This window comes from Klebsiella sp. GN_Kp190 (assembly GCF_040061795.1).
Classification (GTDB): Bacteria; Pseudomonadota; Gammaproteobacteria; order Enterobacterales; family Enterobacteriaceae; genus Klebsiella; species Klebsiella michiganensis.
The window spans coordinates 1-49501 of sequence record NZ_JBEAFN010000017.1; the positions used below are offsets into that span (position 1 = coordinate 1).

The window sequence follows — 49501 nt, forward strand, 5'->3', positions numbered from 1 at the left end:
TGCCCGGGCTACGGGTTCACCGCCGTCTGCCAAACGGTAGCCCGGACAGATGCGCAGCATCGCCTCCGGGAATGTCCCCTTCCCGACGCCAACCGCAGGCGCCCGGTCACGCTCATTTTGTGATCGAGTTAAAGTAAATCGCTCCCGGCGGTTTTATTTAGTAAAAGTTTTACTAAAATAACCTCTATCCGTTTAGTCCGTTCAGGGAGGCGATATGAATCGCTGGGAAAATCTTCAACTCACTCATGAAAACCGGCTGCCTCCGCGCGCCTATTTCTTCTCTTACGATTCGCAGGCCCAGGCGCGAACCTTCGCCCGTGAAACCAGCAGCCGCTTTTTGTCCCTTAGCGGACAGTGGAACTTCTGCTTCTTTAACAACCCGCTGCGGGTGCCGGAAGCGTTCACCTCGCAATACATGAGCGACTGGGGGCCGATTACCGTACCGGGAATGTGGCAGATGGAAGGCCACGGCCAGCTACAGTACACCGACGAAGGCTTTCCTTTCCCGATTGACGTTCCCTACGTGCCGACCGACAACCCTACCGGCGCCTATCAGCGCATCTTTACCCTCAGCGAGGGCTGGCAGGGCCAGCAGACCCTGATTAAATTTGATGGCGTCGAAACCTATTTTGAAGTGTACGTTAACGGTCAGTACATCGGTTTCAGCAAAGGCAGCCGCCTGACGGCGGAGTTTGATATTAGTCACGCGGTAAAAATCGGCGACAACCTGCTTTGCGTGCGCGTCATGCAGTGGGCGGACTCCACCTATATAGAAGATCAGGATATGTGGTGGTCGGCGGGTATCTTCCGCGACGTGTATCTGGTGGGCAAAAACCCGCTTCACGTCCAGGACTTCACTCTGCGCACCGATTTTAACGATGACTACGTCGACGCCACGCTCTCCTGCCAGCTGGTGCTGGAAAATCTCGCCGCGCAGCCGGACGCAGCGACGCTGGAATACGCGCTGTTCGACGGCGAAAAGGTACTGTATGAAGGCGCAACGCCGCGCCTGAGCGTCAGCCAGCTGCTGAACGTCGACTTTGCGATCGACGTGAAGGCGCCGCAGCAGTGGTCGGCAGAAAATCCCTGGCTCTATCACCTGGTGATGACGCTGAAAAACGCCGCCGGGGAGATTATCGAAGTTATCCCGCAGCGCGTCGGTTTTCGCGATATCAAAGTGCGCAACGGCCTGTTCTATATCAATAACCGCTACGTGATGCTCCACGGCGTTAACCGTCACGACAACGACCATCTGAAGGGCCGCGCCGTAGGGATGGATCGCGTTGAGAAAGATCTGCTGCTGATGAAGCAGCACAATATCAACTCAGTACGTACCGCCCACTACCCCAACGACCCGCGTTTCTATGAGATGTGCGACATTTACGGCCTGTTCGTGATGGCGGAAACCGATGTCGAATCCCACGGCTTCGCCAACGTCGGCAACCTGAGCGCCATCACCGATGACCCGGCATGGGAGCATATTTACGTTGAGCGGATCGTGCGCCACGTCCACGCGCAGAAAAACCATCCGTCGATCGTCATCTGGTCGCTGGGCAACGAGTCCGGCTACGGCTGCAACATTCGCGCGATGTATCACGCCGCTAAGGCGATCGATGATACCCGGCTGGTGCATTACGAAGAGGATCGCGACGCGGAGGTGGTGGATATCATCTCCACCATGTATACCCGCGTACCGCTGATGAACGAATTTGGGGAATATCCGCATGCCAAGCCGCGGATTATCTGCGAATACGCCCATGCGATGGGCAACGGTCCCGGCGGGCTGAGCGAATACCAGAACGTGTTCTATCAACATGACAGTATTCAGGGCCACTACGTATGGGAGTGGTGCGATCACGGAATCCAGGCCACCGACGACAGCGGCGCGGTATGGTACAAATTCGGCGGCGACTACGGCGACTATCCTAATAACTACAACTTCTGCCTCGACGGGCTGATTTTCTCCGACCAGACGCCTGGACCCGGGCTCAGAGAGTACAAGCAGGTTATCGCCCCGGTAAAAGTTCAGGCGACCGACATCGCCCGCGGCGAACTGCGCATCGATAATAAGCTCTGGTTCTCGACCCTCGATGACTACACCCTGCGCGTGGAAGTGCGCGCCGAGGGGGCTACGCTTGCCAGCCAGCAGCTTAAGGTGCGCGATCTTGCGCCAAACAGCGGCCGCGATATCACTATCGACCTGCCGGAGCTGGACGGTCGCGAAACCTTCGTCAACATCATGGTAACCAAAGATTCCCGTACGCCGTACAGCGAGGCCAACCATCCGATCGCCGTTTACCAGTTTCGGCTTAAGGAGCAGACCACAGCGAAAGCGCCGCTGATAAATGCCAGCGCAACCCCGCTACGGATAGTTGATGAACGACTGAGCTACAGCATCACCGGGCATAACTTCCGCGTGGTCTTCTCTAAAGTCAGCGGCAAACTGAGCGAATGGCAGGTGAACGGCGTAGACCAGGTGACCCGTGAGCCGAAGATTAACTTCTTCAAGCCAATGATTGATAACCACAAGCAGGAATACGAAGGGCTGTGGCAGCCCAATCATCTGCAAATCATGCAGGAGCATCTGCGCGAATTCAGCGCCGAGCAGCGCGACGATACGGTGATTATCACCGCCCGCAGCATCATCGCCCCGCCGGTTTTCGATTTCGGCATGCGCTGCACCTATCGCTGGCAGATTACCCCGCAGGGCCATATTAACGTTGAGCTTGCGGGCGAACGTTACGGCGACTATCCGCACATCGTGCCGTGCATCGGTTTTATGCTGGGCATTAACGGCCAGTTTGAACAGGTGGATTACTACGGTCGCGGTCCCGGCGAAAACTACGCCGACAGCCAGCAGAGCAACATCATTGACCTCTGGCGCACCACCGTGGACGACATGTTCGTGAACTATCCGTTCCCGCAGAACAACGGCAACCGCCAGCACGTCCGCTGGGCCGCGTTTACCGACCGTCACGGCAGCGGTCTGATGGTGGTCCCGCGCGATCCGCTCAACATCAGCGCCTGGCACTATACGGCGGAGAATCTGCACGCCGCGCAGCACTGTAACGAACTGCGTCGCAGCGATGACATCACCCTGAATATCGACGCCCAACTGCTCGGCCTGGGCTCTAACTCCTGGGGGAGCGAGGTGCTGGATAGCTGGCGGGTCTGGCTCAAACCGTTCAACTATGGCTTTACGCTGCTGCCGCTGGAAGGCGGGAGCGCTTCCTCGCAGACGCTGGCGAATCATAGCTTTGGCGCCGGTTTCTTTTCCTCCGATTCACACAGCGAGGCTGAAAAATGAGAATTCTCAATAATTTAGAACAGTTTAAGCAAATTTATCACAGTGGGCGTAAATGGCAGCGCTGCGTAGAAGCGATTAATAACATCGACAATATTCGGCCCGGGGTGGCCCACTCTATCGGCGATTCGCTCTCCTATCGCGTGGCAAGCGACAGCACCACGGATGCGCTGTTCGTTGGCAACCGCCGCTATTTCGAGGTGCATTACTACCTTCAGGGTCAGCAAAAAATTGAGTTTGCCGCCAAAGAGCAGCTGCAGACCGTGGCCTGCTATCGCGATGAAACCGACCGTGAATATTTGAAAGGTATTGGTGAAACCGTGCAGGTTCACGAAGGACAAATGGTGATTTGCGACACCCATGAAGCCTATCGCTTTATCTGCGACTCGCCGGTCAAAAAGGTGGTGCTCAGAGTAACTATCGAAGACGGCTACTTCCTGAATAAGTAAGCCCGCGTGAAGCAAGATGAGGCCAGCGGATCGACTCGCTGGCCTTCCCGGCCCTAACCCTCAATGCGGGCCAGATAATTTTTCGGAGGACTTATGTCCGAATCAGTTCGTGCCAAAATAGGTAAATTCGCCCTGCTGTCGATGGCGTTTGCCGCCGTATTTAACGTACGAAATATTGTTAATAACAACATCGAGTTAGGGCTCAGCTCCGCCCCTATCTTTCTGTTTGCGACGGTGGTCTATTTTATTCCGTTTGTGTTTATCATCGCCGAATTCGTGTCAGCGAATAAGAATTCCGAATCAGGTATGTACGCCTGGCTGAAGCAGCCTTTAGGTACCCGCGCGGCCTATCTCGGCTCGTTCCTGTACTGGTTTGTGAACCTGTTCTTTTTCCTGTCGCTGCTGCCGAACGTGGTGGCCTACGCCTCGTACGCCATTATGGGTTACGCCATTCCTTTCTCGCCGATGGTCACGTCGCTGATCTCTATCGTCCTGTTCGCCATGGCCACCCACATTTCCACTAAAGGCGCGACCTGGCTGGGGAAAATCTCCGAATGCGTGGCATATGGCGTCTTCGCGCTATTTGCGATTTACGTGGTCGGCGCTTTTACCGCGCTGGGCGCGGGCCATGTCCCCGCGCAGCCGATTACGCTGCACGCCATGGCGCCTACCATCAACTGGGCGACGCTGGGGATCATGTGCTGGATTTTCCAGGCGGCAGGCGGGGCTGAAACCGTCGCCGCGTACCTGAACGACACCAAAGGTGGGCAGAAATCGTTTATTAAAGTCATCATCACCGCCGGGATCCTGATTGGCGGCATGTACGCGCTGGGCTCTTTGCTGGTCAACGTCTTTGTGGCACGTGAAGATCTGACCTATGCGGCCGGCATGGTGGAAATCTTCACCGGCCTCGGCGCCTATTTCCATATTTCAGAAGCGCTGATGGGCCGCTTCGTCGGCATCATTCTGTTTATCGCCATTTTCGGTAGCATGATGATGTGGACCGCCGCACCGGTAAAAATTCACTTCTCTGAAATTCCTGCCGGCATCTATGGCAAAAAAACAACCGAGCTGAACGTCCACGGCGTGCCGGTGCGCGCCGCCTGGTGGCAATTTGTCTTCGTCTTTCTGATGCTCATCGTAAACGGTTTCGGCTCCGCCAGCGTTCAGCAAATGATGAACACCGCTATCAACCTGACCGCGGGTACCGCGATGCTACCACCGCTGTTTATCATGGCCGCCTACTTTGTTTTCCGCTGGAAACACGACGACACGCCGCGCGACTTCCGCATGGGGTCACGAAAGGTTGGGATGGCCGTGGTGTCGATGCTGATGGTGATTTTCCTGGTCAGCATGACCGCCTCGGCTTTCCCACCGGGGGTCGATCTGGTGAATGCCTTCTTCATTAACGTCTTTATGACCGCAGTCTTCTCCGGACTCGCGTGGTGGTGGATAACCCGCTTTGAGAAAAAACAGCGCAAGAGCCAGCCATCGGTGCTGAAATCAGCGGTAAATCCGGTGAAATAAGCGACCGTTCCTCCCGCCAGCGTTAAATCGTCTGGCGGTTTTTTTTACCCGCCAGCCAGGATCTCGCGCTCAACCATTTTCGTGATCGAGTTAAAGCAATTCATTTTTACCGCTTTTATTTACTAAAATTTTTACTAAAATTAACCACAATACTTAACTACCTCTACCCTACAAACAACACAATCCCCTTCGGCCATTCTCTGAAGGACAATGTGTGGAGATGTGTTATGTCTGATATCAAACGTAATACCATCGGCAAGTTCGGCCTGCTGTCGCTGACCTTCGCCGCCGTCTTCAGTTTTAACAACGTGATCAATAACAATATTGAGCTGGGGCTGGCGTCGGCGCCGATGTTCTTCCTCGCGACCCTGCTCTACTTCGTTCCTTTCTGCCTGATCATCGCGGAATTCGTTTCGCTGAATAAAAACTCCGAAGCGGGGGTTTATGCGTGGGTAAAAAGCTCCCTCGGCGGGCGCTGGGCCTTTATTACCGCCTACACCTACTGGTTCGTGAATCTGTTCTTTTTCACCTCGCTGCTGCCGAGAGTCATCGCGTATGCCTCCTACGCCTTCCTCGGCTACGAGTACATTCTGACGCCCGTCGCCACCACGATGTTGAGCATGGCGCTGTTCGCCCTGTCGACCTGGGTGTCCACCAACGGCGCAAAAATGCTGGGTCCTATTACCTCGGTGACCTCGTCGTTAATGCTGCTGCTGACGCTCTCCTACATTCTGCTTTCCGGCAGCGCGCTGGTAGGCGGTATTCAGCCAGCGGATCCGATTACCGTGGACGCAATGATCCCGAACTTTAACTGGGCGTTCCTCGGCATCACCACCTGGATCTTTATGGCGGCCGGCGGGGCGGAGTCCGTCGCGGTGTACGTCAATGACGTGAAAGGCGGATCGAAATCATTCGTTAAGGTCATTATCCTCGCCGGGATCGTGATTGGCGTGCTGTACTCCATTTCCTCGGTGCTGATTAACGTGTTTATCAGCAGTAAAGCGCTGAAATATACCGGCGGATCGGTACAGGTCTTCCACGGCATGGCGGTCTGGTTTGGCCTGCCGGAAATCGTGGTCAACCGTTTTGTCGGCCTGGTCTCCTTTACCGCCATGTTTGGTTCGTTATTAATGTGGACCGCGACGCCGGTCAAAATCTTTTTCTCCGAAATCCCGGCCGGCATATTTGGTAAAAAAACCGTCGAGCTCAATCAAAACGGCGTACCGGCGCGCGCGGCGTGGATCCAGTTCCTGATTGTGATTCCGCTGATGATTATCCCGATGATGGGCTCCAGTACCGTGCAGGATTTAATGAACACCATCATCAACATGACCGCCGCCGCCTCGATGCTGCCGCCGCTGTTTATCATGCTGGCGTATCTCAACCTGCGCCGCAGGCTCGATCATCTGCCGCGCGATTTTAAAATGGGCTCACGCACCACCGGTATTACGGTGGTCTCGATGCTGATTGTTATTTTCGCTATCGGCTTCGTCGCCTCAACCTTTCCCACCGGCGGCAATATTCTGACCATTATTTTCTATAACGTCGGCGGCATTGTTATCTTCCTCGGATTTGCGTGGTGGAAATACAGCAAATACGTGAAGGGATTAACGGTAGAAGAAAAAAGAATTGAAGCGGCGCCGGCTTCCGACGCGTCATAAGCCATTTTCCCTAAAATAATAAATTACAATATCTCTTAATAATGCGATGAAAAAGAATAACTTGATTTACGGGGCGCTTGCCGCCCTGGCCTTCTGCACACCTGCCGTAGCGGCTGATGTTGCTCACCCGGCGGAACATGATGATATGAAAACGCCTCAACTGAGCGCCACTTCCTATCGTTTTTACGGTGAACTGGGGGTCGGCGGATATATGGATTTAGAAGGCGAGGATAAACATAAATATAGCGATGGCACCTATATTGAAGGCGGGCTGGAAATAAAGCACGGCAGCTGGTTTGGCTTAATTTATGGCGAAGGCTGGACGGTCCAGGCCGATCGTCAGGGGAATGCCTGGGTACCGGACCACGGCTGGGGCGGATTTGAAGGTGGAATAAACCGCCTCTACGGCGGATATAAAACCGATAGCAGCACCGAGATTATGCTCAGCCTGCGCCAGGATTCATCGCTCGACGATCTGCAGTGGTGGGGCGATTTTACACCCGACCTCGGCTACGTGATCCCCAATACGCGCGATATTATGTACGCGCTCAAGGTGCAGAACCTGGCGGGAGATTTTCGCTACAGCGTGACCGCCACGCCCGCCGGGCACCACGATGAAAGCAAAGCGTGGCTCCATTTCGGCAAATACGACCGCTACGACGATAAATATACCTACCCGGCGATGATCAACGGCTACGTCCAGTACGATATTGCCGAAAAGGTCACCTGGATGAACGGTCTTGAGCTGACCGACGGTACCGGTCAGCTCTTGTTAACCGGTATTCTCACCCCCAACCTCGCCGCCCGCGCCTGGCACCATACCGGGCGCGCCAGGGGGCAAAACGTGCCGGGAACGGAGACCGGCTTTATGGCCAGCGCCATGTATGAAGCGCTCAAGGGCGTGTATCTCTCTACCGCCTATAGCTACGCCAAACACCGCCCGGATCGCGCCGCCGAGGAAACCACCTCGTTTATGCAGTTCGGCATCTGGTACGAATATGGCGGCGGACGGTTCGCGACCGCCGCGGACAGCCGCTTCTACATGAAAAACGCCTCCGGAGACCCGAGCGACCAGGTTTTCCTGATGCAATATTTCTATTGGTAAAAAGGGATATCAATACCGTGAAAATCATCACCACTCTGACGCCGCTGGCCTGCGCCCTGCTGCTAAGCTTTTCCGCTCACGCGCTGACCGCGGATGACTTTAAAAATGTTATCAACCGCAGCGGCGCGCCGCAGGCGATGCAGGATTTCGATGGCGACGACCACCAGCGTTTCAACCCGTTTTTCGATTTGGGCGCATGGCATGGGCATCTGCTGCCGGACGGTCCAGCCACCATGGGCAGCTTTCCGGGGCCCGCGCTGCTCACCGAGGAGTACATCAACTTTATGGCGACCCATTTCGATCGCCTGACGGTGTACCAGAACGGCAAAAAAGTGGCCTTCACCATGCAGGCCTGGAGCCTGCCCGGGGCGCTGGTGCAAACGCTCTCCGCGCCCGGCGTACAGATCGAGATGACCCTGCGTTTTGCCAGCGCGCACACGTCTTTACTGGAGACTAAAATCACCAGCAGCGGTCCGCTTAAGCTGGTCTGGGACGGCGAGCTGCTGGAGACGCTCTCCGCCAAAGAGGGGAAACCGCAGTCAACGCAAACCATCGACCAGGCCTTCCCGGACTATCAGCGCCGCCTGAGCGCGACCCACGACGGACTGACGGTCAGCTTCGGTAAAGTCCGTTCCGCATCGGATTTAATGACATCCGGCGAATCGCAGTATCAGATCCATCGCTCACTGCCGACGGTCACCCAAATCGATGGCCATCGATTCACCAGCAGCGCGCAAATCAACGGCTCGACCACGTTCTATACCACCTATTCGCACCTGCTGAACGCCGAGCAGGTGCGCCTTGAGAAAGCGCAAATCCGCGATATTCTGGCGCGACCGGCGCACTATCTGCGCGCTTCCGAGGCGCGCTGGAACGGCTATCTGCAAAAGGGGCTGACCAATCCTGATGCCACGGCGCAGCAAACCCGGGTGGCGGTGAAAGCGATCGAAACCCTTAACGGCAACTGGCGCGCGCCGGGCGGCGCCGTTAAGCACAACACCGTCACGCCGTCGGTAACCGGGCGCTGGTTCTCCGGCAACCAGACCTGGCCGTGGGATACCTGGAAGCAGGCCTACGCCATGGCCCACTTCAACCCGGAGATCGCGAAAGAGAACATCCGCGCCGTCTTCTCCTGGCAGATTGCCGCCGACGATAAAGTGCGGCCGCAGGATGCCGGGTTCATTCCGGATCTGATCGCCTGGAACCTGAGCCCGGAGCGCGGCGGCGACGGCAGCAACTGGAACGAGCGGAATACCAAACCGAGCCTGGCGGCCTGGTCGGTGATGGAAGTCTATAACGTCACGAAAGATAAAGCCTGGCTGGCGGAAATGTACCCGAAGCTGGTGGCCTACCATGACTGGTGGCTGCGCAACCGCGACCACAACGGCAACGGCGTGCCGGAGTACGGTGCGACCCGCGATAAAGCGCACAACACCGCCGATGGCGCGATGCTGTTTACCGTGAAAAAGGGCGATAAAGAACGGACGCTTTCCGGCCTGAAAACCTACGAGCAGGTGACGGCGAAGGGCGATTACGACAGCCTGGAGATCCCGGCACAGGTGGCCGCCTCCTGGGAGTCGGGGCGCGACGACGCGGCGGTCTTCGGCTTTATCGATAAAGATCAGCTAGATAAATACATCGCCGACGGCGGCAAACGCAGCGACTGGACGGTGAAATTTGCTGAAAACCGGGATAAAAGCGGCAATCTGCTCGGCTATTCGCTGCTGCAGGAGTCGGTCGATCAGGCCAGCTATATGTACAGCGACAACCACTATCTGGCGGAAATGGCGACCCTTCTCGGCAAGCCGGAGGAGGCAAAACGCTACCGGGCGCTGGCGCAAAAGCTCGCCGACTATATCAACACCTGCATGTTCGACCCGCAGAGCAAATTCTATTACGACATTCGCATTGAAGCACAGCCGCTGGCAAACGGCTGTGCCGGTAAGCCGATCGTCGAGCGTGGCAAAGGGCCGGAGGGCTGGTCGCCGCTGTTCAACGGCGCGGCCACTCAGGCGCATGCCGATGACGTCATTTCGGTGATGCTGGACAACAAAGAGTTCAATACTTTCGTACCGCTGGGTACCGCCGCATTAACGAATCCGGCGTTTGGCGCGGATATTTACTGGCGCGGCCGCGTGTGGGTGGACCAGTTCTGGTTCGGCCTGAAAGGGATGGAGCGCTACGGCCACCGCGAAGAGGCGCTGCAGCTGGCGGGCGCCTTCTTCAGGCACGCCCGGGGGTTAACCTCCGATGGCCCGATTCAGGAGAACTACAATCCGCTCACCGGCGCTCAGCAGGGCGCGCCGAACTTCTCCTGGAGCGCGGCGCATCTGTACATGCTGTATAACGAGTTTTTCCGTAAGTAGCTACGATGTCCCCTCACCCCGCCGGGGTGAGGGCTCGTCTTACACCTCCGGCAGCAGGCCGATAAAGCTGCGCTTCTGCCGCGGCTGCGACATCAGCGCCTCCAGCTTCGCCACGCAGGCCAGATAGTGCGGGGTTTTCTTGTGCGCCAGCACCGCGTCATCGTCGATATAGGCTTCATAGATAAAAAAGCGCGTCTTCACCTCCGGGTCCTGCAGGACGTCAAAGCGCAGATTGCCCGGCTCCTGCAGCGCCCCTTCGTGGTTGGCGCGGAACACCTCAAGAAACTCGTCGACCCGTTCCGGTTTGATATTGATTTCTACCAGCGTTACGTTCATTGCAGCTCTCCCTGTTTTTCCTCCTGCCAGAACTGATACGCCTCGCGGGCGCTCAGGTTCTCATGCACCACTTTTTTCACCGCCTTCAGCATCGCGCGCGGCGCGCTGGACTGGAAGATATTCCGCCCCATATCCACGCCGGAAGCCCCCTGGTCGATCGCCCGCCAGCACATCTCCAGCGCCTCCTGCTCCGGCAGCTTTTTGCCCCCGGCGATGACGATCGGCACCGGGCAGCTGGCGGTGACTTTCTCAAAGCCTTCCTCAACAAAGTAGGTTTTCACGAACTGCGCCCCCATTTCGGCGGCAATGCGGCTGGCCAGCGAGAAGTAGCGGGCGTCGCGGGTCATCTCTTTGCCCACGCCGGTTACCGCCAGCACCGGCATACCGTAGCGGTTGCCGGCGTCCACCAGCTTGATAATGTTGTTGATCGACTGATGCTCATGCTCGCTGCCGATATAGACCTGCGCCGCCACCGCGCAGACGTTCAGGCGCAGCGCGTCCTCCATCGCCACCGCCACGCACTCGTTGGAAAGTTCGCTGAGGATCGAGTTGCCGCCGGAAGCGCGCAGCACCACCGGTTTGTTGGTCGCCGCCGGCACCTGACTGCGCAGCACGCCGCGGGTGCACATCAGCACGTCGGTCTCTTCGAACAACGGCGCAATAGAGAGATCGATACGCTCCAGCCCGGTGGTCGGCCCCTGAAAATAGCCGTGGTCGAACGCCAGCATCACCGTACGGTTGCTCTGCGGGTTGAAGATACGCGCCAGCCGCGACTGCATCCCCCACTCCAGCGACCCGCAGCCCTTCAGCGTATAGAGCGTATTCTGCTGCGGACGGTCTAAGCCGAAGTTTTTTCCCTCTTTGATATCGTCTAAATCAGCCATCTCATTCTCCATCAGAAATCGTAGTTATTGATATTCTCTTTGGTGAACACCACCCGCTCCGGCAGCAGCACGATGCCGTTGCCTTTCGCTTCATACTGATAGCCCTGTACGCTGTTGGGCTCGACTTTCAGGACGCCGAGATCTTTCACATCAACGCTGTCGCCGACGTTAAGATCGCCCTTTTTCAGCAGACGATCGGCGACGTTAACCGCGATCTTGCCCTGCTGCACCACGTCCCACAGGCCGAAGGCTTTTACCGTGCCGCGCTCCACGTAGGGGCGCATCACGTTCGGGGTACTAAAGCCGACAATCGCCACGCCCTGGCGCTTGAGGTTCTCTGCCGCCTGGGCGGCCGCCGGAAGCGCGTTGGCGTCCGGGGCGATAATGGCGTCGAGATCCGGGTACGCTTTTAAGATCCCCTCGGCGGTTTGCAGCGATTTAGTGGCGTCGTTATAGCCAAACTGCGTGGTCACCACTTCCCACTGCGGATGCGCTTTTTCGATTTTGGCCTTCGCCTCTTTTACCCACTGGTTCTGGTCGGTCACCGTCGGGCTGGAGTAGAAAAACGCCACTTTGGCGCCAGGCTTCGTCACCTGCTTTTCCGCCATCTCCACCAGCAGGCCGCCGAGCTGCTGCGGCGTCCCCTGGTTGATATAGATGCTGCGGCACTCTGGTTTGGTATCGGAGTCCCAGGTCAGGACCTTCACCCCGCGCTGCATCGCCCGCTTCAGCGCCGGGCACAGCCCGTCCGGCGATACGGCGGAGACGATAATCGCGTTGTAGCCCTGGTTGACGAAGTTGTTGATCAGCTGCACCTGGCCGGAGACGCTCGGTTCGGTCGGGCCGTCGTAGGTGACGTCCACGCCGAGCGCTTTGCCCGCCTCTTTCGCGCCGTTACCGCCGCTGGTAAAGAAGCCGACGCCAACCAGCTTAGGAATAAAGGCGATACGGTCCGCCGCCTGGGCCGATGCCATACCCAGCGCCATCGCCAGCACGATCAGTTTTGTTTTCATTTTATGCTCCGATTGTTTTACGCGAGAAAAGACGCCGCCAGCTCATCCGCACCCATTCACGGTGCAGGCTCAGCGAACGCCCCATCACCACCACAACCAACAGCGCCCCTGACAGCGCGCTCGACACCTGGTTGGGGATGCCGACCATTTGCAAACCTTGTTGTAAATAGCCCACCAGCAGCGCGGCCAGCGCCGTGCCGACGATCGAGCCGGAACCGCCGTAGATATTGGCCCCGCCGAGCACCGCGGCGGTCAACGCCGGCATCAGCAGGTCGCGGCCTAAGTCCGAGCGCGCCGAGCCGAAATAGGAGACCATCACCAGCGCCGCTACCGCCGACGCCACGCCCACCAGGCCATACAGCGCGTAGGGCATCCCGTTAACGGAAAGCGCGGCGTAGCGCGCGGCGCGCGGGTTCTGCCCGAGCAGAAAAAGATGCCGCCCAAAGCGCCCGCGGTGGGCCAGCAGCCAGAAGAAAAAGGTGATAACGGCGAACAGCACCAGCGGTATCGGCAGGCCGAACAGGGTCAGGTTGGCGAAGGCGGTAAAGCTATCCGGGAATCCGCCGATGCCTTCGTAGCCGGTTGCCCCGGCCATGCCAGAAAGCAGCAGCGCGCCGCCGCCGTAGAGGTACAGGGTGCCGAGCGTAATCACCAGCGGGCTAATGCCGGTGTAATGAATCAGCGCCGCGTTCAGCAACCCGCACAGCAGGCCGAGCAGCAGCGTCAGGGGGATCGCGAGGCTCATGGGCCAGCCCGCCTGCATCATCACCCCCAGCGCGATGGCGCACAGGCCGATGGTGGAACCGAGCGAAATATCAATCCCGCCGCTGATAATTACTAGCGTCAGCGGCAGCGCCACGATGCCAATGCAGATAAAGTCGCTGGTGCTGAACAGCAGCATATTGAGATCCAGCATGCGCGGATTCAGGGCGCCAAACAGCAGGATCTCCAGCACCAGTAGCGCCAGCAGCGCGCTTTCCCAGTTGAGCTTCATTTACGCCACCTCTTTGTTTTTGCGTTCGGGAAACGGGGCCACTCGCTTGCCCCCTTTATTACCGGGCTGAAAGCGGCTGTACTTCAGTGCCCGCTGATGGCGGGCCAGCGCCTGACGCAGCCGCCCGTCGAGCACCAGTACGCCGAGCAGCACCAGGCCGGCGATGAAGTCGTTCCACCACGCCGGGAGACGGAACAGCACCAGCACGGTGTCAATTTGAGTGAGGAAGAAGGCGCCGAGAAAAGCGCCCAGCAGCGTGCCGGTACCGCCAAGCAGCGAGATCCCGCCGAGCACGCAGGCGGCGATGGCCTTCATCTCCAGGCCGCTGCCGGTCTGATTGGGCACAAAGCCAATCTGCGCGGCGAACACAATCCCGGCGCAGGCCGCCAGCATGCCGTTAAGGGTAAATGCCAGCATCCGCGTGCGGTTCACCGCCACCCCGAGCTGGCGGGCCGCGGCGAGGTTATCGCCGACGGCGTAAAAATCACGGCCAAAGGCGGTGCGCGACAGTATCCAGCCGCCCGCCAGCAGCAGCGCCAGCACCAGCCAGCCCAGCGGCGAAATACCGACGAACGCCGGCTCCGACAGCGCCTTCAGGCTGTTCGGCAAGCCTTCAATCCACTTACCGCCGGTCCACAGCAGCATCACCCCGCGATAGAGCCCGAGGGTGCCGAGGGTGGCGACAATCGCCGGGATGCGCAGCCCCACCACCAGTAGGCCGTTAAAGGCGCCGGCCAGCGCGCCGATCGCCAGCGCGAAGGCGATGGCGGTCATCAGGCCATACCCGCTATTCAGCGCCACGCCTGTCGCGATAGCGCTCAGGCCGACGGTGGAGCCTACCGAAACGTCGATATTGCGGGTCAGCATCACCAGCGTCGCCCCCAGCGCCAGCAGGCAAAGGATCTGCGCGCTGGCAAAGATCATAGCCAGGGTTTGCAAACTGAAATAAGCCGGGTTGAGCGCCACCAGCCCGGCAAACAGCACCACGATGGCGAGAAAGGCGCTCAGTTCACGATTCTTTAATAACGTTTTCATGCCTGTCCTCCGAAGGCCAGGGTCATCATCCGGTCAACGCTGACCGCCTGCTGCGCCAGCTCGCCGCTCTGCCTGCCCTGATGCATCACCAGCACCCGATCGGCCAGGCCAACGAACTCGTCGAGATCGCTGGAGATCATCAATACCGCCACGTTCTGCGCGGCGACGCTTTTCAACAGCTGATAGATGTCGGCGCGGGCGGAAACGTCCACGCCGCGGGTCGGCTCATCGACGATCAGCAGCAGCGGGTTAGCCTCCAGGCAGCGCGCCAGCAGTACCTTCTGCTGGTTACCGCCGGAGAGCGTGCGCACCGGGCGATCGCCATCGGCCATTTTGATCCCCAGCGCCCGGTGATAGCGCTCCACCACCGCCGCTTCGCGCCTGTTCTGCTGCCACAGCGACGGCTGGTTAAACATCACCGTGTTCCAGCGCACCGGCGCATCGAGAAACAGCCCGGAAACCTGCCTGTCCTCCGGCAGATAGACCAGCCCGCAGGCCAGCCTGGCGCGCGTACTGTCGCGGCTGATATCGCGGTTTTCCAGCCATACCCGCCCGGCGCGCGCCGGTCGCAGACCGTAGAGCGTTTCGGCAAATTCGGTGCGCCCGGATCCGACCAGCCCGGCGAGGCCGACGATCTCCCCGGCGCGGATCTCCAGGTTGAGATCGATAAAACCTTCTCCGGTCAGATCTTCTACTCTAAGGACCGGGAAATCCTGCGCCTGAGTGCGGCGATTGCCCGGCAGCGCCAGCCACAGCTTTTGCGTGTCGCTCAGCGCACGATCGCGGCTGACGGGCGTCATTGCGCCGATTAGCTGGTTGTCGCCGTAGTGCGCGGTTTCCCCGCTCAGCACCACCGCGCCGTCGCGCATCACCGAGACGTGGCTGGCGACCTGGCGGATCTCCGGCAGCTTGTGCGAGATAAACACGATCCCGACGCCGAGCGCCTGCAAAGAGCGGATCTGGCGAAACAGGCGCTCGGTTTCCCCCGGCGTCAATGAGGCGGTGGGTTCATCAAGGATCAGGATCTGCGCGTCACGCATCAGCCCGCGCAGGATCTCCACCATTTGTTGGTCGGCGACTTCCAGGGTGCTGGCCGCCGCCTCAAGGTTAAGCTGGCAGCTAAGCTGCTGAAGCTTTTCCTGCAGGGGGGCCTCGGTATCCGCCCGCTTTGGCAGACGAAAAAGAATATTTTCCCGCACCGTCAGATTGGGGAATAACATCGGTTCCTGCGGCACCAGATACACGCCCTGCTGATGGGCCTGGGCGGGAGTAAGGCGCGCAAATGTACGTTCGCCGAGGATGAGCTCACCGCTGTCGGGGGTCTCTACCCCGGCGATAATCTTCATCAGCGTCGATTTTCCGGCGCCGTTACCGCCCATCAGCGCGTGCACCTGGCCGGAAAGCAGCGTGAAATCAATCTGCTTCAGCACGGTGACGCCGGAGAACTGTTTGCCGATTTGGCGAGCTTCAAGCAGTGGCTTCATCATCGCGCCTCATTTTGAACAAAAGATTTTTTAAATTAATAATGTTCAAAAGCGTAGACGGTGAACTATATTTACAACCGTGCAACGATCACAGTTTTATGCTTTCGATCGTTTGAAGAAAACCAGCGGACAACGAAAGATCCGTTTTGCCAGTCGGCTCACATTTTCCGACCGCGCAATAACGAACATATGATCTAAATTTTTATAAGAGTTCACTTTATGAGCGAAAAACGCATTACGGAAGAGAGCCGCTACGCCGGGCTGGCGTTAGCCGAGGAGGAGCTGGTGGCGCGGGTGGCGTGGTGTTACTACCACGACGGCCTGACGCAGAACGACATCGGCGAGCGTTTAGGGCTGCCGCGGTTAAAGATCTCCCGCCTGCTGGAGAAGGGCCGCCAGTCGGGGGTGATCCGCGTCCAGATTAATTCGCGCTATGAGGGCTGCCTGGCGCTGGAAACCGAACTTCAGCAGCGCTTCGGTCTGAAAATTGCCCGCGTGCTGCCGGCGCTGAATACCCCGCCGATGAACACCCGCCTGGGGATTGGCGCGGCGCAATCGTTAATGGGCGTGCTGGAGCCGGGACAGCTGCTGGCGGTGGGCTTTGGCGAAGCCACCATGAGCTGCCTGCAGCACCTGAGCGGGTTTATCGGCTCCCAGCAGGTTCGGCTGGTGACGCTTTCCGGCGGCGTAGGTCCGTATATGACCGGCATTGGCCAGCTGGATGCCGCCTGTAGCGTCAGCATGATCCCCGCGCCGCTGAGGGTGTCATCGGCGGATGTGGCGGAGATCCTGCGCCGGGAATCGAGCGTCCGCGACGTGATCCTCGCCGCGACGGCGGCGGATGCGGCGGTGGTAGGTATCGGCGCCATTGACCAGCGCCGGGACGCCACCATCCTGCGCTCCGGCTATATCAGCGAAGGCGAACAGCTGATGTACGCCCGCAAAGGCGCGGTCGGCGACATTTTAGGTTATTTCCTGCAGGCCGACGGCAAACCGGTTGAAGGGCTGGAGATCCATCGGGAACTGCTCGGCGTCACCCTTGATGAGCTGGCGCAGCTGCCGACCATCGTGGGCGTCGCCGGGGGCACAGAAAAAGCGCAGGCGATTTACGCGGCCCTTATCGGCAAGCGGATTAATGGCCTGGTAACGGAAGAGACAACAGCACGCGCGGTGCTGACGCTGGCCTCATAACGGCCCTGCGCCGCGCAACACGAGCGAGGCGCATGTCATGAGTTACCTGTTAGCGTTAGATGCCGGGACCGGCAGCATTCGGGCGGTCGTATTCGATCTCCAGGGCCGCCAGATGGCGGTCGGCCAGGCCGAATGGAAGCACCTGAGCGTGGACAATGTCCCCGGCTCGATGGAGTTCGACCTTGGCACCAACTGGCAGCTGGCCTGCCAGTGTATCCGTCAGGCGCTGGCCGCCGCCCATCTCTCTGCGGCAGATATTCAGTCCGTGGCCTGCTGCTCGATGCGTGAAGGCATCGTGCTTTACGACCGCAACGGCGAGGCCATCTGGGCCTGCGCCAACGTTGACGCCCGCGCCAGCCGCGAGGTGGCGGAGCTCAAAGAGATCCACGACGACCGTTTTGAATCCGAAGTGTACGGCGTGTCCGGGCAGACCCTGGCACTGAGCGCCATGCCGCGCCTGCTGTGGCTGGCCCACCATCGCCCGGATATCTACCGCAAGGCGGCGACCATCACCATGATCAGCGACTGGCTGGCGGCGAAGCTCTCCGGCGAGCTGGCGGTCGACCCATCTAACGCCGGAACCACCGGCATGCTCGACCTGTTCAGCCGCGACTGGCGCCCGGCGCTGCTGGATATGGCCGGACTGCGGGCCGATATTCTCTCGCCGGTCAAAGAGACCGGCAGCGTACTGGGAGCGGTGACCGACGCAGCGGCGGCGCAAAGCGGGCTGCGCGCGGGCACGCCGGTGGTGATGGGCGGCGGCGACGTCCAGCTCGGCTGCCTGGGTCTCGGCGTGGTGCGCGCCGGGCAGACGGCGGTGCTCGGCGGCACTTTCTGGCAGCAGGTGGTTAATCTGCCGGAAGTCCGAACTGACCCGGAGATGAATATTCGCGTTAACCCGCACGTCATTCCCGGCATGGCGCAGGCGGAGTCCATCAGCTTCTTCACCGGCCTGACCATGCGTTGGTTCCGCGACGCGTTCTGCGCGGAAGAGAAGCTGATTGCCGGGCGCCTCGGCGTCGACGCCTACAGCCTGCTCGAAGAGATGGCCAGCCGCGTGCCGGCGGGTTCCCACGGGGTGATGCCGATTTTCTCTGACGCCATGCACTTTAAGCAGTGGTACCACGCCGCGCCGTCGTTTATTAACCTCTCCATCGACCCGGAAAAATGCAATAAGGCCACGCTTTTCCGCGCGCTGGAAGAGAACGCGGCGATTGTCTCCGCCTGCAACCTGGCGCAGATTTCGCAGTTTTCCGGCGTGCAGTTTGACAGCCTGGTCTTTGCGGGCGGGGGCTCAAAAGGCGCGCTGTGGAGCCAGATCCTCAGCGATGTCACCGGCCTCCCGGTGCGGGTGCCGGAGGTCCGCGAGGCGACGGCGCTGGGCTGCGCGATCGCCGCCGGCACCGGTGCCGGGCTGTACGGCGATATGGCGGCGACGGGCGAGAAGCTGGTGAGCTGGCACCGGGAATTTACGCCCAATCCGGCGCATCGCGAGCTGTATCACGAGATGATGATCAAATGGCAGTCGGTGTACGCCGAGCAGCTCGGTCTGGTGGACAGCGGATTAACGACCTCGATGTGGCAGGCGCCGGGGCTGACGCGCCGTGCCCCTGTTGCCCCCTAACCCTAAGCTTCTCTCCTACAGGAGAGGAAACCGTCCGGACATAACTGGCCCGGCGCCATTCCGCCCTTCTCCCTCTCCCGGAGGGAGAGGGCCGGGGTAAGGGAGAACCTTCCGCCGTTCTTTGAATCCCATCACAATCGCCGCACTCCCCTTTTCCCTTTTCGCCCGCGGCGGCTAAATTAGTAACTCATCCGACCACATAACAATAATTTTACACTGGAAGAGATTATGAGCCGCTACCCGTCGCTTTTCGCCCCGCTTGACCTGGGGTTCACAACGCTCAAAAACCGCGTGTTGATGGGCTCGATGCACACTGGCCTGGAGGAGCTGCCGGACGGCGCACAGCGGCTGGCGGCGTTTTACGCCGAGCGCGCCCGCCACGGGGTGGCGCTGATCGTCACCGGCGGGATTGCCCCGGCGCCTTCCGGCGTCACCATGGCCGGCGGCGCGGTGCTTAACGACGCCAGCCATCTCGCTCATCACCGCCATATCACCGATGCAGTACACGAAGAGGGCGGCAAAATCGCGCTGCAGATCCTGCATACCGGGCGCTACAGCTACCAGCCGCAGCTGGTGGCTCCTTCCGCGCTGCAGGCGCCGATCAACCCCTTTACGCCTCACGAACTGAGCCACGAAGAGATCTTACAGCTGATCGATGATTTTGCCCGCTGCGCCCAGCTGGCGCGGGAAGCCGGGTACGACGGCGTCGAAGTGATGGGCTCGGAAGGCTATCTGATTAACGAATTTCTTGCCGCGCGCACCAACCTGCGCGACGACCAGTGGGGCGGCGACTACGCCCGACGCATGCGTTTTGCCGTAGAGGTGGTCAGAGCCGTGCGGGAGCGCGCGGGCAGCGATTTTATTATTGTCTACCGCCTGTCGATGCTCGACCTGGTCAGCGGCGGCAGCACCCTGGCGGAGGTCACCGCGCTGGCGAAAGCGATTGAGGCCGCCGGGGCCACGATTATCAATACCGGCATCGGCTGGCACGAGGCGCGCATTCCCACCATCGCCACTCCGGTACCGCGCGGCGCGTTTAGCTGGGTCACCCGCAAGCTGAAAGGCGCGGTGTCGATCCCGCTGGTCACCACCAACCGGATTAACGATCCCGCCGTGGCGGAGGCGATCCTGGCCCGCGGAGACGCCGACATGGTATCGATGGCCCGCCCTTTCCTCGCCGACAGCGAATTTCTCTCCAAAGCACAGAGCGGGCGGGCGGATGAGATCAATACCTGTATTGGCTGCAACCAGGCCTGCCTCGATCGGATCTTCGCCGGTAAAGTCACCTCGTGTCTGGTCAACCCGCGCGCCTGCCATGAAACCCTGATGCCGATAGCGCCCGCGACCGCACCGAAGCGGCTGGCGGTAGTCGGCGCCGGTCCTGCCGGCCTGGCCTTTGCCGTTAACGCCGCCTCGCGCGGGCATCAGGTGACGCTCTTTGACGGGCACCATGAGATTGGCGGCCAGTTTACTATCGCCAAACAGATCCCCGGCAAAGAGGAGTTCCATGAAACTCTGCGTTATTACCGCCGGATGCTGGATCTTACCGGCGTCGCGCTGCGGCTTGAAACCCGGGTGACGGCCGACGATCTGCGGGCATTTGATGAGATTATCCTCGCCACCGGGATCGCCCCGCGGATGCCGGATATCGCCGGGATCGATCATCCGAAGGTACTGAGCTACCTCGATGTCCTGCGTGATAAAGCGCCGGTCGGCGAGAAGGTGGCGATTATCGGCTGCGGCGGGATCGGCTTTGATACCGCCATGTACCTCAGCCAGTCCGGCATCGCAACCAGCCAGAATATTGGCGAGTTCTGTGCGGAATGGGGGATCGATACCAGCCTGCAGAGCGCGGGCGGATTACGCCCGGAGGGGGTGCAGCTGGCTAAAAGCCCGCGCCAGATCGTGATGCTGCAGCGCAAAACCAGCAAGCCCGGCGACGGGCTGGGGAAAACCACCGGCTGGATCCACCGCGCCACCCTGCTGGCCCGCGGCGTCAAAATGATACCCGGCGTCAGCTATCAACGGATCGATGATGCCGGCCTACATGTGACGATCGGCGGCGAATCTCAGGTGCTTAACGTTGATCATGTGATTATCTGCGCCGGTCAGGATCCCCGCCGCGAGCTGGCCGATCCGCTGCAGGCGGCGGGTAAAACGGTGCATTTGATTGGCGGCTGCGACGTGGCGATGGAGCTGGACGCCCGGCGGGCAATCGCTCAGGGCACCCGGCTGGCGCTGTCGATTTAGGAAAGGAAACCCGGCCGGTAGCCCGACTAAGGTATCAGCCGGTAGCCCGGCTAAGGCGTCAGCCGCAAGCCGGGGAAACCGATAACGCTCAGCGCTGTTTGCGCACCTTTGTCGCTTTCAATACCACAAATTTATTATTGGTGGCGATCGTCGTGCAGTTACCGAACGCGCGCTTCAGCTTGCGGAAATAATCGAGATGGCGGTTACCGACAACATACAGCTCGCCGCCGTACTTCAGACTGCGGCGGGCGTCGTTAAACATCTGCCAGGCAATATGATCGGTGATCGCATGCTGCTGATGAAACGGCGGGTTGCAGAGGATGGCGGCGAAGCGGTCCGGCTCAATATCGGACAGCGCGTTATTCACCACAAACTCGCAGCGCTCGAGGTCATCCGGCATATTGGTTTCGACGTTCAGCCGGCTGGAAGCGACCGCCATATAGGACTCATCGGTAAACATCACCCGGGCGTCCGGGTTTAAAGCCAGCGCTTTCAGGCCAATCACGCCGTTGCCGCAGCCAAGATCGGCGATCTCGCCTTCAATATTTGCCGGCAGATGCTCCAGGAAGAAGCGCGCGCCAATATCCAGGCCGCTGCGGGCGAACACGTTGGCGTGGTTGTGAATCGTCCACGGCGTACCGTCCAGCGGCCAGCTGTAGGTTTGCGGCGCATCGGCCACCTCAGGCGCGGTAAAGGTACAGAAAATCAGCCGCGCCTTTTTCCATGCCAGCGATGTGGTGGTGGTGCCCAGGATCTTCTCAAACAGCGCCAGGGTGGAATTGTGGACATCCCGCGCTTTCGCGGCGGCGATGATGCGGGTTTCCGGCGTGACAACCTCGCACAGCGCGCGCAGCTGCTGCTCCAGCAGCGCCAGCTGCTTCGGAACCTTAATGAGCACCAGCGCCGGCGCGGCAGGCAGTTCGCTCAGGGGATCCTGAAAACGTACGCTCTCTTCATCAATGCCGTTCATCCGCAGGTTGTAGCGGGTCGCCAGCTCAGATACGTAGGAATCGTTGATGCTGACCGGGTTGCGTTCCGCCAGCGCGCAGCCCAGCGCGCCAAAGCTGTCATTGAAAATGAGCGTCAGGCCGTCGACGTCATTCACCTGTTGCAGCAGATATTCATCCGCCGCTTCCCACGCCTGAAGCGCTTCCTCTTCAGCATTCGGCGGGAACCGCTCTAATGTGAATAACTCACCGTTTAACTCTACCTGGCTCATCGCCTTTGTGCCTCCGGAACACTAAAACCCGCGAGTTTATACGCAAACTTCGCCCAGTAGAATAGAGATGCGCCGATTATCTCCATCTGCCGGGCGACAGTCCATTACGCCGGGATGTCGTCCTGCGCCAGGCGCGACAGGCGTTTATCGTCCAGGCTGTACTTGCTCATGATAACAATCAGCAGCGCCACCAGCACCCCGGGGAAGACGGTGAACAGCAGCTTGATCATCTGCAGCGCGGAGTCGGTTTGCTGCGCTGCGCCGCCAACGTAGTCGCCCCATGCCAGCATATAGCCCACCAGCGCGCCGCCGATGGCGATCCCCAGCTTGATGGCAAACAGGTTCGTTGAAAAAACGATCCCGCTGAGCTTTTTACCGCTGCGTTTCTCTTCCGCATCGATAATATCGGACAGCATGCTCCACTGCAGCGGCGTGGCGGCCAGCTGAATAATATTGATGATAATCACCAGCGCAAAGATAGCGGCCACGTTCCCCGCCGGGACGAAGTACATGCCTATCAGCAGCGCCGCCTCGATGGCCATCGAGATTTTAAACCCTTTCACTTTATCAATATTTTTAAAGATAAACGGGGAGAGCATCGCCCCCAGCACGCCGGAAGCCAGGGTGGTGGTCAGCAGCAGACTGCCCAGATCCGCCCGCCCCATAATGTTGTTGACGTAATAGAGCGTGGTCCCGCCTTTAAACAGCACCGCAATCAGGTTAACGACGTTGAGCGCGAAGAGAATGCGCCAGTCCTTGTTGGCGAGCAGGGTTTTCAGATCGTCAAGAATGCTGCTTTGATTGTTGACCGCGATATCCGTGGTGTAGCGCTCTTTCGTCAGGCCGAAGCAGATAAAGAACAGAATGATGCTCAGGCACCCCATCACAATCATGGTGTAAAAATAGCCGTTTTGCACATTACCCTGACCCAGCCAGGCCACCAGCGGCAGCGCGGTCAGCGAGACAATCAGACCGCCGAGCGTACTGAGCGCAAAGCGCCAGGACTGAAGCGAAACGCGCTCGCGGGAATCGTTAGAGATATTATTGATCATCGCGCAATACGGAACGTTAATCGCCGTATAGACCAGCGATAATAAGGTATAAGAAACATAGGCGTAAATCAGCTTGCCGGTATAGCCGAAATCCGGCGTATAAAACGTTAAGCAGCAAAGTACGCCAAAAGGAATCGCGAACCATAAAATATAAGGGCGGAATTGCCCATATTTAGTCCGGGTACGGTCCGCCACCGCCCCCATTAATACATCGGTGACCGCGTCTAATACCCTGACTGCGAGAAACATGGTCCCCATATGCGCCGGACTTAAACCAAATACGTCGGTATAAAACCAGGCCATAAACAGCATCACTGTCTGCCAGACTAAATTACAGCCGGTATCCCCTAACCCATAGCTAAATTTTTCTTTAATACTGATACGGGCAGTGTTCATCGCGCCTCCGCCAGAAAGATCGTTAATATTTGTCCTCTGTACGTTATTGCTTAGGGCTTACCGATTATGTATAAATCATCCTGTTAAATATAAGAAGAGTGTACCCGATGAGTGATGAATCTCCCGTTTTCGAAAAGATCCCCGTGGGCGCCGGCGAGCTATTTACCCTGCGGGTAGATAACATAAACGATTTCAATGGCATAAACGTAGTCCCGCATTTTCATATGATGGACGAACTGATGTGGTTCCGAGAGTCGGAGGGCAGCTATTCGATTGGTGATGAGAAATTTACGATAAAAAACAATACCCTGGTTTTCGTCCCCGCCTTACTGATCCATGAAATGACGCTCCCGGCCACCGCCAGCCACAAGCGTTATCTTATGCAATTCGAAAAAGAGTGGCTCGAGGGATACGACCTGTCGCTCCCCGCCGCCCACTGCGGCGCGGTCGCTTACCTTTCCGGCGAGGAAGCCGAGCGCCTGGAGCTGTTGCTGAGCTGGTGCGGCGAGTTCAGCGACTTTACCGATTCGCTGTTTCGCTCCCTGATGCAGAGCGTACTGCTGCACGCCTTTAATAGCCTGAAAGATTCCGTCCCCATTACCGAACGCACCAACCATCGCTATCTGAGCGAGCTGATCGAACTTCTGCAATCTATTGATGAAAATGAAAATTTTGAGATGACAACCGAAGAAGCCGCCCGCCGCTGCCGGTGGTCGAAATCCTGGTTTTCCCGCACCTTTAAATCCGCCTTCGGCATCAGCTTCAAAAAATTTATGCTGCTGCGCAAACTGAATATCGCTATCAATCTACTGACCAACACCGACCTGAAGATTAGCGATATCTCGCAAAGCGCCGGCTTCACCGACAGCGCCTACTTCTGCCTCAAGTTTAAAGAGATGATGAACGACACCCCGCTGGCCTTCCGTCACAAAGTCAGAAGCACCGATGCCGTAGGGCGTCAGGCGGAGAAATAACGCGTTTTTGTGAGCCGCATCACCGGATGAGTAGACGTTTATTATATAAATAGCCAGAGTCTATATATCCCCGTCGCCATCGCCTATTTACAATCATCGCTATATTTTGCGCATTAAGGGTAAATACGATGATTCAGAATCCTGTTTTTAAAGGTTTTAATCCTGACCCCAGTATCTGTCGGCGCGGCGATGATTATTATGTGGCGGTCTCTTCCTTTGAATGGTTTCCCGGTCTGCCGGTTTATCATTCGAGGGATTTAAAACATTGGCAATTACTTACCCACGTTCTTACCGATGATAATAATCCGGATTTAAAAAAGCTGCCCTCCGCCAAAGGCATTTGGGCACCGAGCCTGACCTGGTGTGAAGAGGAAAAGCTGTTCTACGTTATTTATGGCGTGATGAATTCCATGAATTCACGTTATTTCGATGTAGATAACTATCTTATTACCGCCAGTGAAATCACCGGCCCGTGGAGTGAGCCGGTTTATCTCCACTCTGCCGGGTTCGATGCCTCCATTTTGCACGACACCGACGGAAAAAAATGGATCGTATCCCTGGAGTGGGAAACCCGCGAAGGTTACGAAAAACCGGGCGCCATTTGCCTGGTGGAGTATTCGCCGCAAACGCGAAGCGTTGTCGGCTATCCGCAGCGGATCTGGCGCGGCGGTACCGATCGCGGCTGTATTGAAGCACCGCATTTGACGCGCCGCGGCGACTATTACTACCTGATGGTCGCCGAAGGCGGCACCGGCTACGGCCATGCGGTCACTATGGCGCGCGCAACGCAGGTCGCCGGCCCCTATGAAGGCGATCCGCAAAACCCCATCGTCACCTCCTGGCCGGAGAACTATAACGCGCGCCACGACGCAGACCATCTCAAACCACACTACTTCAATCCGCAAACCTATCTGCAAAAAGCCGGGCACGGCAGCTACGTCGAGACCCCGACGGGCGAAGTCTGGTTAACCCATCTTTGCAGCAGGCCCTTCCGCCAGGTGCTGCGCTGCCCGCTGGGCCGCGAGACGGCGATACAAAAGATGGTATGGAGCGACGATGGCTGGCTGCGCATGGCGGCCGGGGGGAACCTCGCTCAGCACCAGGTGGAAGAGTCTAATCTGCCTTCTCAGCCGTTTCCGGCTAAACCAGACAGGGATGATTTTGATGGGCAGACGCTGGATAACGCCTTCTATGCGCCGCGGATCCGCCTTCAGCGCTTTACCAGCCTTGAACGTAAAGCAGGCTACCTTGCCTTACGCGGCCAGGAGTCGCTGAGCTCGCTCAATAAAGTCAGCCTGCTGGCGAAAAAGCTCACCTCGGTATACGCCACCATCGTCACGAAGATGGAGTTCAGCCCGGAGATTTATCAGCACAGCGCCGGCCTGACGCTCTATTACGACAACATGAACTATCTGTTTTTGCATAAAACCTGGGATGAAGCCTCCGGCGCAGCGCAGCTGGCCATCATTTATATGGATAACGGCGAGCGTCACGACGACCCGCAGAAAATCCGCCTTGCGGAGGGAGAAGTCTATCTGGCGATGGCGATTAACGGCCGGGAGATACAATGCTCGTGGTCCGCGGATGGCGAAAAATACCAAAACATCGGCGCGGTCTACGACACCTCGCATTTTTCCGATGAATACAGCCGCTACGGCGAGTTTACCGGCGCGTTTGTCGGCATGGCCTGCGTGGATAGCATGCTGCATCGTAAAGAGGCGCTGTTTGACTTCTTTAGCTACCGGGCGGTAGAAGACGCGATAATCGAGTAACGCCGCCTTTCTGGCATCCTGCCCGCGCGGGGTGCTAGAATCCCCGGCAGTTGTCGCTGAATGACCCAAACAGGCTGCATGAGCACTTTAACCTATCTCCAGGGCTACCCTGAATCCCTGCTTGCGCAGGTCACCGCGTTAATCGAACAGAACCGTCTCGGCGAGGTGCTGAAAAAGCGCTATCCGCAGGGCCACGATATCAACAACGATAAAGCGCTGTACCAGTATACCCAGGATCTGAAGTCCCGCTATCTGCGCGGCGCGGCGCCGATCAATAAGGTGATGTACGACAACAAGATCCACGTGCTCAACAACGCGCTCGGCCTGCATACCGCCATCTCCCGCGTTCAGGGCGGCAAGCTGAAGGCCAAAGCCGAAATTCGCGTCGCCACCGTCTTTCGCGATGCGCCGGAGGATTTTCTGCGGATGATCGTGGTGCACGAGCTGGCGCACCTGAAGGAAAAAGAGCACAACAAAGCGTTCTATCAGCTGTGCTGCCATATGGAGCCGCAGTACCATCAGCTGGAGTTTGATACCCGCCTGTGGCTGACCCAGCTTTCGTTAGAGCGCCAATTGCCGTAACGCATCAGCAAGAACCACTACCGTAGCTTCGCCTGTCGCAGCCAGCACAGTGAGTTCTTCCAACCGGGTATCTTCATCAGCGATAAGATACCCATTGCGGGCCAGGAACGTCATGGTGATAAAAAAAGCAGTCCTCTTATTACCATCATTAAAAATGTGCCCACGCGCGATAGCGACCCAATAGGTTGCAGCCAGTTCAAAAATGTCGTTCACCCCTTCATAGTGAAAGCGGTTCTGTACACGATAAATTATGGCTTCCGCCCGACCAGGATCGGACATACCTTTAACGCCGGGGAGATGTTGTAAAATGCGATCATGAAAGGCAATGACTTCGCTTGCGCTCACCCATTTCATCGATCGGTCAACGCCTTAACTGTGCGGCCGTGTCGCTGCATAATAAAATCAAACTCCGCATCAAGTTTGGCATTCATAAACGTTTCATATTCCGCCTTACTGATCAAAACATTAGACGTTCCATCACGCCGTGTAATTTCAATCGGTTCTCCGCTGGCAGCGGCGTCCATGACGGCCGCAATATTCTGTCTGGCTTCAGATGTACTGTATGAGCGCATAAATTTCTCCCGGCTTGAATTGTACACATTAATTGTACGCTTTATGCGTACATCAGACAACTCACCACTCTTCGAGCTTCTGCGCCATAGCGCACTGGTTTTGTCATGATGGCGTGCTACAGTGACGAAAGGTCCCTTTTACGGAGTTCGTCAACGTTTATGATACGTTTCGCAGTTGTTGGCACAAACTGGATAACCAAGCAGTTTGTCGATGCCGCCCATGAAACCGGCAAATATAAACTCACCGCCATCTACTCCCGCAGCCTTGAGCAAGCCCAGGCCTTCGCCAGCGACTATCCCGTCGAACATCTGTTCACTTCGCTGGAAGATTTAGCGCAAAGCCCTGACGTTGACGCGGTCTATATCGCCAGCCCAAACTCGCTGCACTTCCCGCAAACCCGCCTGTTTCTGCGCCATAAAAAGCACGTGATTTGCGAAAAACCGCTGGCCTCGAACCTGCAGGAAGTTGAAGCCGCGATCAAAACGGCGCGGGAAAATAACGTGGTGCTCTTCGAAGCGTTCAAAACCGCCAGCCTGCCAAACTTCCAGCTGCTTAAACAGTCGTTCGACAAGATCGGCAAGCTGCGCAAAGCCTTTATTAACTACTGCCAGTACTCTTCCCGCTATCAGCGCTATCTCGACGGTGAAAATCCCAACACCTTCAATCCGGCCTTCTCTAACGGCTCGATTATGGACATCGGCTTTTACTGTCTGGCCTCCGCGGTGGCGCTGTGGGGCGAGCCTCGCGCGGTGCACGCAACCGCCAGTCTGCTGGAGAGCGGCGTCGATGGCCAGGGCACGGTCGTTCTCAGCTACGGGGATTTTGATGTCACCCTGCACCACTCGAAGGTCAGCGATTCCGCCATCCCCAGCGAAATTCAGGGCGAAGCCGGCGCGCTGGTGATCGAAAAAATCTCCGAATGCCAGAAAGTCTGCTTCGTGCCGCGCGGCGGCAAGCCTCAGGATCTCACCCAGCCGCAGCATATCAATACGATGCTGTATGAAGCGGAGGAGTTCGCTCGTCTGGTCGAAGCCAACGAGGTGGCTCATCCGGGTCTGGAAGTGAGCCGCATCACGGCGAAGCTGCTGAGCGAAATTCGTCGCCAGACCGGCGTGGTCTTCCCGGCGGATAGTCAACCGGTGGCGTAAAGCTGTGTAAATGGTCCGTCGGCCTCCATTGACGCCATTTATAACCTGTAATACTTTGTTACGCGCAAAGGGGAGTAACTTCCTTGCCGGCCGATCGTCATTACGATGCGTGAAAAACCGCATCCGGTCGCCGGGCAACAGATTCTTGTTGTAAGTGAGACCTTGCCGGAAGGCGAGGTCTATGCATAAAAGCGCAGCGGCTGCCGTCTTCCGACGTCAGCCGTTTTGTTTTTATGTAAGGAAAATAGTAATGAATACTGTCGGCACACCGTTATTATGGGGCGGATTCGCAGTGGTCGTGGTCATCATGCTGGCTATCGATCTGCTGCTGCAGGGACGGCGTGGTGCGCATAGCATGACCATGAAGCAGGCCGCTGGCTGGTCCATTCTCTGGGTTACCCTCTCGCTGCTGTTTAACGCCGCTTTCTGGTGGTATCTGGTGCAGACCGAAGGTCGCGCCGTGGCCGACCCGCAAGCGCTGGCGTTCCTCACCGGCTATCTGATCGAGAAAGCGCTGGCCGTGGATAACGTCTTCGTCTGGCTGATGCTGTTCAGCTACTTTGCCGTTCCGCCTGCGCTACAGCGCAGAGTGCTGGTTTACGGCGTACTGGGCGCGATCGTGCTGCGTACGATCATGATCTTCGCCGGCAGCTGGCTGATTTCTCAGTTTGAATGGCTGCTCTACGTCTTCGGCGCATTCCTGCTGTTTACCGGCGTGAAGATGGCGCTGGCGAAAGAGGACGATTCCGGGATCGGCGATAAACCGCTGGTACGCTGGATCCGCAATCATCTGCGCATGACGGATAAAATCGAAGGTGAACGCTTCTTTACCCGCAAAAACGGCGTTATCTACGCCACGCCGCTGCTGCTGGTGCTGATCCTGGTCGAGCTGAGCGACGTTATCTTTGCCGTCGACAGCATTCCGGCCATCTTCGCCGTGACCACCGATCCGTTTATCGTGCTGACCTCAAACCTGTTCGCGATTCTCGGCCTGCGCGCGATGTATTTCCTGCTGGCGGGCGTCGCGGAGCGTTTCTCCATGCTGAAGTACGGCCTGTCGGTGATTCTGGTGTTTATCGGCATCAAGATGCTGATTGTCGATTTTTACCATATTCCCATCGGCATTTCGCTGGGCGTGGTCGGCGGTATTCTGGCGTTGACGCTGCTGATCAACGCCTGGGTCAATAAGCAGAACGATCGGAAAAAACAGCTGCAGTAAGACGTAAACGGCCGGGTGAAGACCCGTTTCACCCGGTCGGCAACGTTTGCCGCGCATTATTCTTACTCATGTCACAAAATAGTTAATACATAGTTAAAAAATAAGATCCCAGCGCGATAAACAGCATTTTACCCTTCCCCAGAAGCGTTCTTTCCGTATACTCAACCAGGCAAACATCTATTTACATCCGGACATAAACGTTACAAATAATACGTAGCCGGGACGGACAGCGACATCACTGGAAGGAATGAATTATGGCAACCCCATCACCCCGATCGACCCTGCTACGGCGACTGGCTCAGGGCAGTCTGGTCAAACAAATTTTAATTGGTCTGGTACTCGGCGTACTGCTGGCGACGGTCTCAAAACCGGCCGCCGTGGCGGTTGGACTGCTGGGGACGCTGTTCGTCGGCGCGCTGAAAGCGGTGGCGCCGGTGCTGGTACTGATGCTGGTCATGGCCTCTATCGCCAACCATCAGCAGGGGCAGAAAACCAGCATTCGCCCGATTCTGTTCCTCTATCTGCTGGGGACTTTTGCCGCCGCGTTAACCGCGGTGCTGTTCAGCTTCCTCTTTCCGTCAACGCTGCACCTGAACGCGGCGGCAGAGAGCATCACCCCACCGTCGGGTATCGTCGAAGTCCTGCGCGGGCTGCTGATGAGCATGGTTTCTAACCCCATTGACGCGCTGCTGAACGCCAACTATATCGGAATTCTGGTATGGGCCGTCGGTTTAGGATTCGCGCTGCGCCACGGCAATGAAACCACCAAAAATCTGATTAACGACATGTCCCACGCGGTTACCTTTATCGTTAAGGTGGTGATTCGCTTTGCGCCGCTGGGTATCTTCGGCCTGGTCGCTTCCACGCTGGCGACGACCGGTTTTGAAACCCTGTGGGGCTATGCCCAGCTGCTGCTGGTGCTGGTTGGCTGTATGCTGCTGGTGGCGCTGGTGATTAACCCGCTGCTGGTGTTCTGGAAAATCCGCCGCAACCCGTATCCGCTAGTGATGACCTGCCTGCGCGAAAGCGGCGTATACGCCTTCTTTACCCGCAGCTCCGCCGCCAACATTCCGGTGAATATGGCGCTGTGCGAAAAGCTGAATCTGGATCGCGATACCTATTCGGTCTCTATTCCGCTGGGCGCGACCATTAACATGGCCGGCGCGGCGATTACCATCACGGTTCTGACCCTGGCGGCCGTACACACGCTGAATGTTCCGGTCGATCTGCCGACCGCGCTGCTGCTGAGCGTGGTCGCCTCGCTGTGCGCCTGCGGCGCCTCCGGCGTGGCGGGCGGGTCGCTGCTGCTGATCCCGCTGGCCTGTAATATGTTTGGTATCCCGAACGATATCGCCATGCAGGTGGTCGCCGTGGGCTTCATCATCGGCGTTCTGCAGGACTCCTGCGAAACCGCGCTGAACTCCTCGACCGATGCGCTGTTCACCGCCGCCGCCTGTATCGCTGAAGACGAACAGCTGGCGAAAAACGCCCTGCGCAGTTAATCTCACCTCTCCCCTCCGCTAACGCGCGGAGGGGTTCTCTTTCTGCCCCGCCTTTTCCGCTTTAAACGGATCGATACCGCGCTTTTGCATCCGCCGGAATCGGATGATATTCAGACCGTTCATCAACAGGAAGCTGCCTTCAATCAGGGTGCCGCCGATCGAGCCCAGCCAAAAGTTGTGGATCACCCAGCAGGCGGTCGAACACCACATGACGCAGCGGACGGTTAGACCCGAGCAGCGAAAGAGCGCCCAGGTACTGGCCAGGGTGCCAATAATCGGCAGCAGCTCCATGGCGTGCTGCAGCTTCGCCAGCCCCAGCACCAGGGTGAGCACGATAAACAGGGCCATCACCCACAGCCTGCGGGTGCGCATGGAGATCAGGGTGCGGACGGTATTCAGCTCGGCGCTCATTCCCGCCGGCCAGGCGCCCATCAAAAAGAAATGCACGCCAATGGTGGCGCTATAGACGGCCAGCTGTAGCTTAAAGCGACGCTCATCGCGGTTGAAAAAGGTCGTAATCCCGATCAGAAAGGCGATAACGCCGACGCCCTGGGCAAGCCAGTATGCGGTCATGAAAAGTCCTTATATACCCGTCATACTTCAAGTTGCATGTGCGTTAGCTGCGTTCGTTCACCCCGGTCACTTACTTCAGTAAGCTCCCGGGGATTCGCTCACTTGCCGCATGATTCGCCCCTACGGGACTCACCCTTTCAGGGCCAGCGCAAGCGCTGTTCAAAACGGTTAACCGTTTTGTCCTGCAACTCGAATTATTTAGGGTATAAGACAAAACGGCGCATCATACTCTGAAACGCCGCTTTTGAAACGACTCCCTTTATTACTCAACAAGGTTTCACGCCGCAGCTGTGGCGTGAAAGATAACGAGTAATTAAAGGGTGACGCCGCTTTTGAAAATAGCCAGCTCGCGGAAATCATTACGCTCATTGCAGGTCTGCTTACCGTTCGCAAAAGCCACAATGGTATCGACAAACTCCTCCAGCAGCTGCGGCATCGCTTTACCGTGAATCAGCTGACCGGCATCGAAGTCGATCCAGTGTTTTTTCTTCGCCGCCAGTTCGCTGTTGGTGGCAATTTTCACCGTTGGCACAAAACCGCCGTACGGCGTGCCGCGACCGGTGCTGAAGAGCACCATATGGCAGCCCGCGCCGGCCAGGGCGCTGGTCGCAACCGCATCGTTGCCCGGGGCGCTCAGCAGGTTCAGGCCGTGCACTTTTAGCCGCTCGCCATAGCGCAGGACGTCGACCACCTGGCTGGAGCCCGCTTTCTGCGTGCAGCCCAGCGACTTATCCTCCAGCGTCGTGATACCGCCCGCTTTGTTGCCCGGCGATGGATTCTCATAAATCGGCTGGTCATGAGCGATAAAGTACTGTTTGAAATCATTAACCATCGTCACCAGCTTGCCAAACGTCTCTTCATCGCGACAGTGGCTCATCAGCAGCTGCTCGGCGCCGAACATTTCCGGCACTTCGGTCAGCACGGTGGTGCCGCCGTTGGCAATCAGATAATCCGAGAAGCGGCCCAGCATCGGGTTTGCGGTGATGCCGGACAAACCGTCAGAGCCGCCGCACTCAAGACCAAACTTCAGTTCGCTCAGCTTACCCGGCTCGCGCTTGTCGTGGCGCATCACTTCATATAGCTGGCGCAGATGCTCCAGCCCGGCTTCCACTTCGTCATCCTGGTGCTGGCAGATCATAAAGTGGACGCGGTCAGGGTCGAACTCGCCCAGCGTTTCGCGGAAGGCATCAACCTGATTGTTTTCGCAGCCCAGGCCGACCACCAGTACCGCCCCGGCGTTCGGGTGGCGCACCATATTTTGCAGCATGGTACGGGTGTTGATGTGATCGTCACCGAGCTGTGAGCAGCCGTAGGTATGGCTGAAGAGATGAACGCCGTCGATACCTTCCGCGTCGTTGGTTTCCTTCAGAAAACGGTTCTGCATCTGGCGCGCCATGGCGTTAACGCAGCCGACGGTCGGCAGGATCCACAGCTCGTTGCGCACCCCGACTTCACCATTGGCGCGACGATAAATCTGGATGTCGCGATCCGCCGGCTGCGCGGCGGGTTCGATCAGATCCGGTTGATAGCTGTACGCGTCGAGATCGCTTAAGTTAGTACGCGTATTATGGGAGTGGATATGTTCCCCCGGCGCAATATCCGCCAGCGCATGCCCTATCGGCAGACCATACTTAATGACGTTGTCTCCCTTCGCAATGCCGCGCAGCGTAAACTTATGCCCGCGCGCAATATCCTGCGCCAACGTGACCGTATCGCCGTCAATGGTGACTACCGTGCCTGCCGCCATATCCGCCAACGCTACCGCGACGTTATCGTGCGAATGGATTTTAATGTATTGCATATCAACCGACCTCTGGTCTTAGTTCAGTTCAATGGCGAAGTAGTCACGCGCATTGTTAAAGCAAATATTTTTCACCATCTCGCCCAGCAGCTGAATATCCGCCGGGGCTTCTCCCGCTTCAACCCAGCGACCAATCATCTGGCACAGGATGCGGCGGAAGTATTCATGACGGGTGTAGGAGAGGAAGCTGCGGCTATCGGTCAGCATCCCGACAAAGCGGCTCAGCAGGCCAAGCTGCGCCAGCTGGGTCATCTGACGTTCCATACCGTCTTTCTGATCGTTGAACCACCAGCCGGAACCGAACTGCATCTTGCCCGGCATGCCTTCGCCCTGGAAATTGCCGATCATGGTACCCAGCACTTCGTTGTCGCGCGGGTTCAGGCAGTAGAGGATCGTTTTCGGCAGCAGGTTTTCTTCGTTCTGTTTGCTGAGCAGTTTGGACAGCTCTTCCGCCATCGGACGGTCGTTAATGGAGTCAAACCCTACATCCGGCCCTAACAGTTTGAACTGGCGCAGGTTGTTGTTGCGCAGCGCGCCGATGTGGTACTGCTGCACCCAGCCGCGACGGGCGTATTCCGCGCCGAGGAAGACCAGAACCGCCGTTTTGAACTGCGCGACTTCATGCTCGCTGAGGGCTTCACCCGCCAGACGACGCGCCAGGATGCTATCCAGTTCGCTTTCGTTGGCTTCGGCGAACAGCACCACGTCGAGCGCGTGGTCAGACACTTTACAACCGTGAGCGGCGAAGTGATCCAGACGTTTGGTCAGCGCGGACTGGAGGTCAGCAAAGCGGCGAATGTCGGTGTCAGACACTTCGCCCAGCTTCGCCATGTAGTCGTTGAAGGTGGCCTGTTCGATGTTGAAGGCTTTGTCCGGGCGCCAGCTCGGCAGTACTTTCACGGAGAATGAACTGTCTTTAGCGACGGCGGCGTGATGTTCCAGCGAATCGACCGGATCGTCGGTGGTGCCGACCATTTTCACGTTCATCTGCTGCATGATGCCGCGAGCGGAAAAGCTATCCTGCGCCAGCAGATCGTTGCACTGATTCCAGATTTCATCCGCCGTCGCCGGCGAGAGAACCTTACCTGTAATACCAAAAGGACGGCGCAGCTCAAGATGCGTCCAGTGGTATAACGGGTTACCGATGGTATGCGGTACGGTGGCCGCCCAGGCGTCAAATTTCTCGCGATCGGAAGCATCGCCGGTGCACAAACGCTCGGCTACGCCGTTAGTACGCATCGCGCGCCATTTATAGTGATCGCCTTTCAGCCAGATGTCATACAGATTTTTGAAGCGATAATTCTCCGCGATCTGCTGCGGCGGCAGGTGGCAGTGATAGTCAAAAATCGGCTGGTCTTTCGCGTAATCGTGGTACAGGCGGCGGGAAAACTCGGTATCAAGCAGAAAATCTTCGGTCATAAACGGTGTCATTTTCGTGTCCTCTTCGCCCCCTGGGGAGCCCATCAGATGATTGACTATAATGCTGACAAAGTTATCACACCAATTTCCACAGGCCGAAGTATTTTTCGTGAGTTAGATCAATAAACGATGACAAAAAAAGTACCATCAAAGGAGTAAACGCCCCGCCAGAGCGCGCCAGCTCTGGCCTTTTTCGCATGAACGAATGCCCACACAAACTTTCCCACTTTTGTGACGTCACTCAACTTTTGAAGTTGTATGACAAGTTATCTTGCTGCCGTCGAAACATATAAACCGACGGAATGCATTACCGACGAACTATCACGTCGGATTTACCGGTATGGACACCGAATTAGACACAACAGTTAATGGCAAGGTTCGGGCCATACGAGGTTTCCTCTCCTGAACCCTCCGTTTCACCTTCTTCGCCTCAGTTACAGGGCTGGAAGATAGCCGCACCCGCTGCGGATATATAACAAACGATGAGGTTTACATGCGTAAAATTAAAGGGTTACGTTGGTACATGATCGCACTGGTGACGTTAGGTACCGTGCTGGGGTACCTGACGCGTAACACTGTGGCGGCAGCTGCGCCGACTCTGATGGAAGAGTTACACATCTCCACCCAACAGTATTCCTATATCATCGCGGCCTATTCCGCTGCCTATACCGTTATGCAACCCGTTGCCGGCTACGTGCTGGATGTTTTAGGCACTAAAATCGGCTATGCCTTCTTTGCTATCGCATGGGCAGTGTTCTGCGGCTCTACGGCGCTGGCGGGAAGCTGGGGCGGTCTGGCGCTGGCGCGCGGCGCGGTGGGTGCCGCCGAAGCGGCAATGATCCCTGCGGGCCTGAAAGCCAGCTCCGAATGGTTCCCGGCAAAAGAGCGCTCTATCGCCGTTGGCTACTTCAACGTCGGCTCCTCGATCGGCGCCATGATTGCCCCACCGCTGGTGGTTTGGGCCATCGTGATGCACAGCTGGCAGATGGCGTTTATTATCTCCGGCGTTCTGAGCTTTGCCTGGGCGATGGCGTGGCTGATTTTCTACAAACACCCGCGCGATCAGAAAAAATTAACTGAAGAAGAACGCGACTACATTATCGGCGGCCAGGAATCTCAGCATCAGACCAACAACGGCAAGAAAATGTCGCCGTGGCAGATTCTGCGCAACCGTCAGTTCTGGGGTATCGCCCTGCCGCGTTTCCTTGCCGAGCCGGCGTGGGGGACCTTCAACGCCTGGATCCCGCTGTTCATGTTTAAAGTCTACGGCTTTAACCTGAAAGAGATCGCGATGTTTGCGTGGATGCCGATGCTGTTTGCCGATCTTGGCTGTATCGTTGGGGGCTATCTGCCGCCGCTGTTCCAGCGCTGGTTTGGCGTTAACCTCATCGTTTCGCGCAAAATGGTCGTCACCCTGGGCGCGGTGCTGATGATTGGCCCGGGGATGATCGGCCTGTTCACCAGCCCGTTTGTCGCTATCGCCCTGCTGTGCGTCGGCGGCTTTGCTCACCAGGCGCTGTCCGGTGCGTTAATTACCCTCTCTTCCGACGTGTTTGGGCGTAACGAAGTAGCGACGGCGAACGGCATGACCGGTATGGCCGCCTGGCTGGCGAGCACGATGTTTGCCCTGGTGGTTGGCGCGCTGGCGGACACTATCGGCTTTAGCCCGCTGTTCGCCGTGCTGGCGGTTTTCGATGTGCTGGGCGCCGTGGTTATCTGGACCGTGCTGAAAAATAAATCGGCGGATGACGACACGACACCGCTGGAAACGAGTAAACCCGCCACGCAAAGCTAGAGGCACGCGAGTTATCCCCTCCGAAAGCCGCCTTGATTAAGGCGGCTTTTTCGTCTCTTCTTATGGTGAGAAGCGCGTAAAAGTGGTATAACAAATCCAATATTGTCGCCATCTCCCGGGAGCGAATATGGAAATCACTGAATCGCGTCGTCTGTATCAGCAGCTTGCTGCTGAGCTTAAAACGCGCATTGAACAAGGTGTCTACCTTGTGGGCGATAAGCTACCCGCAGAGCGGTTTATCGCTGATGAAAAAAGCGTAAGTCGTACCGTGGTTCGCGAAGCCATCATTATGCTGGAAGTTGAAGGCTACGTTGAGGTCCGCAAAGGCTCCGGCATCCACGTCATCTCTAATCATCCAAAACATCAGCAAATTGCCGACGAATCGCTGGAATTTGCCAATTATGGTCCTTTTGAGCTGTTGCAGGCCCGTCAGCTGATAGAAAGCAATATTGCCGAATTCGCGGCGACTCAGGTGACCAAGCAGGACATCATGAAGCTGATGGAAATCCAGGAAAAAGCGCGTAAAGAGAAGTGCTTCCGCGATTCCGAATGGGATCTTCAGTTCCATGTCCAGGTCGCGCTGGCGACGCAAAATACGGCGTTAGCCGCTATCGTCGAAAAAATGTGGACCCAGCGCGTGCATAACCCGTACTGGAAAAAACTGCACGACCATATCGACTCACGTACCGTCGATAACTGGTGCGACGATCATGACCAAATTCTTAAAGCGCTGATTCGCAAAGATCCACATGCGGCTAAGCTGGCGATGTGGCAGCATCTGGAAAATACCAAGCTGATGTTGTTCAACGAAACCAGCGACGACTTTGAATTCAATGCCGATCGCTACCTGTTTGCCGATAATCCCGTGGTTCATCTCGATACGGCCGCCAACGGCGTAAAATAGACGTTCTCCTTCTGCAGGGCAGCGATTCCTCCGCTGCCCGTAAAGCCTTAGGGTAAGCAAAGCATATATAGTGTCAGCCTGTGTAAATACACTCGCCACCCTCCTTCGCAATCAGCAAAATCAGAATGCAACAAACTGCAATTTCTATGACGTAAAGTCAGCGGGTTTGTTACAATTAGATGCATTTTGTCGTTCTGAGAGTTAGCTTTGGCTTACTTCACTTTTAAACAGGGAACCGTTCAGAGCGCAGTAGCGACCATAATCTAATAAAAAGCTATGTCGCCGTGCATATACCGCGTTCAGACGTGCCGTTAACCGATGTACCAGGAATCGTGAATGGAACTATTAACCCAATTATTGAACGCCTTGTGGGCTCAGGATTACGAAACTCTCGCTAATCCCTCCATGATTGGCATGCTGTACTTTGTCTTATTTATGATTTTGTTCCTTGAGAACGGTTTGCTACCCGCCGCCTTTTTGCCCGGCGATAGCCTGCTTGTGCTGGTCGGCGTCCTGATAGCCAAAGGCGCGATGGGCTTTCCGGAAACGCTGCTGCTGCTCACCGCGGCGGCAAGTCTCGGCTGCTGGCTGAGCTATATTCAGGGCCGATGGCTTGGCAATACGCGAATCGTACAAAACTGGCTATCGCACCTCCCTTCGCACTATCATCAGCGCGCGCATCACCTGTTCCATAAGCACGGGCTTTCCGCACTGCTGATTGGCCGCTTTATCGCTTTCGTTCGTACGCTGCTGCCGACCATCGCCGGGCTATCAGGCCTGAGCAGCGCACGCTTCCAGTTTTTTAACTGGATGAGCGGGCTGCTGTGGGTTCTGATCCTGACCTCGCTGGGATACCTGCTGGGGAAAACGCCGGTATTCCTGAAGTATGAAGATCAGCTGATGTCCTGCCTGATGCTGCTGCCCGTCGCGCTGCTGGTGTTTGGCCTGATAGGTTCGCTGATTGTCCTGTGGAAGAAAAAATACAGAAGCCGGGGCTAACGATGGAGATGACACGCTCCTCTCTGCGTCAGATAAGCTGGGTGCTGGGCGGTTCGCTACTCCTGTGCGGCCTGTTCTGGCTCTGGCTCACCGTGCAACAGCAGGAATCCACGCTGGCTATTCGTCCCGTTAGTCAGGGTATCAGCATGCCGGACGGTTTTTCCGTCTGGCACCATCTCGATGCTAACGGTATCCGTTTTAAAAGCATTACGCCGCAGAATGACGGTTTGCTTATCAAGTTTGACTCCAGCGCTCAGGGCGCCGCGGCAAAAGAAGTTTTGGGCCGCGCTCTACCGCATGGTTATATTATCGCTTTAGTGGAAGACGATGATTCGCCTACCGCCTGGATTTCGCGCCTGCGCGATACGCCGCACAGATTCGGGTAATCCACGAAAATTCCGAATATATTCACCCTGTTTGGTGATTTCCCGGTTTACTTACTATCATTAAGTTTGCGGGCGTCACCAGACTCACGTTACTCAACTGGATAGGGGATATCCTGAGATATTCCCCCACACAATGGAAGGTCGTATCCATGAAACACCGCATCGCTTTGATCCTGGTTCTGTCATCACTGAGCGCCAGCGCCTTTGCCATCTCCCCTTGCCAGGAAAAAGAGCAGGATATCCAGCGGGAGATCAGCTACGCAGAAAAGCATCATAACCAGCACCGTATTGACGGTCTGAAAAAGGCGCTGAGCGAAGTAAAAGCGCACTGCAGCGACAGCCAGCTCAAAGCCGATCACCAGAAAAAAATCGCCAAACAGCAGGAAGAAATTACCGAACGTCGGAACGACCTGCGCGAAGCCGAACAGAAAGGCGATGCTGACAAAATCAGCAAGCGTCAACGTAAACTTGATGAAGCGCAGCAGGAACTGAAAGAGCTGCAGTCTCGCGAGTACTAATCGATTAAGCAAGACCAATATGGACCACTTTAACAGGAGATAAACATGGCTAAAGATAACGTTGCAGAAGACCTGCGTGCGGAACTGAAGACGCTGGCTGATACCCTGGAAGAAGTGCTGAACTCCTCCACGGATAAGTCGAAAGAAGAGATTGGTAAGCTGCGCAGTAAAGCCGAAAGCGCGCTGAAGGAAAGCCGTGTTCGCCTGGGTGAAACCAGCGATGCTCTCCTGAAGCAAACGCGAGAAACCGCTGCGCGTGCAGATGAATACGTCCGTGAAAACCCCTGGACCGGCGTGGGAATTGGTGCTGCCGTCGGGCTGGTACTGGGTGTCCTGCTGACGCGTCGTTAATTATGGCGAACTCTAAAAGCACGCAAGGGCCTGGGCAAAGCGTTTTCGGCATCGGACAGCGAATAGTCACTTTGCTGGTCGAGATGGTGGAAACGCGCCTGCGCCTGGTCGTCGTGGAGCTGGAAGAGGAGAAAGCCAATCTCTTCCAGCTGTTCCTGATGCTCGGGCTGACGCTGCTGTTTGCCGCGTTCGGGCTGATGAGCATGCTGGTGCTCATCATCTGGGCCGTCGATGCGCAGTATCGGCTCAACGTGATGATCGCCACCACCGCTATCCTGCTGCTGGCAGCGCTCATTGGCGGTATCTGGACCTTACGCAAAGCCCGACGTTCAACGTTCCTGCGCTTCACGCGTCAGGAGCTGGCTAACGACCGCGCATTGCTGGAGGACGATAAGCCATGAGCCGCGAACAGCAGGAACGCGAACGACAAAAAGCGCTTTTGCTGCGCCTGATCCAACAGCAGCGGCTGGACCTTAGCGCCAGCCACCGCCACTGGATTGAAGCGACCGCGCCCATTGATCGCGGCTGGAACACCTTCCTCAATCTGCGTTCATGGGCAATGGTCGGCAGCGGCATCGTGGCAATATGGTCCGTTCGCCATCCGCGCTTTTTGATGCGCTGGGCAAAGCGCAGCCTCGGTATCTGGAGCACCTGGCGGATGGCACGCAATCTGCTGCGTCAGTCCACCTCGCGCTAAGGCTAATGACCGGGTCCGGCGCCAGCCGCCGCCCGGCATCCCTCTCGCCCCGCTGTCCCCGTCAGGTTTGCCCCTCTTCTTGCTCACCAGCAGACCGCTTTCGCCTTTCAGCGTCTACCGTCATTTTGCGCAGCACCGCCTGTACGACCCGCTACAGCCCCACTTACATTCATGTCCTTTATCAAAAATTACTCAGAAACTTTGAAGAAGATCTACAGTTTTCCTTGCTAACAATCACATCTCATCCTCGCTAATATCCTCTCCATCGACAGCAAGCCCGCGTAACTACGCAGGATTGCACCAAAAAACAAAATCGCCGCCCTTTGGGTTTTCTGGAGTAAGAAATGAAAAAATTAGAAGATGTTGGTGTACTGGTAGCGCGCATTCTGATGCCCATTCTGTTTATCACCGCAGGTTGGGGAAAAATCACCGGTTATGCGGGTACTCAACAATATATGGAAGCCATGGGCGTCCCTGGGTTTATGCTGCCGCTGGTTATCCTGCTTGAATTCGGCGGCGGTCTGGCGATTCTGTTCGGTTTCCTGACCCGCACCACCGCGCTGTTCACCGCAGGCTTCACCGTGCTGACCGCGTTTCTGTTCCACAGCAACTTTGCTGAGGGCGTGAACTCGCTGATGTTCATGAAAAACCTGAGCATCGCAGGCGGCTTCCTGCTGCTGGCTATCACCGGTCCAGGCGCCTTTAGTATTGACCGCGTCCTGAATAAAAAGTGGTAAGCGCACTATACTAGTAAATAAAAAAGCGAGGGGACTTCTCCTCGCTTTTGCTATCTGAAGGAGGAAATAATGGGACAATTAGTTGACGGCGTCTGGCACGATACCTGGTATGACACCAAATCCACCGGAGGGCGATTTAAGCGTTCTGTGTCCGCCTTTCGCAACTGGCTAACCGCCGACGGCGCACCGGGCCCAAGCGGCGAAGCCGGGTTCGCTGCGGAAAAAGACCGTTACCATCTGTACGTTTCTCTGGCCTGCCCATGGGCGCATCGCACCCTGATCCTGCGCAGCCTGAAAGGACTGGAGCCGTTTATCTCCGTCTCCGTGGTCAACCCCCTGATGTTCGAGAACGGCTGGACTTTCGACGATAGCTTCCCGGCAGCGACGGGCGATACCCTCTACCAGCACGAATTTCTTTATCAGCTTTATCTGCATGCCGATCCCCGCTACAGCGGGCGCGTCACGGTGCCCGTATTGTGGGACAAAAAGCAGCAAACCATCGTCAGCAATGAGTCGGCGGAAATCATCCGCATGTTGAATACCGCATTTGACGGACTGGGTGCCCGCGCTGGAGATTACTACCCGCCTGAGCTGCGCGCGCAAATTGATGAGCTGAACGGCTGGATCTATGACAACGTCAACAACGGGGTCTATAAAGCCGGATTCGCCACCAGCCAGCAGGCCTATGACGAAGCGGTCGATGGGGTATTTACGTCTCTGGAGCGTCTGGAACAAATCCTTGGTCAACACCGCTTCCTGACCGGTAACCAGCTGACGGAGGCCGATATTCGTCTGTGGACCACCCTGGTTCGTTTCGACCCGGTGTATGTGACCCACTTTAAATGCGACAAACGCCGCATCAGCGATTATCTCAATCTTTATGGCTTCCTGCGCGATATCTACCAGATGCCGGGCATCGCGGAAACGGTGGATTTTGCCCATATTCGCAACCATTACTACCGTAGCCATAAGACGATCAACCCAACCGGGATTATCTCCGTCGGCCCGCAGCAGGATCTTAACGAACCGCACGGCCGCGATCTTCGCTTCCGCTAATCCGTTGGGCGCCCTTTACTGCGCCCAACAATTCACAAAACAAATATTTACCAGCATTTCATTCACGTCTATTCTTATTTCGATCGCTTTAAAAACAAGTGATTGACGGTTAATCGAGGCGTAAAAATGGACTGGTATCTTAAAGTATTAAAAAACTACATTGGATTTGGCGGCCGCGCCCGGCGCAAAGAGTACTGGATGTTTATTCTGGTCAACATCATCCTGACCGGCGTACTCAGCATTATTGATAAAATGCTCGGATGGCAGCGCGCCGGAGGGGAAGGCATTCTGACGACCATCTATGGCGTGCTGATATTCTTACCGTGGTGGGCGGTGCAGTTTCGTCGATTGCACGACACCGACCGCTCGGCATGGTGGCTGTTATTACTGCTGATCCCCGTGATCGGCTGGCTGGTGATCCTGGTCTTCAATTGCCAGAACGGCACTCCCGGCAATAACCGCTTCGGGCCGGACCCGAAACCGACCTCTTACTGACCATGCGCCCCTCGTCAAAAAGGGGCGCATTTTGTTTTATCTTGCCATAAATAGCTTCGGGATTTCCCGCAGACACCATGATTTTGCCTCACCCATGCTGTCCCGGCGCCAGGCCATAATAATGTCGATCTCGTTGCTGTACTCCGGGCTGACCACCCGCAGGCGCCCTTCGGCAATATCCCGCTCAACCAGCGGATAGGGCATCGTGGCGACGCCCAACCCTGCCAGCAGCGCCTGGCGTTTATCTTCGATCGAGCTCACGGTTAATCGCGGCTGTTTATCAAGCAGCTGCACCGTCAGCACCGGACGTTCGCGGGCGGTGTCCGCCACCGCCACGCCGCGATACTTCACGCGCGTGACTTCAGAAAGCGGCTCAGGCTCGAGGTGAATGGGATGGTCAGGGGCGGCAACGTAGACGCTCATAACCGAATAGAGCTTACGGGAGTTAATTTCCGAGGAGGAACGAAAATGCATATCCGGCGCAACGACAATATCCGCCCGCCCCTGCTCAAGGCGCTCCCATGCCCCGGCCAGCACTTCGGTAATAATCGACAGCTGGGTGTTCGATTTGGTCGCGAGCTTTTCAATTAGCGGAAACAGGTCGGTGGTGGGTACCAGCGCCTCGGTGACGATGGTCAGGTGCGTTTCCCAGCCGCGCGATAGCGCTTCAGCATCGGTTGTCAGCTTATCCGCCGCTTCCAGCAGAACGCGCCCGCGCTCGAGCAGCATTCGGCCAACGTTGGTGAATTTTGTTCGATGACCTGAACGGTCAAACAGAACGACATCCAGCTCTTCTTCCAGCTTTTGCATGGTATAGCTGAGCGCTGAAGGCACTCGACCAAGCTCATCAGCCGCCGCCGCAAAGCTTCCGCGCCGGTCAATCGCATCCATAACGCGTAACGCTTCCAGCGTTAATGCTCTCTCTTTAGCCATCGTTCTCTCATTCAGGAAATTTGAACATACCGGGCAGAATATCTGGCTAACAATACAGCGTCCATACCTTTACCATTGATTTAGTGTAAAGAGAGGTCAAGAAGATGATTACAACCCGAACAGCCAAACAGTGCGGTCAAGCCGACTTCGGCTGGCTGCAGGCCCGCTACACCTTTTCCTTTGGCCACTACTTCGACCCGAAATTGCTAGGTTACGCGTCGCTGCGCGTGCTCAACCAGGAAGTCCTGGCGCCCGGCGCGTCGTTCCAGCCGCGTACCTATCCGAAAGTCGACATTCTGAACCTGATACTGGAAGGTGAAGCGGAATACCGCGACAGCGATGGCAACCATATCCAGGCTAAAGCTGGCGAAGCGCTGCTGATATCCACCCAGCCCGGCGTGAGCTACAGCGAGCACAACCTGAGCAAAGAGAGCTCGCTGACGCGAATCCAGCTGTGGCTGGACGCCTGCCCGCAGCATGAAAACCCGCTGGTGCAAAAAATCGCTATCGCCGAGGGAGCGCAGCAGCTGCTGGCTTCGCCGGACGGCAGCCAGAACAGTCTCCAGCTGCGCCAGCAGGTATGGATCCACCATATCAATCTGGCGAAAGGCGAGCAGCTTAACGTGCAGCTCTACGGCCCGCGCGCCTACCTGCAGTCGATTCACGGCACGGTACATGCGCGAGTGCAGGAAGAAGAGAAACAGGCTTTGACCTGCGGTGATGGCGCGTTTATTCGTGACGAAGCTAACATTACCCTCGTTGCCGATACGCCGCTGCGCGCTTTGCTGATAGATTTACCTGTGTAACAACGGCAGTAAGGGAGTGTGTCAGTGGGCAAGAAGAAAACAAAAAAAGCGGTGCTGGCAGCATCGCAGCCGCAGCCAGAAACCATAACAACGGTTAGCTTTGGTTATGAAGAGATGTTGAGCGAACTGGAGGCGATCGTCGCAGAAGCGGAGATACGGCTCCAGGAAGAAGAAAGCGTCGCCTGACGTCAATATCGGCCCCGGCCGGGGCCGATAGATTTACTCACTCAGCGCCTGAGCTAAATCTTTTTGGACCTGCTTACGCTGTTCTGGCGTCAGGACCTGATTCACATCAAAATAGTACTTCACGCGATAATAGCGGACCTGCTGTTCGACTTTACTAAACGCCGCCAGCTGATCTTTGACCGCTTTTTCATTCCATTTTCCGGAATCAATCACATCAAATAATACGCCGTCTTTAATATCTTTCTGGGAGATCTGCTGAACGTTTTTTTCCAGCTGCTGGTGCAGGCTTTTAATTTTCGTTACCTGATCCTGGGTCAGTTTTAAGTGTTGGACAATCGGATCCTGCGCCGGGGCTGGCGCAGCGTTAACATCCGCAGCCTGTGCCGCCATTGAGAAGCCCGTAGCGAGGACGGTTGTCACTGCAATGCGAGTCATTAATTTCATTTTTTGTTTTATCCTGATTAATTATCACCGATGTGGCTGGCTATTATTTTTCATAAGCCGATGACGAAATGTAAAAAATAGTTCGCATAAATGTAGTTAAATCAGGAAATACATAACAAACATGAATACTACAATTGAAGTCATTTATTTTAAATATATTAATTAAGCAAGAAGGACGCATAACCGTATGAGTCATAATGCGGTTGATGGCAAATCTGTTTCCCCCATTGTGCCGCTTTCTTGTCAGGTGGCGGCTGACGCCTTTCCTGATCGACTACACCCGCGCCGTTGCTACAACCCAAAGCAAAAGCCCCGCTATTGCTGGCAGGGGTTGTCTAATAAGTTGAAACGGACCGCTCAGCCGGCTTCGTTCAACCATACGTCAGGTATCTGCGGCGCTGGGGATTGTGTCGCAGACCGTATCTCACTTTGTATGGCAGGGTAAAGCCCGCCAGGTACGTGTCTTTCACACCCAACCGTGTTTTATCGCCAGCATCAAAATCCCTGCAATTACAAAAAATACTATACTAACCAGACCAAGAAGTGCCTCTACATAAAATGGCCTGATAATCCGTTTCGGTAATCCCCGGATGAAATCTTTATCATCATTTTTGGTCAGTATTGAGCTTTTATTCCACAATAGCGGCATAAATATAAACTGCGTTTTTATGCCGTATGCGCCCTTGAAGTAAAGTGAGTTAACGTTCTCGAACAATAATACGGCATCGGGAAGGCTGCCGAACTTCTCTTTGTATAGCTGGCAGATCTCCTTAAATCTCTTTCTGTTCAGAAGTGAGACAATGACACTGGCTCGGGGGGCACTCCAGTGCGTTGTCTTACCACCAACGTGTATTAGACTTGTATTGTCTAAAAACAGGGAAAAGGGGAAAGGCTGGATCTCTCCAGCCTTTGACGGTCATCTCACTTTCTTGAAGATAAGCAAGACTAAAACAAGACAAATGGCGCTACCGACAAATGCAGTGATTAAGAGGCTATCCACTGAACGCGCTAAGTCATTTATGATCGCTTCACATAAACGGGCTTCCATCTGACCTGTTGAAGGGGGGCCGTTGTATTTCCGGGTTAGTCCAAAATCAAGCACAGGTATCATCAAGGCGATAGAGTAAATTGCGAATACTAAAGCAATGCCTCCCCATCGAAGGATAGCCTTTGCTCTATTCGTCAATGTCATACGAACCACCTAAAATGCCGCCAATCGTGCCCCCAGAATAGCCCGAAGATGATCCAACCGTTGACGCACTGTTAGCAAGCCCTTCCTCCACTCGTCCTGTGAGGCTTTCAGAGTTAGGCTTGAATTGTTCGATGTTCGGATACTGTTCTCTGAATGAGCTGGTGACTTCCATAACGTTCATTGAAGACAGATCGCCGCTCTTTTCCGTCAAGTAACGCTGTAAAGATACAGGGATAGTGAAATCTTCTTCATTGTCGATACGAAGCTGCGTTGTTGTCGATGTGTAACTGGTGTCAAAGATTTTAGTCCCTGCTTCTCTGATCACTTGTACCGTGTGAGTTGTGCAGTTGCTGCCGGTTAAATCGTAAACGTCTATCACCTTTCCGCGCCGCTTAGTACGGTCTCCCATCGCCTCCGTGAAAACGGGTGTTTTACCGGAGTTCCATAGAGATTCAAAAATTCTGCGGGTTTCCTCCGTAGTAACATCGTCGATCTGAAAAACTCTCGCTTGGTATTTGTACAGTTCTTCACGATAGTAAAGGCGTGCATCATCGCCAGTCAGGAAGTTAAGAATCCCATCACCTGTTAATGTGGCCGGGCCTTTCCGACCAAAGCGCCCGTATGTGTAAACATAGATCGAGTTATTCTCGTGTACAGAAACATAAGCATGTCCTGCGTCGGTGGTTTCAGTCCAGATGTAAACGCCGTTCAGAAGTTGGTTATCTTCTGGCTTGCAGGTGTCAGCAAAACTGTTTTGCTTCTTCGCTACTTGGGCGTGCTGCTCTGGTTCTTGTACTGAATCAGGTGTGGCTTTCGCGGCCGCTGGTGTGGATGTTGCCCGCACTGGTGCCTGATAAGGGCCGTGTCGCATAAAAGTATGGGTGGCGATGAAAAATGACTTACACGGACAGGTAGAGCGGCTGTAGAGCGTACTGGCGGCTAACTGACCATGAATATACTCTCCAGGATATCCACCTGCCACGCTGTAAATACCTGGGTGTTTACCGCAGGATACCTGGCAGCCCACTGTTGCCTGTCTGTTTAGATTCGGGCCAATCTGCTTCCCTTTCGGGTGTCCGGTCAGTACCGATCCCCCGCATGTTGTTTTATCGCCTTTCACAACCCAAAAGCCTGTAGACATTTTCTGGACTCCTTTTTTTAGAGCGCCGCTGGAGCGAGAAAATCGGCTGGCATTGCTGGGCTGTTGTCTAACTGGCAGAGGAGAGCATAATCTTGTGGGGTGCTAACAATCACATCACCGTTATCAAGCTGGCTTCCTACGAGAGCATAAGAAACGCCGTTGCCGTTGGTATTGACTGACCCCGATCCGTTGATGATTTTCGCGCGTGTTCCGTCAGGATAAACAACGTCATCCCCAACCATTGCCCGAGTAACCTCGCTCCCATCCTCAAGAATAAAAGTGTCGTTGGCGCTGGCTTTCTCAATCTTTCCACCGTTTCGGGTGAGCGCTCCAGTCGTAGCAAAACGCCAAATTGCCATTAAAGAACGATCTTTCATTTCTTCAATATGGGATTTGAAAATCTGGCGTTGCTCTTCGTCTGCGTTTGCCAGTTGCTCTGCGCTGAATGGATGATTGAATGATGCGAGTACGGATGGCGTGAGTTCGTTGGTGTATTGCTTCATAAATCCCTCTACTTACTGTGAATTTATCTTGTCCAACACTCATTGTACAAATAACAACCACAAGCAGAAAGTTGTTTCCCCCTTAAAGTGAAACTATGTTTTAAAAAAATTCATATAATGAATACCTCCTGTTTTTTCATTCGCTTTGTGAAGTATCAAAGCTTTTGCTGTGCCTGCCCGTTCGCCGTGTTTGTCTGTTCCGGGTTACGTTGCCGGATATACCGAAGGAAGCAGTGACTGTCAGACACTCCTTCATGAAATCATCGACCTCGTCTACGTTTAACACCCAGGCCGCTGAAATGATAAAGGCGGTAAATAATCATCAATGTCTTTTTGTTCTAATTTCTTCATTTTCTGCACTATGTCCAAAAGTTGGGCTGGCTCCATCCTGGACGCTTTTATAAAAGAAATGATCATAAAGAGTGGGAAGATATAAATCTTGCTCTACTCGCTGAATCGCAGCCCAGAGACACACGAAAAAAACGCCTGACGGGAGTCTGAAATAAAGGCAATAGCGGTTGTCGCACTTGAGGGTATTAGGGATGGAACAGCCGTTGGTATGCCTCGTCTGTATCACAGTTTGCGTCGCATTTTCACCTTTAAAGGTCTGAGACATGCCAACGTATTGCTTTAGAAGTAGTTGAAGCTGACCGTTAAGCCGCTTTCTTTTGGGGTATAGCGTCGTGGACAGTCATTCATCTGTCCTGTGTTTCAACCCGCCATATGAAGCAAAAACCCCCGCCATCGCTGGCAGGGGTTTTCTGAAAAGTTAAAGCTGACCGTTAAGCCGCTTTCTTTTGGGTATAGCATCGTGGACAGTCATTCATCTGCCCTTTGTTTCAACCTGCTATATGAAGCAAAAACCCCCGCCATCGCTGGCAGGGGTTTTCTGAAAAGTTGAAGCT

The 49501-nt window shown here is 56.2% G+C and carries 45 protein-coding genes and 1 pseudogene; 28 read left to right on the forward strand and 18 right to left on the reverse strand.

Going from position 1 to position 49501, the window contains the following annotated elements; translation table 11 throughout:
• The first annotated feature begins 214 nt into the window (after nucleotides 1-214).
• The 6 genes from ebgA (at nucleotide 215) to ygjK (ending at nucleotide 10412) form a co-directional block, all read left to right on the forward strand.
• Nucleotides 215-3307 carry a beta-galactosidase subunit alpha gene (ebgA, locus tag ABLU67_RS12875; protein ID WP_348852323.1) on the forward strand — a complete coding sequence of 1031 codons (3093 nt, stop codon included), beginning with the start codon at nucleotides 215-217 and terminating at the stop codon, nucleotides 3305-3307.
• Nucleotides 3304-3753 carry a beta-galactosidase subunit beta gene (locus tag ABLU67_RS12880; protein ID WP_128696526.1) on the forward strand — a complete coding sequence of 150 codons (450 nt, stop codon included), beginning with the start codon at nucleotides 3304-3306 and terminating at the stop codon, nucleotides 3751-3753. The genes ebgA and ABLU67_RS12880 overlap by 4 nt, the downstream gene beginning before the upstream one ends.
• Nucleotides 3754-3846: 93 nt before the next feature.
• Complete coding sequence (locus tag ABLU67_RS12885; RefSeq protein ID WP_014226913.1) at nucleotides 3847-5280, forward strand: amino acid permease; 1434 nt, start codon at nucleotides 3847-3849, stop codon at nucleotides 5278-5280.
• 227 nt (nucleotides 5281-5507) lie between these two features.
• The gene (locus ABLU67_RS12890) at nucleotides 5508-6941 is read left to right on the forward strand and encodes an amino acid permease (protein WP_154905612.1); all 1434 of its coding nucleotides are present in this window, start codon (nucleotides 5508-5510) and stop codon (nucleotides 6939-6941) included.
• Nucleotides 6942-6987: 46 nt separating this feature from the next.
• The gene (ygjJ, locus tag ABLU67_RS12895) at nucleotides 6988-8046 is read left to right on the forward strand and encodes a protein YgjJ (RefSeq protein ID WP_064404288.1); all 1059 of its coding nucleotides are present in this window, start codon (nucleotides 6988-6990) and stop codon (nucleotides 8044-8046) included.
• Between the two features lie 17 nt (nucleotides 8047-8063).
• Nucleotides 8064-10412 carry an alpha-glucosidase gene (gene ygjK, locus ABLU67_RS12900; RefSeq protein WP_265837245.1) on the forward strand — a complete coding sequence of 783 codons (2349 nt, stop codon included), beginning with the start codon at nucleotides 8064-8066 and terminating at the stop codon, nucleotides 10410-10412.
• Between the two features lie 39 nt (nucleotides 10413-10451).
• Here the strand turns inward: ygjK and lsrG are convergent, their stop codons facing one another.
• The 6 genes from lsrG to lsrA are packed head-to-tail and all read right to left on the reverse strand — an operon-like array spanning nucleotide 10452 to nucleotide 16158.
• Nucleotides 10452-10748 (reverse strand): (4S)-4-hydroxy-5-phosphonooxypentane-2,3-dione isomerase, encoded by a 297-nt coding sequence (lsrG, locus tag ABLU67_RS12905; RefSeq protein WP_004854408.1) that lies wholly within the window; start codon nucleotides 10746-10748, stop codon nucleotides 10452-10454.
• The gene (lsrF, locus tag ABLU67_RS12910) at nucleotides 10745-11632 is read right to left on the reverse strand and encodes a 3-hydroxy-5-phosphonooxypentane-2,4-dione thiolase (protein WP_004125444.1); all 888 of its coding nucleotides are present in this window, start codon (nucleotides 11630-11632) and stop codon (nucleotides 10745-10747) included. The genes lsrG and lsrF overlap by 4 nt, the downstream gene beginning before the upstream one ends.
• 11 nt (nucleotides 11633-11643) lie before the next feature.
• Nucleotides 11644-12645: an autoinducer 2 ABC transporter substrate-binding protein LsrB gene (lsrB, locus tag ABLU67_RS12915; RefSeq protein ID WP_025108305.1), complete on the reverse strand. Its 1002-nt coding sequence runs from the start codon at nucleotides 12643-12645 to the stop codon at nucleotides 11644-11646.
• Nucleotide 12646: 1 nt separating this feature from the next.
• Nucleotides 12647-13639, reverse strand: a complete 993-nt coding sequence (lsrD, locus tag ABLU67_RS12920; RefSeq protein WP_014226923.1) for an autoinducer 2 ABC transporter permease LsrD — start codon at nucleotides 13637-13639, stop codon at nucleotides 12647-12649.
• The gene (lsrC, locus tag ABLU67_RS12925; RefSeq protein ID WP_109241067.1) at nucleotides 13640-14674 is read right to left on the reverse strand and encodes an autoinducer 2 ABC transporter permease LsrC; all 1035 of its coding nucleotides are present in this window, start codon (nucleotides 14672-14674) and stop codon (nucleotides 13640-13642) included.
• Nucleotides 14671-16158, reverse strand: a complete 1488-nt coding sequence (gene lsrA, locus ABLU67_RS12930) for an autoinducer 2 ABC transporter ATP-binding protein LsrA (RefSeq protein ID WP_224373420.1) — start codon at nucleotides 16156-16158, stop codon at nucleotides 14671-14673. Before lsrA ends, lsrC begins: the two co-directional genes overlap by 4 nt.
• Nucleotides 16159-16377: 219 nt before the next feature.
• Between lsrA and lsrR the strand changes: the two genes are divergently transcribed.
• The 3 genes from lsrR to ABLU67_RS12945 all read left to right on the forward strand — a co-directional run bounded on the left by lsrR (nucleotide 16378) and on the right by ABLU67_RS12945 (nucleotide 21223).
• Entirely contained in the window at nucleotides 16378-17349 is a 972-nt protein-coding gene (lsrR, locus tag ABLU67_RS12935) for a transcriptional regulator LsrR (RefSeq protein ID WP_004105944.1), read from the forward strand.
• A 37-nt stretch (nucleotides 17350-17386) separates the two neighbouring features.
• Entirely contained in the window at nucleotides 17387-18973 is a 1587-nt protein-coding gene (gene lsrK, locus ABLU67_RS12940) for an autoinducer-2 kinase (protein ID WP_224225444.1), read from the forward strand.
• A gap of 228 nt (nucleotides 18974-19201) precedes the next feature.
• Nucleotides 19202-21223: an NADPH-dependent 2,4-dienoyl-CoA reductase gene (locus ABLU67_RS12945; RefSeq protein ID WP_207172185.1), complete on the forward strand. Its 2022-nt coding sequence runs from the start codon at nucleotides 19202-19204 to the stop codon at nucleotides 21221-21223.
• An 88-nt stretch (nucleotides 21224-21311) separates the two neighbouring features.
• Here the strand turns inward: ABLU67_RS12945 and rlmG are convergent, their stop codons facing one another.
• Together rlmG and ABLU67_RS12955 are read right to left on the reverse strand one after the other, a co-directional pair.
• Nucleotides 21312-22442, reverse strand: a complete 1131-nt coding sequence (gene rlmG, locus ABLU67_RS12950) for a 23S rRNA (guanine(1835)-N(2))-methyltransferase RlmG (protein ID WP_219539043.1) — start codon at nucleotides 22440-22442, stop codon at nucleotides 21312-21314.
• 104 nt (nucleotides 22443-22546) lie between these two features.
• The gene (locus ABLU67_RS12955; RefSeq protein ID WP_025108308.1) at nucleotides 22547-23890 is read right to left on the reverse strand and encodes a glycoside-pentoside-hexuronide (GPH):cation symporter; all 1344 of its coding nucleotides are present in this window, start codon (nucleotides 23888-23890) and stop codon (nucleotides 22547-22549) included.
• 107 nt (nucleotides 23891-23997) lie between these two features.
• Here ABLU67_RS12955 and ABLU67_RS12960 point away from each other — a divergent pair, with 107 nt between their 5' ends.
• The 3 genes from ABLU67_RS12960 (at nucleotide 23998) to ABLU67_RS12970 (ending at nucleotide 27218) form a co-directional block, all read left to right on the forward strand.
• Nucleotides 23998-24864 (forward strand): AraC family transcriptional regulator, encoded by an 867-nt coding sequence (locus ABLU67_RS12960; protein WP_348852324.1) that lies wholly within the window; start codon nucleotides 23998-24000, stop codon nucleotides 24862-24864.
• Between the two features lie 128 nt (nucleotides 24865-24992).
• Nucleotides 24993-26636 (forward strand): glycoside hydrolase family 43 protein, encoded by a 1644-nt coding sequence (locus ABLU67_RS12965; protein WP_224266337.1) that lies wholly within the window; start codon nucleotides 24993-24995, stop codon nucleotides 26634-26636.
• Nucleotides 26637-26714: 78 nt separating this feature from the next.
• Nucleotides 26715-27218 carry a M48 family metallopeptidase gene (locus ABLU67_RS12970; RefSeq protein WP_004105953.1) on the forward strand — a complete coding sequence of 168 codons (504 nt, stop codon included), beginning with the start codon at nucleotides 26715-26717 and terminating at the stop codon, nucleotides 27216-27218.
• Here the strand turns inward: ABLU67_RS12970 and ABLU67_RS12975 are convergent.
• Entirely contained in the window at nucleotides 27198-27572 is a 375-nt protein-coding gene (locus tag ABLU67_RS12975) for a type II toxin-antitoxin system death-on-curing family toxin (RefSeq protein WP_004105955.1), read from the reverse strand. The two genes, ABLU67_RS12970 and ABLU67_RS12975, sit on opposite strands and share 21 nt — an antisense overlap.
• Nucleotides 27569-27790: a type II toxin-antitoxin system prevent-host-death family antitoxin gene (locus tag ABLU67_RS12980; protein WP_004105957.1), complete on the reverse strand. Its 222-nt coding sequence runs from the start codon at nucleotides 27788-27790 to the stop codon at nucleotides 27569-27571. Before ABLU67_RS12980 ends, ABLU67_RS12975 begins: the two co-directional genes overlap by 4 nt.
• A gap of 159 nt (nucleotides 27791-27949) precedes the next feature.
• On the opposite strand from ABLU67_RS12980, the gene ABLU67_RS12985 reads away from it, so the two are divergent.
• The 3 genes from ABLU67_RS12985 to sstT all read left to right on the forward strand — a co-directional run bounded on the left by ABLU67_RS12985 (nucleotide 27950) and on the right by sstT (nucleotide 31660).
• Nucleotides 27950-28939, forward strand: a complete 990-nt coding sequence (locus ABLU67_RS12985) for a Gfo/Idh/MocA family oxidoreductase (protein ID WP_057173194.1) — start codon at nucleotides 27950-27952, stop codon at nucleotides 28937-28939.
• A gap of 250 nt (nucleotides 28940-29189) precedes the next feature.
• On the forward strand, nucleotides 29190-30158 hold the full coding sequence (locus tag ABLU67_RS12990) for a TerC family protein (protein WP_048260487.1): 969 nt from the start codon (nucleotides 29190-29192) through the stop codon (nucleotides 30156-30158).
• A gap of 254 nt (nucleotides 30159-30412) precedes the next feature.
• Nucleotides 30413-31660 carry a serine/threonine transporter SstT gene (gene sstT / locus ABLU67_RS12995; RefSeq protein ID WP_004105963.1) on the forward strand — a complete coding sequence of 416 codons (1248 nt, stop codon included), beginning with the start codon at nucleotides 30413-30415 and terminating at the stop codon, nucleotides 31658-31660.
• An 18-nt stretch (nucleotides 31661-31678) separates the two neighbouring features.
• On the opposite strand, the gene ABLU67_RS13000 is transcribed toward sstT, so the two are convergent.
• The 3 genes from ABLU67_RS13000 to uxaC all read right to left on the reverse strand — a co-directional run bounded on the left by ABLU67_RS13000 (nucleotide 31679) and on the right by uxaC (nucleotide 35465).
• A complete protein-coding gene (locus ABLU67_RS13000) occupies nucleotides 31679-32233 on the reverse strand; it encodes a YgjV family protein (protein ID WP_014226934.1) in 555 nt (184 codons plus the stop codon).
• Nucleotides 32234-32546: 313 nt separating this feature from the next.
• Nucleotides 32547-34034, reverse strand: coding sequence for an altronate dehydratase family protein (locus ABLU67_RS13005; RefSeq protein WP_014226935.1), 1488 nt, complete (start codon nucleotides 34032-34034; stop codon nucleotides 32547-32549).
• Nucleotides 34035-34052: 18 nt separating this feature from the next.
• On the reverse strand, nucleotides 34053-35465 hold the full coding sequence (gene uxaC / locus ABLU67_RS13010) for a glucuronate isomerase (RefSeq protein WP_025108313.1): 1413 nt from the start codon (nucleotides 35463-35465) through the stop codon (nucleotides 34053-34055).
• Nucleotides 35466-35946: 481 nt separating this feature from the next.
• On the opposite strand from uxaC, the gene ABLU67_RS13015 reads away from it, so the two are divergent.
• From ABLU67_RS13015 to ABLU67_RS13065, 11 genes are all read left to right on the forward strand, one after another.
• Complete coding sequence (locus ABLU67_RS13015; RefSeq protein WP_004854445.1) at nucleotides 35947-37248, forward strand: MFS transporter; 1302 nt, start codon at nucleotides 35947-35949, stop codon at nucleotides 37246-37248.
• 127 nt (nucleotides 37249-37375) lie between these two features.
• Nucleotides 37376-38152: a transcriptional regulator ExuR gene (gene exuR / locus ABLU67_RS13020; protein ID WP_004854448.1), complete on the forward strand. Its 777-nt coding sequence runs from the start codon at nucleotides 37376-37378 to the stop codon at nucleotides 38150-38152.
• A gap of 336 nt (nucleotides 38153-38488) precedes the next feature.
• Nucleotides 38489-39151 carry a DedA family general envelope maintenance protein YqjA gene (gene yqjA, locus ABLU67_RS13025; RefSeq protein WP_004125499.1) on the forward strand — a complete coding sequence of 221 codons (663 nt, stop codon included), beginning with the start codon at nucleotides 38489-38491 and terminating at the stop codon, nucleotides 39149-39151.
• An 8-nt stretch (nucleotides 39152-39159) separates the two neighbouring features.
• A complete protein-coding gene (gene mzrA / locus ABLU67_RS13030) occupies nucleotides 39160-39537 on the forward strand; it encodes an EnvZ/OmpR regulon moderator MzrA (protein ID WP_161506366.1) in 378 nt (125 codons plus the stop codon).
• Between the two features lie 149 nt (nucleotides 39538-39686).
• Nucleotides 39687-40055, forward strand: coding sequence for a DUF1090 domain-containing protein (locus ABLU67_RS13035; protein ID WP_014226939.1), 369 nt, complete (start codon nucleotides 39687-39689; stop codon nucleotides 40053-40055).
• A gap of 45 nt (nucleotides 40056-40100) precedes the next feature.
• On the forward strand, nucleotides 40101-40406 hold the full coding sequence (locus ABLU67_RS13040) for a YqjD family protein (RefSeq protein ID WP_004854453.1): 306 nt from the start codon (nucleotides 40101-40103) through the stop codon (nucleotides 40404-40406).
• A gap of 2 nt (nucleotides 40407-40408) precedes the next feature.
• The gene (locus ABLU67_RS13045) at nucleotides 40409-40807 is read left to right on the forward strand and encodes a phage holin family protein (protein WP_004854455.1); all 399 of its coding nucleotides are present in this window, start codon (nucleotides 40409-40411) and stop codon (nucleotides 40805-40807) included.
• The gene (locus ABLU67_RS13050; RefSeq protein WP_004854457.1) at nucleotides 40804-41103 is read left to right on the forward strand and encodes a YqjK family protein; all 300 of its coding nucleotides are present in this window, start codon (nucleotides 40804-40806) and stop codon (nucleotides 41101-41103) included. The genes ABLU67_RS13045 and ABLU67_RS13050 overlap by 4 nt, the downstream gene beginning before the upstream one ends.
• Nucleotides 41104-41447: 344 nt before the next feature.
• Complete coding sequence (locus ABLU67_RS13055) at nucleotides 41448-41840, forward strand: DoxX family protein (RefSeq protein WP_004125512.1); 393 nt, start codon at nucleotides 41448-41450, stop codon at nucleotides 41838-41840.
• 69 nt (nucleotides 41841-41909) lie between these two features.
• Nucleotides 41910-42896: a glutathione S-transferase family protein gene (locus tag ABLU67_RS13060; RefSeq protein ID WP_064404304.1), complete on the forward strand. Its 987-nt coding sequence runs from the start codon at nucleotides 41910-41912 to the stop codon at nucleotides 42894-42896.
• A gap of 126 nt (nucleotides 42897-43022) precedes the next feature.
• Nucleotides 43023-43391, forward strand: a complete 369-nt coding sequence (locus ABLU67_RS13065) for a DUF805 domain-containing protein (RefSeq protein ID WP_004105984.1) — start codon at nucleotides 43023-43025, stop codon at nucleotides 43389-43391.
• 36 nt (nucleotides 43392-43427) lie between these two features.
• Here the strand turns inward: ABLU67_RS13065 and ABLU67_RS13070 are convergent, their stop codons facing one another.
• Nucleotides 43428-44324: a LysR family transcriptional regulator gene (locus ABLU67_RS13070; RefSeq protein WP_014226944.1), complete on the reverse strand. Its 897-nt coding sequence runs from the start codon at nucleotides 44322-44324 to the stop codon at nucleotides 43428-43430.
• 104 nt (nucleotides 44325-44428) lie between these two features.
• On the opposite strand from ABLU67_RS13070, the gene ABLU67_RS13075 reads away from it, so the two are divergent.
• Both ABLU67_RS13075 and ABLU67_RS13080 read left to right on the forward strand, forming a co-directional pair.
• Nucleotides 44429-45130, forward strand: coding sequence for a pirin family protein (locus ABLU67_RS13075; protein WP_064404305.1), 702 nt, complete (start codon nucleotides 44429-44431; stop codon nucleotides 45128-45130).
• A 24-nt stretch (nucleotides 45131-45154) separates the two neighbouring features.
• Nucleotides 45155-45316, forward strand: a complete 162-nt coding sequence (locus ABLU67_RS13080) for a hypothetical protein (RefSeq protein WP_162934508.1) — start codon at nucleotides 45155-45157, stop codon at nucleotides 45314-45316.
• A gap of 33 nt (nucleotides 45317-45349) precedes the next feature.
• On the opposite strand, the gene ABLU67_RS13085 is transcribed toward ABLU67_RS13080, so the two are convergent.
• The 4 genes and pseudogenes from ABLU67_RS13085 to ABLU67_RS13100 all read right to left on the reverse strand — a co-directional run.
• Nucleotides 45350-45760, reverse strand: a complete 411-nt coding sequence (locus ABLU67_RS13085; RefSeq protein ID WP_014226947.1) for a Spy/CpxP family protein refolding chaperone — start codon at nucleotides 45758-45760, stop codon at nucleotides 45350-45352.
• 1175 nt (nucleotides 45761-46935) lie between these two features.
• Entirely contained in the window at nucleotides 46936-48093 is a 1158-nt protein-coding gene (locus ABLU67_RS13090; protein WP_185219785.1) for a PAAR domain-containing protein, read from the reverse strand.
• Between the two features lie 17 nt (nucleotides 48094-48110).
• A complete protein-coding gene (locus tag ABLU67_RS13095; protein ID WP_185219784.1) occupies nucleotides 48111-48596 on the reverse strand; it encodes a PAAR domain-containing protein in 486 nt (161 codons plus the stop codon).
• Between the two features lie 199 nt (nucleotides 48597-48795).
• Nucleotides 48796-48913: pseudogene (locus ABLU67_RS13100) on the reverse strand (IS3 family transposase); the annotation flags it as partial.
• Between the last annotated feature and the right edge of the window lie 588 nt (nucleotides 48914-49501).

What these genes read in the sequence shown, in the direction of transcription:
- ebgA (WP_348852323.1), top strand. Translation starts at nt 215, where the DNA reads ATGAATCGCTGGGAAAATCTTCAACTCACTCATGAAAACCGGCTGCCT.
- ABLU67_RS12880 (WP_128696526.1), top strand. Translation starts at nt 3,304, where the DNA reads ATGAGAATTCTCAATAATTTAGAACAGTTTAAGCAAATTTATCACAGT.
- ABLU67_RS12885 (WP_014226913.1), top strand. Translation starts at nt 3,847, where the DNA reads ATGTCCGAATCAGTTCGTGCCAAAATAGGTAAATTCGCCCTGCTGTCG.
- ABLU67_RS12890 (WP_154905612.1), top strand. Translation starts at nt 5,508, where the DNA reads ATGTCTGATATCAAACGTAATACCATCGGCAAGTTCGGCCTGCTGTCG.
- ygjJ (WP_064404288.1), top strand. Translation starts at nt 6,988, where the DNA reads ATGAAAAAGAATAACTTGATTTACGGGGCGCTTGCCGCCCTGGCCTTC.
- lsrG (WP_004854408.1), bottom strand. Translation starts at nt 10,748, where the DNA reads ATGAACGTAACGCTGGTAGAAATCAATATCAAACCGGAACGGGTCGAC.
- lsrF (WP_004125444.1), bottom strand. Translation starts at nt 11,632, where the DNA reads ATGGCTGATTTAGACGATATCAAAGAGGGAAAAAACTTCGGCTTAGAC.
- lsrB (WP_025108305.1), bottom strand. Translation starts at nt 12,645, where the DNA reads ATGAAAACAAAACTGATCGTGCTGGCGATGGCGCTGGGTATGGCATCG.
- lsrD (WP_014226923.1), bottom strand. Translation starts at nt 13,639, where the DNA reads ATGAAGCTCAACTGGGAAAGCGCGCTGCTGGCGCTACTGGTGCTGGAG.
- lsrC (WP_109241067.1), bottom strand. Translation starts at nt 14,674, where the DNA reads ATGAAAACGTTATTAAAGAATCGTGAACTGAGCGCCTTTCTCGCCATC.
- lsrA (WP_224373420.1), bottom strand. Translation starts at nt 16,158, where the DNA reads ATGAAGCCACTGCTTGAAGCTCGCCAAATCGGCAAACAGTTCTCCGGC.
- lsrR (WP_004105944.1), top strand. Translation starts at nt 16,378, where the DNA reads ATGAGCGAAAAACGCATTACGGAAGAGAGCCGCTACGCCGGGCTGGCG.
- lsrK (WP_224225444.1), top strand. Translation starts at nt 17,387, where the DNA reads ATGAGTTACCTGTTAGCGTTAGATGCCGGGACCGGCAGCATTCGGGCG.
- ABLU67_RS12945 (WP_207172185.1), top strand. Translation starts at nt 19,202, where the DNA reads ATGAGCCGCTACCCGTCGCTTTTCGCCCCGCTTGACCTGGGGTTCACA.
- rlmG (WP_219539043.1), bottom strand. Translation starts at nt 22,442, where the DNA reads ATGAGCCAGGTAGAGTTAAACGGTGAGTTATTCACATTAGAGCGGTTC.
- ABLU67_RS12955 (WP_025108308.1), bottom strand. Translation starts at nt 23,890, where the DNA reads ATGAACACTGCCCGTATCAGTATTAAAGAAAAATTTAGCTATGGGTTA.
- ABLU67_RS12960 (WP_348852324.1), top strand. Translation starts at nt 23,998, where the DNA reads ATGAGTGATGAATCTCCCGTTTTCGAAAAGATCCCCGTGGGCGCCGGC.
- ABLU67_RS12965 (WP_224266337.1), top strand. Translation starts at nt 24,993, where the DNA reads ATGATTCAGAATCCTGTTTTTAAAGGTTTTAATCCTGACCCCAGTATC.
- ABLU67_RS12970 (WP_004105953.1), top strand. Translation starts at nt 26,715, where the DNA reads ATGAGCACTTTAACCTATCTCCAGGGCTACCCTGAATCCCTGCTTGCG.
- ABLU67_RS12975 (WP_004105955.1), bottom strand. Translation starts at nt 27,572, where the DNA reads ATGAAATGGGTGAGCGCAAGCGAAGTCATTGCCTTTCATGATCGCATT.
- ABLU67_RS12980 (WP_004105957.1), bottom strand. Translation starts at nt 27,790, where the DNA reads ATGCGCTCATACAGTACATCTGAAGCCAGACAGAATATTGCGGCCGTC.
- ABLU67_RS12985 (WP_057173194.1), top strand. Translation starts at nt 27,950, where the DNA reads ATGATACGTTTCGCAGTTGTTGGCACAAACTGGATAACCAAGCAGTTT.
- ABLU67_RS12990 (WP_048260487.1), top strand. Translation starts at nt 29,190, where the DNA reads ATGAATACTGTCGGCACACCGTTATTATGGGGCGGATTCGCAGTGGTC.
- sstT (WP_004105963.1), top strand. Translation starts at nt 30,413, where the DNA reads ATGGCAACCCCATCACCCCGATCGACCCTGCTACGGCGACTGGCTCAG.
- ABLU67_RS13000 (WP_014226934.1), bottom strand. Translation starts at nt 32,233, where the DNA reads ATGACCGCATACTGGCTTGCCCAGGGCGTCGGCGTTATCGCCTTTCTG.
- ABLU67_RS13005 (WP_014226935.1), bottom strand. Translation starts at nt 34,034, where the DNA reads ATGCAATACATTAAAATCCATTCGCACGATAACGTCGCGGTAGCGTTG.
- uxaC (WP_025108313.1), bottom strand. Translation starts at nt 35,465, where the DNA reads ATGACACCGTTTATGACCGAAGATTTTCTGCTTGATACCGAGTTTTCC.
- ABLU67_RS13015 (WP_004854445.1), top strand. Translation starts at nt 35,947, where the DNA reads ATGCGTAAAATTAAAGGGTTACGTTGGTACATGATCGCACTGGTGACG.
- exuR (WP_004854448.1), top strand. Translation starts at nt 37,376, where the DNA reads ATGGAAATCACTGAATCGCGTCGTCTGTATCAGCAGCTTGCTGCTGAG.
- yqjA (WP_004125499.1), top strand. Translation starts at nt 38,489, where the DNA reads ATGGAACTATTAACCCAATTATTGAACGCCTTGTGGGCTCAGGATTAC.
- mzrA (WP_161506366.1), top strand. Translation starts at nt 39,160, where the DNA reads ATGACACGCTCCTCTCTGCGTCAGATAAGCTGGGTGCTGGGCGGTTCG.
- ABLU67_RS13035 (WP_014226939.1), top strand. Translation starts at nt 39,687, where the DNA reads ATGAAACACCGCATCGCTTTGATCCTGGTTCTGTCATCACTGAGCGCC.
- ABLU67_RS13040 (WP_004854453.1), top strand. Translation starts at nt 40,101, where the DNA reads ATGGCTAAAGATAACGTTGCAGAAGACCTGCGTGCGGAACTGAAGACG.
- ABLU67_RS13045 (WP_004854455.1), top strand. Translation starts at nt 40,409, where the DNA reads ATGGCGAACTCTAAAAGCACGCAAGGGCCTGGGCAAAGCGTTTTCGGC.
- ABLU67_RS13050 (WP_004854457.1), top strand. Translation starts at nt 40,804, where the DNA reads ATGAGCCGCGAACAGCAGGAACGCGAACGACAAAAAGCGCTTTTGCTG.
- ABLU67_RS13055 (WP_004125512.1), top strand. Translation starts at nt 41,448, where the DNA reads ATGAAAAAATTAGAAGATGTTGGTGTACTGGTAGCGCGCATTCTGATG.
- ABLU67_RS13060 (WP_064404304.1), top strand. Translation starts at nt 41,910, where the DNA reads ATGGGACAATTAGTTGACGGCGTCTGGCACGATACCTGGTATGACACC.
- ABLU67_RS13065 (WP_004105984.1), top strand. Translation starts at nt 43,023, where the DNA reads ATGGACTGGTATCTTAAAGTATTAAAAAACTACATTGGATTTGGCGGC.
- ABLU67_RS13070 (WP_014226944.1), bottom strand. Translation starts at nt 44,324, where the DNA reads ATGGCTAAAGAGAGAGCATTAACGCTGGAAGCGTTACGCGTTATGGAT.
- ABLU67_RS13075 (WP_064404305.1), top strand. Translation starts at nt 44,429, where the DNA reads ATGATTACAACCCGAACAGCCAAACAGTGCGGTCAAGCCGACTTCGGC.
- ABLU67_RS13085 (WP_014226947.1), bottom strand. Translation starts at nt 45,760, where the DNA reads ATGAAATTAATGACTCGCATTGCAGTGACAACCGTCCTCGCTACGGGC.
- ABLU67_RS13090 (WP_185219785.1), bottom strand. Translation starts at nt 48,093, where the DNA reads ATGTCTACAGGCTTTTGGGTTGTGAAAGGCGATAAAACAACATGCGGG.
- ABLU67_RS13095 (WP_185219784.1), bottom strand. Translation starts at nt 48,596, where the DNA reads ATGAAGCAATACACCAACGAACTCACGCCATCCGTACTCGCATCATTC.